General features: G+C 75.2%; 37 protein-coding genes (1 of these 37 only partly in view). 26 read left to right on the forward strand and 11 right to left on the reverse strand.

Features of this window, described 5'->3' with window-relative positions; genetic code table 11:
• The 8 genes from C892_RS0117490 to C892_RS0117525 all read left to right on the forward strand — a co-directional run.
• Nucleotides 1-2,332, forward strand: partial view of a type I polyketide synthase gene (locus C892_RS0117490; protein ID WP_017558238.1) — the 3' portion only. 626 nt of this gene lie to the left of the window's left edge; the window shows 2,332 of its 2,958 coding nt (coding positions 627-2,958); its start codon lies beyond the left edge, outside the window; the stop codon is at nucleotides 2,330-2,332.
• A 132-nt stretch (nucleotides 2,333-2,464) separates the two neighbouring features.
• Nucleotides 2,465-3,712, forward strand: a complete 1,248-nt coding sequence (locus C892_RS0117495; protein WP_017558239.1) for an MFS transporter — start codon at nucleotides 2,465-2,467, stop codon at nucleotides 3,710-3,712.
• Between the two features lie 92 nt (nucleotides 3,713-3,804).
• A complete protein-coding gene (locus C892_RS0117500) occupies nucleotides 3,805-5,826 on the forward strand; it encodes a non-ribosomal peptide synthetase (RefSeq protein ID WP_152513412.1) in 2,022 nt (673 codons plus the stop codon).
• Complete coding sequence (locus C892_RS0117505) at nucleotides 5,823-6,644, forward strand: thioesterase II family protein (RefSeq protein ID WP_040685485.1); 822 nt, start codon at nucleotides 5,823-5,825, stop codon at nucleotides 6,642-6,644. The genes C892_RS0117500 and C892_RS0117505 overlap by 4 nt, the downstream gene beginning before the upstream one ends.
• Nucleotides 6,628-7,407, forward strand: a complete 780-nt coding sequence (locus tag C892_RS0117510; RefSeq protein ID WP_051060561.1) for a class I SAM-dependent DNA methyltransferase — start codon at nucleotides 6,628-6,630, stop codon at nucleotides 7,405-7,407. The genes C892_RS0117505 and C892_RS0117510 overlap by 17 nt, the downstream gene beginning before the upstream one ends.
• Nucleotides 7,404-9,290 carry an ABC transporter ATP-binding protein gene (locus C892_RS0117515; RefSeq protein ID WP_017558243.1) on the forward strand — a complete coding sequence of 629 codons (1,887 nt, stop codon included), beginning with the start codon at nucleotides 7,404-7,406 and terminating at the stop codon, nucleotides 9,288-9,290. The genes C892_RS0117510 and C892_RS0117515 overlap by 4 nt, the downstream gene beginning before the upstream one ends.
• On the forward strand, nucleotides 9,287-11,086 hold the full coding sequence (locus C892_RS0117520; protein WP_017558244.1) for an ABC transporter ATP-binding protein: 1,800 nt from the start codon (nucleotides 9,287-9,289) through the stop codon (nucleotides 11,084-11,086). Before C892_RS0117515 ends, C892_RS0117520 begins: the two co-directional genes overlap by 4 nt.
• Nucleotides 11,087-11,127: 41 nt before the next feature.
• On the forward strand, nucleotides 11,128-12,048 hold the full coding sequence (locus tag C892_RS0117525) for an aminoglycoside phosphotransferase family protein (protein WP_017558245.1): 921 nt from the start codon (nucleotides 11,128-11,130) through the stop codon (nucleotides 12,046-12,048).
• A gap of 70 nt (nucleotides 12,049-12,118) precedes the next feature.
• Here C892_RS0117525 and C892_RS0117530 read toward each other — a convergent pair whose 3' ends face one another.
• The 3 genes from C892_RS0117530 to C892_RS0117540 form a co-directional block, all read right to left on the reverse strand.
• On the reverse strand, nucleotides 12,119-13,219 hold the full coding sequence (locus C892_RS0117530) for a hypothetical protein (RefSeq protein ID WP_017558246.1): 1,101 nt from the start codon (nucleotides 13,217-13,219) through the stop codon (nucleotides 12,119-12,121).
• A gap of 77 nt (nucleotides 13,220-13,296) precedes the next feature.
• Nucleotides 13,297-14,463: a glycosyltransferase family 2 protein gene (locus C892_RS0117535; protein ID WP_017558247.1), complete on the reverse strand. Its 1,167-nt coding sequence runs from the start codon at nucleotides 14,461-14,463 to the stop codon at nucleotides 13,297-13,299.
• A gap of 120 nt (nucleotides 14,464-14,583) precedes the next feature.
• Nucleotides 14,584-15,375: an SDR family NAD(P)-dependent oxidoreductase gene (locus tag C892_RS0117540; protein ID WP_017558248.1), complete on the reverse strand. Its 792-nt coding sequence runs from the start codon at nucleotides 15,373-15,375 to the stop codon at nucleotides 14,584-14,586.
• Between the two features lie 149 nt (nucleotides 15,376-15,524).
• Between C892_RS0117540 and C892_RS0117545 the strand changes: the two genes are divergently transcribed.
• Nucleotides 15,525-16,514: an aldo/keto reductase gene (locus tag C892_RS0117545; protein WP_017558249.1), complete on the forward strand. Its 990-nt coding sequence runs from the start codon at nucleotides 15,525-15,527 to the stop codon at nucleotides 16,512-16,514.
• 193 nt (nucleotides 16,515-16,707) lie between these two features.
• Here C892_RS0117545 and C892_RS0117550 read toward each other — a convergent pair whose 3' ends face one another.
• Nucleotides 16,708-17,748, reverse strand: coding sequence for an NAD(P)-dependent alcohol dehydrogenase (locus C892_RS0117550; protein ID WP_017558250.1), 1,041 nt, complete (start codon nucleotides 17,746-17,748; stop codon nucleotides 16,708-16,710).
• A 171-nt stretch (nucleotides 17,749-17,919) separates the two neighbouring features.
• Between C892_RS0117550 and C892_RS0117555 the strand changes: the two genes are divergently transcribed.
• The 4 genes from C892_RS0117555 (at nucleotide 17,920) to C892_RS0117570 (ending at nucleotide 22,085) form a co-directional block, all read left to right on the forward strand.
• Entirely contained in the window at nucleotides 17,920-18,858 is a 939-nt protein-coding gene (locus tag C892_RS0117555; protein ID WP_017558251.1) for a helix-turn-helix domain-containing protein, read from the forward strand.
• A gap of 34 nt (nucleotides 18,859-18,892) precedes the next feature.
• Nucleotides 18,893-19,333 (forward strand): RrF2 family transcriptional regulator, encoded by a 441-nt coding sequence (locus tag C892_RS0117560; RefSeq protein WP_017558252.1) that lies wholly within the window; start codon nucleotides 18,893-18,895, stop codon nucleotides 19,331-19,333.
• A gap of 123 nt (nucleotides 19,334-19,456) precedes the next feature.
• Entirely contained in the window at nucleotides 19,457-20,662 is a 1,206-nt protein-coding gene (locus C892_RS0117565; protein WP_017558253.1) for a globin domain-containing protein, read from the forward strand.
• Nucleotides 20,663-20,867: 205 nt separating this feature from the next.
• Nucleotides 20,868-22,085, forward strand: a complete 1,218-nt coding sequence (locus C892_RS0117570; RefSeq protein WP_017540766.1) for a cytochrome P450 — start codon at nucleotides 20,868-20,870, stop codon at nucleotides 22,083-22,085.
• 88 nt (nucleotides 22,086-22,173) lie between these two features.
• On the opposite strand, the gene C892_RS0117575 is transcribed toward C892_RS0117570, so the two are convergent.
• The 5 genes from C892_RS0117575 to C892_RS0117595 all read right to left on the reverse strand — a co-directional run bounded on the left by C892_RS0117575 (nucleotide 22,174) and on the right by C892_RS0117595 (nucleotide 26,654).
• Entirely contained in the window at nucleotides 22,174-23,418 is a 1,245-nt protein-coding gene (locus C892_RS0117575) for a cytochrome P450 (protein WP_017558254.1), read from the reverse strand.
• On the reverse strand, nucleotides 23,415-24,038 hold the full coding sequence (locus C892_RS0117580) for a GTP-binding protein (RefSeq protein ID WP_017540764.1): 624 nt from the start codon (nucleotides 24,036-24,038) through the stop codon (nucleotides 23,415-23,417). The genes C892_RS0117575 and C892_RS0117580 overlap by 4 nt, the downstream gene beginning before the upstream one ends.
• Nucleotides 24,019-24,378: a DUF742 domain-containing protein gene (locus C892_RS0117585; protein WP_017540763.1), complete on the reverse strand. Its 360-nt coding sequence runs from the start codon at nucleotides 24,376-24,378 to the stop codon at nucleotides 24,019-24,021. The genes C892_RS0117580 and C892_RS0117585 overlap by 20 nt, the downstream gene beginning before the upstream one ends.
• Nucleotides 24,375-24,794, reverse strand: coding sequence for a roadblock/LC7 domain-containing protein (locus C892_RS0117590; protein WP_017558255.1), 420 nt, complete (start codon nucleotides 24,792-24,794; stop codon nucleotides 24,375-24,377). Before C892_RS0117590 ends, C892_RS0117585 begins: the two co-directional genes overlap by 4 nt.
• Before the next feature lie 210 nt (nucleotides 24,795-25,004).
• Nucleotides 25,005-26,654, reverse strand: a complete 1,650-nt coding sequence (locus C892_RS0117595; RefSeq protein WP_026124449.1) for an ATP-binding protein — start codon at nucleotides 26,652-26,654, stop codon at nucleotides 25,005-25,007.
• Between the two features lie 466 nt (nucleotides 26,655-27,120).
• Here C892_RS0117595 and C892_RS0117600 point away from each other — a divergent pair, with 466 nt between their 5' ends.
• Entirely contained in the window at nucleotides 27,121-27,972 is an 852-nt protein-coding gene (locus C892_RS0117600; protein ID WP_026124450.1) for an alpha/beta hydrolase, read from the forward strand.
• 165 nt (nucleotides 27,973-28,137) lie between these two features.
• Nucleotides 28,138-29,319, forward strand: coding sequence for a S8 family serine peptidase (locus C892_RS0117605; RefSeq protein ID WP_017558257.1), 1,182 nt, complete (start codon nucleotides 28,138-28,140; stop codon nucleotides 29,317-29,319).
• Between the two features lie 18 nt (nucleotides 29,320-29,337).
• On the opposite strand, the gene C892_RS0117610 is transcribed toward C892_RS0117605, so the two are convergent.
• The gene (locus C892_RS0117610; protein ID WP_017558258.1) at nucleotides 29,338-33,351 is read right to left on the reverse strand and encodes a type VII secretion protein EccC; all 4,014 of its coding nucleotides are present in this window, start codon (nucleotides 33,349-33,351) and stop codon (nucleotides 29,338-29,340) included.
• Nucleotides 33,352-33,624: 273 nt separating this feature from the next.
• Here C892_RS0117610 and eccD point away from each other — a divergent pair, with 273 nt between their 5' ends.
• The 11 genes from eccD to C892_RS0117665 all read left to right on the forward strand — a co-directional run bounded on the left by eccD (nucleotide 33,625) and on the right by C892_RS0117665 (nucleotide 56,648).
• Nucleotides 33,625-35,022, forward strand: a complete 1,398-nt coding sequence (gene eccD / locus C892_RS0117615; protein WP_026124452.1) for a type VII secretion integral membrane protein EccD — start codon at nucleotides 33,625-33,627, stop codon at nucleotides 35,020-35,022.
• A gap of 22 nt (nucleotides 35,023-35,044) precedes the next feature.
• Nucleotides 35,045-36,481, forward strand: a complete 1,437-nt coding sequence (gene eccB / locus C892_RS0117620) for a type VII secretion protein EccB (RefSeq protein WP_017558260.1) — start codon at nucleotides 35,045-35,047, stop codon at nucleotides 36,479-36,481.
• A gap of 46 nt (nucleotides 36,482-36,527) precedes the next feature.
• Nucleotides 36,528-36,866, forward strand: a complete 339-nt coding sequence (locus C892_RS0117625) for a WXG100 family type VII secretion target (protein ID WP_017558261.1) — start codon at nucleotides 36,528-36,530, stop codon at nucleotides 36,864-36,866.
• Between the two features lie 75 nt (nucleotides 36,867-36,941).
• Complete coding sequence (locus C892_RS0117630) at nucleotides 36,942-37,244, forward strand: WXG100 family type VII secretion target (protein WP_017558262.1); 303 nt, start codon at nucleotides 36,942-36,944, stop codon at nucleotides 37,242-37,244.
• 95 nt (nucleotides 37,245-37,339) lie between these two features.
• On the forward strand, nucleotides 37,340-37,855 hold the full coding sequence (locus tag C892_RS0117635; protein ID WP_017558263.1) for a hypothetical protein: 516 nt from the start codon (nucleotides 37,340-37,342) through the stop codon (nucleotides 37,853-37,855).
• Between the two features lie 78 nt (nucleotides 37,856-37,933).
• Complete coding sequence (locus C892_RS32630; RefSeq protein WP_026124453.1) at nucleotides 37,934-40,813, forward strand: hypothetical protein; 2,880 nt, start codon at nucleotides 37,934-37,936, stop codon at nucleotides 40,811-40,813.
• Nucleotides 40,743-41,054: a YbaB/EbfC family nucleoid-associated protein gene (locus C892_RS0117645; protein WP_275041831.1), complete on the forward strand. Its 312-nt coding sequence runs from the start codon at nucleotides 40,743-40,745 to the stop codon at nucleotides 41,052-41,054. Before C892_RS32630 ends, C892_RS0117645 begins: the two co-directional genes overlap by 71 nt.
• Before the next feature lie 86 nt (nucleotides 41,055-41,140).
• Nucleotides 41,141-41,503, forward strand: a complete 363-nt coding sequence (locus tag C892_RS0117650; RefSeq protein ID WP_017558264.1) for a hypothetical protein — start codon at nucleotides 41,141-41,143, stop codon at nucleotides 41,501-41,503.
• 6 nt (nucleotides 41,504-41,509) lie between these two features.
• A complete protein-coding gene (locus C892_RS0117655; RefSeq protein ID WP_026124454.1) occupies nucleotides 41,510-51,601 on the forward strand; it encodes a WXG100-like domain-containing protein in 10,092 nt (3,363 codons plus the stop codon).
• 57 nt (nucleotides 51,602-51,658) lie between these two features.
• Nucleotides 51,659-53,272, forward strand: a complete 1,614-nt coding sequence (locus C892_RS0117660) for a hypothetical protein (RefSeq protein ID WP_017558265.1) — start codon at nucleotides 51,659-51,661, stop codon at nucleotides 53,270-53,272.
• Nucleotides 53,273-53,327: 55 nt separating this feature from the next.
• A complete protein-coding gene (locus tag C892_RS0117665; protein ID WP_017558266.1) occupies nucleotides 53,328-56,648 on the forward strand; it encodes a right-handed parallel beta-helix repeat-containing protein in 3,321 nt (1,106 codons plus the stop codon).
• A 55-nt stretch (nucleotides 56,649-56,703) separates the two neighbouring features.
• Here the strand turns inward: C892_RS0117665 and C892_RS0117670 are convergent, their stop codons facing one another.
• Complete coding sequence (locus tag C892_RS0117670; protein WP_017540746.1) at nucleotides 56,704-57,534, reverse strand: SAM-dependent methyltransferase; 831 nt, start codon at nucleotides 57,532-57,534, stop codon at nucleotides 56,704-56,706.
• Nucleotides 57,535-57,671 lie beyond the last annotated feature (137 nt).

Raw genomic sequence — 57,671 nt, forward strand, 5'->3', positions numbered from 1 at the left:
GGCCGGATACCTGCACGTTCCCGGGGGGATCCACTCTCCCTCGGGGCGCTGCCGGCCGTTCGACGCCGAGGCGGACGGGGTCGTCGCCGGCTCGGGGGTGGTGTGCGCCGTCCTGAGGCGGCTGGAGGACGTGCCGCGGGACGCCCCCGCCCTCTACGGCACCATCCTGGGCACCGCCGTCAACAACGACGGCGCGGCCAAGGCGGGCTTCTTCGCCCCCTCGCCCGCCGGCCAGGAACGGGTGATCCGCGCGGCTGTCGGCGCGGCCGGGATCTCGGCCGAGACGATCGGCTATCTGGAGGCGCACGGTACCGGTACGCGCCTCGGCGACCCGATCGAGTGGGAGGGCGCCTCGTCGGCCCTGGCGGCCGAGGGCGCTCGCCCGGGCGGTGTGGCCGTGGGGGCCCTGAAGGCCAACATCGGGCACCTGGACAACGCCGCGGGCCTGGCCGGACTGGTCAAGGCGCTGCTGGTACTGAGGGAGGGGGTGGTCCCGCCCGTGGCCGGGTATGCACGGATGAACCCCCTGCTGGAGTCCGAGGGCAGCCCGCTCTACGTCCCGGACCGCTGCGCCCCGTGGGGCGGCCCCGAGCCCCGGCGCGCCGGGGTCAGCTCGTTCGGCATCGGCGGAACCAATGCGCACGTGGTCCTGGAGGCCGCGGTCCCCCGCGGGCGGACCGCCGCCGCGTCCCGGCCGTCCGACGGGCGCGTGCGGCTGTCCCTGCTGTCCGCGGCGGACGCGGGGGCTCTGGACCGGACCGCCGCGGGCCTGGCCCGGTACCTGTCCGAGGCCGTTCCCGATCCCGCCGACGTCGCGCGGACCCTGGCCACGGGCCGCGCCGAGCTGCCTGAGCGGATGGCGGTCGCGGGCCGGACCCGGGAGGAGATCGCCGGCCGACTCGCCGCCGCGCCGGAGGCGGTCCGGGGGCGGCGTCCCCCCGAGGGGGCGCCCCCCGTCATTCTCCTCTTCCCCGGGCAGGGCGCCCAGGCGCCGGGTATGGCCGCACCGCCGGCCGAGGCGCTCCCCGGTTTCCGCCGGTCCCTGGAGGACTGCCTGGACGCCTTCGGGCCGGACCGCCCCGCGGGGCTGGAAGAGGCCCTCTTCGACCCTGCGGCCGGCGCCGAGGCGCTCGCCGAGACCGAATCGGCCCAGCCCGCGCTGTTCGCGGTCGGGTATGCGGCGGCCGAGGCGCTCGCCGGGCTCGGGGTCGCCCCCGTGGCCGTGGCCGGCCACAGCCTGGGCGAGATCACCGCGGCCTGCGCCGCCGGGGCCCTGTCCCTGGAGGACGCCGCCCGGTTCGTCGCCGCCCGGGGGCGCGCCATGCAGGGGTGCCCGGAAGGGGCGATGCTCGCGATGGGGTGCGGCGAGGACCGCGCGCGCGAGCTGATGGCCGGCTCCGGGGCGTCCGTGGAGATCGCGGCGGTCAACTCCGAGGACGGCTGCGTCGTCGCGGGGGCCGTGGAGGAGGTCGACGCCTTCGCCGAGCGCGTGCGCGGCCGGGTCCCGGTGCGCCGGCTCGCCTCGCGCCGGGCCTTCCACTCCGTCCTGATCGCCCCCGCCGCCGGGGCCCTACGCGCGGCGGCCGCGCAGATGCGGGCGGGAAGGCCCGCCGTGCCGGTGGCCGCCGGTGCCTCCGGGACGCTCATCGAGGCCGGGGCGGTGTACGACCCCGGCGGGCTCGTCGAACAGGCCCTGCGCCCGGTGCGGTTCGCCGATGCTCTGCGGGCGATCGCCGAGCGCTATCCAGGGGCGGTCGCGGTGGAGGTCGGCCCGGGGCGGGCCCTCTCGGCGATGGCGGCCCGGGCGGGCCTGGACACGGTCCCCCTCGCGCCGGGGGGTGCCGACCCCGCGGTGGAGGCGGCCGAGGCCCTCGGGGCCCTGTGGACGATGGGACAGCCGCTCGATCTCGCCTCACTGGCGGGGGAGGGGCGGTGTGTCCGCCTGCCGACCTATCCCTTCGGAGGCCGACGGCGGCGGGCGCGCGAGGCCGAGCCGGCCGCGGCACCGGCGCCGCCGTGCGGCCCGCAGCCCCGGCCGGACCCTGCGGGCGACCGGGCGGACGCGGGCGGGGCGCCCGGCGGGGAGGTGGCGCAGGTGCTGGAACAGGTCTGGGCCGAACTCCTCGGCCACGAGAGGCCGTCCCCGGACGACGACTTCTTCCGGATGGGCGGGGACTCTCTGCTGGTGACCCGCATTGCCCGCGAGGCCGGACGACGGCTCGGAATCCGGATCCCCGTCCGCGACCTGCTGCTCGGGCGGACGCTCGGCGGCCAGATCACCCGTGTGCGCGAGCTCGCGGAACACGGGCGGGCAATACGCGGCACGGACTGAGTTGCCTAACTTATTGCCCAAATGTGCCAAGCCTGGCAAAGTAGGGGGCGACGGCCCGCCGCCCCCCGAGGAGGAAGACGTGTGGAGTGCGACCCCCCGCACCAGGGCTCACCTGGCGCCGGAGCTCCGGCCGTGAGCGGGAAGGTGCGCGGAGACGGCGGGGTCCGTGATACCGCCCCGGCGCCCCGGAGACTGACCGCCGCCCTCAGCCTGGACACCCTCTTCGGAAGTCTGGGGCTCTTCAGCGTCCTGCCCATCCTCGGCCTGCTGCTGGCCGACCGGACCGGCGGGGCGGGAACGGGCCTGGTCGGTGCGGGCCTGTTCAGCTACACGGCCTCGGCCGGCCTGTCGGCGACGCTGGCCCACCGCTGGATCGCGCGGCTGGACTACCGCACCGGCATGCTCGGCGCCCTCCTGACCACGGGGCTCGCCTTCGGCCTGTTCCCCTACGCGGGGGAGGGGTGGGCCCTGTGCGCGGTCCTCGCGCTGGCCGGGTTCGGGGTCAGTGTCCACTTCCTGCTCTCCCGGGTCCTGGTGGCCGAGATGGTCGCCGGAGGCGTTCAGCGCAACCGTGTCTTCTCCGTCCTCCTCGTCGCGGTCAACGCGGCTTCGGCGGTCGGCCCCTTCGCCGCCAACCTGCTCTACGAAGCGGCCGACCCGCGCCTGCTCATGCTGGCGGTCGCGCTCTGCTACGCCGCGGCCGCGGCCGCGCTGCTGCCGGGCCTGCCCCGCGGTCGCCGGCCGCGGCCGGCGTCGGGCGCCTGGCCGGTCGGCCGGGCGGTCCTGGCCCGCGTGGTGCGGAGCCCGCGGATGCGGCGCGTGGTCCTGGCCGCAGGGCTGGGAACCTTCGTCTACGCCCAGTTCTTCTCCGCGTTCGCGCTGTACGTGGGCAAGGAGTTCGCGTCGCCGGCGGTGAGCGCGGCGCTGATCGCCGGTCCCTCGCTGGCGGTGGCCCTGGCACAGACCGGGGTGACCGCCGTGGCGAACCGGGCCCTGCGGTCCGGTGCCCCGCCGTTCCTCCTGCTCGCCTGCGCAAATCTGATCTTCGGCGCGTCCATGGTGACGCTCGGGGCAGGCCTTCCCCCGCTCGCCGGAGCCGTCGCGGCCGTAGCGGTGTTCTGCTGTGCCGAGATGGTCTTCGGCCCCATGACGAACACCGCCTTCGCCGAGCTGCCGATCGAGTCCAGCATGGAGGCCTTCAACCTCCGACAGCTGTGCTGGTCCTGCGGAGAGGCGCTCGGCTCCTTCGCCGGCGGAACCCTCTTCCTCGCGCTCTACCTGGCGGGGGACGGCGCCCTCTACTGGCAGGGGCTCGGCGCGGCCACCCTGGTCGCGACGGCGGCCCTTCTCGTGGCGGGTCGGGGCTCGCCCGGGCCGTGACGCCCGGTGCCCCCCGCCCCCGTGCGCCCTCGCGGTTCGGCGTCCCCGACCGCCCGCCCGCAGTGCAACCACTATCGGCACAGGGAGTGACCATGTCCGCATCCCCCCGGCTCGATGCCGGTCCCGGCGCAGGGACCGGACCCGCACCGGAGTCCGCACCCCCCCGAAGAGAACACCCCGACGGCGCCCTCGCGCTCGGCGCCGGTCCGCCGCTCCCGCCGCCGCACCCGCTCGTGCACGAATCGGTCGCCGAGGTCGTCCGGACCGCCCCCGAGCGGACGGCGGTGCGCGGCGCCGACCGCGCGATCACCTACGCAGAGCTCGACGCCTGGGCCGAGCGGATCGCCACCCGCCTGACCGGTCTCGGTGCGGGCCCCGGCCACCGTGTCGGGGTCCTCGCAGAGCCGTCGGCGGCCATGGTCGCCGCCGTCCTCGGCGTGGTGCGCAGCGGGGCCGCCTACGTCCCGGTCGATCCCGCAAGCCCCGACCGGCGCATCGCCGAGGTCCTGCAGGACGCCGGCGCCGTCGCGGCGGTGACCGCGGGCGCGCTGGGGAACCGGGCCCACGGTGCGGTCCCGGCGATCGTCCGTGCCGACGGCGCGGACGCCCCCGGAGCCGGGAGCGCACCGCGGCGCCCAAAGAAGGGCGGGCGCGGCGATCCTCCGCGCACCGCCGCCGCGGCGCAGGACCCGGCCTACCTCGTCTACACCTCCGGCAGCACCGGCGAGCCCAAAGGGGTCGAGGTCGACCACGGCCGACTGGCCGCCTCCACCGCCGCGCGGCGGACCGTCTACCCCGGAGCCCCCGTGTTCCTCCTGGTGTCGCCGCTGGCCTTCGACTCCTCGGCCGCCGGTATCTGGGGAACACTGACGGCCGGCGGCACACTGGTCGCGGCCTCCGCCGACGAGGTGCGCGATCCGGAGAGCCTCGTCGGCCTGATCCGGCGCCACCGGGTCACCCGGACCCTGTGCGTGCCGTCGCTGTACCACCTGCTGCTCGACGCCGCCGAACGGGTCGGCCCACAGGCGCTGCGCACGCTGCGGACGGTCGTCACGGCCGGAGAACCGCTGCCCGCGACCCTCGTGGCGCGCCACTTCGCGCTGCTGGGCCGGTCGGCCGAGCTGGTGAACGAGTACGGGCCCACCGAAGCCACCGTCTGGGCCAGCTACCACCGCTTCGCCGGACCGGGCCCGGTCTCCATCGGGCGCCCGATCCCCGGTGCCCGGCTGTACGTCCTGGACGAGGAGCTGCGCCCCGTTGCGCCCGGCGCCGACGGGGAGCTGTTCATCGGCGGTGCGGGCGTGGCCGACGGCTACCGGGGCCGTCCACGGGAGACGGCCCGGGCCTTCCTGCCGGACCCGTTCGCCCCCGGACCGGACGCGCGCATGTACCGCACGGGAGACCTGGCGAGGTGGAACCCGGACGGGACCCTGGCCTTCCTCGGCCGACGCGACCAGCAGGTCAAGATCCGCGGCCACCGGGTGGAACCGGGCGAGGTCGAGGCCCGCCTGGCAGCCGTCGAGGGGGTGCGCGAAGCGGTCGCGCTCCCCGCCCCCTCCGGAGACGCGCTGATCGCCTATGCGGTGGCCCCCGCGGGGCCGTCCCCGCGGGAGCTGCGTTCCCTGCTGCGGGAGCAGCTGCCGACGGCCATGGTCCCCTCGCGTGTCCGCGTGCTGGAGTCGCTGCCCCGGACCCCGAACGGCAAGGTCGACCGGGCGAGGCTGCGGGAACGCGCCGCGGAGGAGGGGGAACCGGGGGCGCCCCCTGGTACGGGGCGCGGTCCGAGCAGGGGAGCCGGCCCTGCGGAGCTGGTGGCCCAGGCCTGGAGCGAGGTGCTCGGCGCCCCGCCGCCCGCCACCGATGTCAACTTCTTCGACGCCGGCGGGAACTCGTTCACGATCATCCGGCTCCAGGGGGCCCTCGCGCGTCTGACCGGCACGCGGCCGTCGGCCGTCGACCTTTTCCAGCACACCACGGTCGAGGCTCAGGCCGCCCTGGTGGGCGGGTCGGCGTCCGAGGACGGCCAGGAGGAGCGGGAACGCCGGTCGGCCGCTCGCCGGGAGCGTGCCCGCCGGGCACGGGAGTGGCGCCGGGAGCGGGGGGCACGCGCATGAACGGCGACGCCGACCTGTGGCTGCAGTGCACCGCCCCCGACAGCGGGGCCCGCATGCGGCTGATCTGCCTGCCGCACGCGGGCGGTTCCGCCTCCTTCTACCGGGAATGGGGAACCCGGATGCCGGGCATCGAGGTCCACGCCGTCCGCTACCCGGGCCGTGCCGAACGGATCGCCGAACCCGCCCCGTGGGACCTGCGGGCCCTGGCCCGGGGCATCGCCGATGCGGTGGAGACGCTCTCCGACCGCCCCTTCGCCCTGTTCGGCCACAGCATGGGGGCGGCGGTCGGCCTGGAGGCGGCCAGAGCCCTGGAGGCACGCGGCGCCCCGCCTGCCCATCTGTTCGCCTCCGGATCCCGCGATGCGCCGTACCCGTCCCCCGAGGCGGCACCGGACGAGGACGATGCCGAGCTCCTGCGGCGGCTCGTCGCGCTCGGCGGCACCGACCCCGAGATCGCCGAGTCGCCGGAGTTCCAGGAGCTCGTCCTGCCCTATGTCCGCTCCGACGGGCGGATGTTCCACGACTACGTCCCCCGGGACGAGCCGCCCCTGGCATGCCCGGTGACGACGATCGTCGGCGACGCGGACACCGAGGCCGACCGCCGCCCCTGGAGCCGGCTGACGACCGGCCGCTTCTGTGAGCGGCGGGTGTCCGGCGGCCACTTCTACCTCACCGCCGCCCCTCCGTTCGCGGAGGTTCGGCAGGCCCTGGACCTTCCGTCCCGCCCGAGTGCGGCGCCCCCGTGGGGCACCGCACTCGCCCCGACAAGCCCCGGCCCGACGAGCAGTGGAGGTGAACGAGGTGTCGGTCTTCGATGACCCTGCGTTCTTCGGCGAGGTCTGGGCGGACCTCTACGACGAGGGGGTGGACCTGGACCCGGCGCCCGCGGTGGAGTTCCTCGCCGAGACGGCCGGGGGCGGCCGGGTGCTCGAACTGGCCATCGGGACCGGCCGCGTCGGCGTCCCGCTGGCCGCCCGCGGCGTCCACGTCGAAGGCGTGGAGGGCTCGCGGAAGATGGTCGCCAAGATGCGCGCCAAGCCCGGCGGGGAGCATATCCCGGTGACCATTGGCGACATGGCCGACGTCCCGGTGGAGGGGCCCTACCGCCTCGTCTTCCTCGTGTACAACACCCTGTTCAACATTCTCGACCCGGACCGGCAGGCCCTCCTGTTCGCCAACGTCGCCCGGGTCCTCTCCGACGACGGTGCGTTCGTGGTGGAGTGCTACGTCCCCGACCCCTCCCGCTTCGACCAGGGGCGCGGCGCGGGCAAGGGGCGTGTGGAGGCGCTGGAGGTCACCGAGGACTCCGCGACCATCGAGGTCTACTCCTTCGACGCCGCGGCCCAGCGCTTCCTCAGCCAGAAGATCACCTTCGGCGCCGACGGCGTCCGCCTCAGACCCCATGCGGAGCGGTTCTGCCGGCCCGAGGAGATGGACACGATGGCCGAGCAGGCGGGGCTCGTGCTCAGCGAGCGGTACCAGGACTGGGGGCGTGCCCCGTTCGGTCCCCACAGCGCCGGGCACGTGTCGGTGTATCGCCCGGCCCCGGCTCCGCGCGAGCAGAGCGGGGGATCGGCATGAACCGGGTGGCCGAAGAGATCAGGAACAGGAGCGGGCGCTGGCTGGCCGTCCTCGGACTGCTGCGGCACGTACCGCCGGTCCTGCTGGTCGCCGCCGTGCTGCTCAACGTCCTGCTGGGGGTGCTGCCGCTCGGATTCGTCGTGGGCATGAGCGTGCTGCTGCACGGGCTGCCGGAGGCGGCCGGAGGCGCGCCCGGGGCATGGGAGGCACTACTGGCCGTGCTCACCGTCACGGGGGGTGCCTTCGTGGCCCAGCAGGTGTCGGCGCCGTTCCAGAGCGCTCTGGGCGAGCTCGTCACCCGCCGGGTCGACCAGCGCTGCCGGGGCATGCTCATGGAGGCGGCGCTGCGGGAGGTCCCGGCGACGGCCCTGGACGATCCGCGGTCGCTGGACCGTCTCGGCGCGGCGCGCGAGGCCTTCGACCGGGCCTCGGCATCGCCCGGGGACGCGGCCGCCGGGGCGCTTGCCCTGATCGCGCGGTACACCCAGCTCGCCGGGGCGGTCGCGCTGGTCGGCTACGCCATCTCCCCGGTGGCGGCCGCGGTCATCGGCGCGACGGCGCTGGCGATCCGGTTCGGCCAGCGCGGATCGCTGGGGGCGTTCGGCGACTTCTACGACGGTCTGGCCCACGACCGCCGCAAGGCGTCCTACGTCAAGTCCCTGGCCACGGGGGTGCACACGGCCAAGGAGGTCCGCCTGCTCGGGCTGCTCGGCTGGCTGCGCTCACGGTACGCCGCCGAACACGGGGACTACCTGGCCGTGATGTGGCGGGGCCGGCGCCGCCTCCTCGCCGGGCCCTTCCTCCTGCTGTCCGCGGTCGGGGTGCTCGGGGCCTCCGCGGTCCTGGGGATGCTGGTCGCCGAGGTCGCCCAGGGGCGGACCGACCTGCTCCGGCTCGGCATCGCCCTGCAGGCCGTCATGGTCCTGATGCGCTTCGGCGTCTATTTCCCCGAATGCGACGTTCAGACCCAGTACGGATCGATCGCCTACCGCGCGCTCACGGCGTTCCGCGACGAGGCGCACGGGCGGCCCGCCCTGGAGGTGCGCGCGGCGCGGTCGGCGGACGGACTGCCCCAGGCGGCGATCCGCTTCCAGGGCGTCGGTTTCGCCTACCCCCATGAGGATCGGCGGGTCCTGGAGGGGATCGACCTCGAACTGCCTGCGGGGACCTCCACCGCCGTGGTCGGCCTCAACGGGGCGGGCAAGACCACGCTGGTCAAACTGCTCACCCGGCTCTACGACCCGACGAGCGGGAGCATCACGGCCGACGGGATCGATCTGAGGGAGATCGATCCGCACGCGTGGTACCGGCGCCTCTCCGTGGTCTTCCAGGACTTCGTGCGCTACGAGCTGAGCGCCGCCGAGAACATCGCCTTGGGAACCGCCGAGTCCGGGGCGACCGAGGCCGACCTGCGCGAGGCCCTGCGCCGGGCCGGCGCCGAAGCGGTGGTGGACGCGCTGCCCGATGGGCTCCACACGGTGCTCTCGCGGGAGTACCGCGGGGGGCGCGACCTGTCCGGAGGGCAATGGCAGCGCATCGTCCTGGCGCGCGCCCTGCACGCCGCCCGCGCCGGAGCCGGCGTGATGGTCCTGGACGAGCCCACCGCCCAGCTCGACGTGCGTGCCGAGGTGGAGTTCTTCGACCGCTTCCTGGACATCACCGAGGGGATGACCACGCTGATCATTTCGCACCGCTTCTCCACCGTTCGCCACGCGGACCAGATCGTCGTGCTGGAGCACGGCGGGATCGCCGAGCGCGGCACCCACGAGGAACTGGTCGCCGCGGGCGGCCGCTACGCCGAGCTCTTCCGCCTGCAAGCAGAGCGCTTCACCACCGCGGAGCACGACCCCGACCCCCGACCCCTCTCGGACGCGGCCTCATGAAGGACATTCTGACCACGTCGCGCTGGCTGATCGCCCTGGCCTGGCGCACCGACCGGGTCCGCCTGGTCAAGGCCTTCATCCTGCTGGCCTCGGGGCACCTGGCCACGCCCGCCGCCGCGATGGCGCTCGGCGCCTTCACCGACCACGCCGTCGAGGGGGCGGTCGCGGCCGCCGCCGCCCTGGGCGGCTGCATCGCCCTCCTCCTGGTCGCCGAGCTCATGCTGGGCCACTTCGCCCACCTGTACTACTTCGAGGTCGGCGAGAAGGCCGAGGCCGAGCTGGTCGCGGAGCTCGCCGACCGGGTGAACGGCAGCCCCGGCATGGAGCATCTGGACAGTGCCGAATTCGCCGACTCGGCCGTGCTGGTGGGGGAGGAGATCCGCAAGCTGAGGGCCTACGTCGAGGCCCTGCTCCAGATCTGGGCCCTGGCGGTGCAGCTAACGGTCACCTCCGTCCTCCTCGGCTCGCTCGACCTGTGGCTGCTGCTCCTCCCCCTCAGCGCGGTCCCCCCGGTCCTGATGAGCCGGTACGCCCAGCGCCTCATCGAGCGCGGGCGGCACAGGGCCGCCGAACGCGTCCGCCTGGCCCGCCACCTTCTCCACACGGCGACCTCGTCCCGCTCCGCCCAGGAGGCGCGGATCGCCGGTGCGGCGCCGGCCCTGGTGCGCCGGCACGACCGGAGCTGGAGCGAGGCCACCGGCATCATCGGCCGGGGACACACGGTCGGCGCCGCGATCCGCGCCCTCGGGCTGATCGTCTTCGCCCTGTCCTGCTGCGCCGCCGTGTACCTGGTGCTGGGCCGGGCGGTGGCCGGGACCGCGAGCATCGGCGACGTGGTCCTGACCATCACGCTCGCGGTCCAGCTCAACGGCCAGGTCACCAACGCGCTGCAGAACCTGGCCACCCTGCAGTCGGTCGGACACACCGTGCGCCGGCTGGAGTCGCTGCGCGGGGCCGCCGAGGTACCGCCGACCGGGGCTCCGGCCGCGGCGCCCGTCGTGCTCCGCAGTGCGCCGCGGCGGCTGGAGGACGGCATCCGCCTGGAAGGGGTGGGCTTCACCTACCCCGGAACCGACCGCGAGGTGGTGCGCGGCATCGATCTGCACCTGGCGGCGGGGAGGACGACGGCGCTGGTCGGCGAGAACGGCGCGGGCAAGACCACGCTGGTCAAGCTGCTGTGCGGGCTCTACCGGCCCACGTCGGGGCGCATCCTGGTCGACGGCGTCGACATGGAGGAACTGGACCCCCGGGAGTGGCGGGCCCGCGTGGCGACGCTCTTCCAGGATTTCGTCCGTCTGGAGTTCCTCGCCCGTGAGCACGTGGGCGCCGGGGACCTCTCGCGGCTCCGGGACGACGGCGCCCTGTCCGAGGCGGTGGCCAAAGCCGGAGCCGGCCCCGTCCTGGAGCGCGTGCCCGGTGGCCTGGACGGCCCGCTGGGGCGCGGTTACACCGACGGCGCAGAACTCTCCGGCGGCCAGTGGCAGACCCTCAGCCTTGCGCGGGCCTCACTGCGCAGCTCCCCCCTGCTCCAGGTGCTCGACGAGCCGGCGTCCGCCCTGGACGCGGCGGCCGAGCACGCGGTCTTCGACCGGTATGCCGCGTCCGCTGCCGAGGGCCGTGCCGTGGGCGGTGTGACCCTGTTCGTGTCGCACCGCTTCTCCACGGTGCGCATGGCCGACCAGATCGTGGTACTGGAGCAGGGACGCGTCGAGGAGAGCGGGGGCCACGAGGCGCTCATGGCGAACGGGGGCCTGTATGCGGACCTGTTCTCGCTGCAGGCGAACAGCTACCGCTGACCGGCCGGGGGCCGGCGGCCACGAGTGGAGAGGAGACGATGATGTCGGAAACCGGGGCCGAGGAGGTGCCCGTCGACGCCGATCTGGCACGACGCCTGGTCGCCGAGCAGTTTCCGCAGTGGGCGCACCTGCCGGTGGTACCGGTGCCCCGGTCGGGGATGGACAACGCGACCTTCCGGCTGGGGCGGGAGATGACGGTGCGCATGCCGCGCTTCGAGCGGTGGGCCGAGCAGGTCGAGCGGGAGCAGCGGTGGCTGCCCTTCCTGGCCCCGCAGCTGCCCCTGCCCGTCTCGCGCCCCATCGCCAAGGGCGAGCCGGGCTCGGGATACCCGTTCTCCTGGTCGGTGTGCGCGTGGCTGGAAGGGGAGGCCGTCGGCGGGGAGGAGCTGGCCGACCCCGAGCGGGCCGCCCTCGATCTGGCCGAGTTCATCCGCGCACTGCACAAGATCGACGCATCCGGCGGGCCCGGTCCCCGCGCGAGCAACGCCTTTCGCGGGGTCCCGATGGGCGATCCGCGGGATTCCATCGCGGTGGAGGAGCGCGTGCGGCCCAAGATCGAAGCGCTCGAAGGCCTGGTCGACACCGACCGGGTACGGGCGGTGTGGGAGGAGGCCCTGGCGGCGCCGCCGTGGGAGGGGCCGGAGGTGTGGATCCACGGCGACCTCGCGGCCGGGAACCTGCTCGCGGTGGAGGGGAGGCTGAGCGCGGTCATCGATTTCGGCACGGTGGCGGTGGGGGACCCGGCATGTGATCTGCTGCCGGCGTGGAAGTTCCTGCCTCCGCGGGTGCGCGGGGTGTTCCGGGAGGCGGTCGGGGTGGACGAGGCCACGTGGGCCCGGGGCAGGGGGTGGGGGCTGGCGTCCTCGCTCCCGGTGCCCGACGACCCCTATTTCGCCAGTGATCCCCGGCGGGTGGAGAGCGCTCTGCGCGAGCTCGATGAGATCCTCGGGGACCTGCCCTGAGGCATTCCCACCGTTCGGCGTCCGGGCCGGGGCATGCGCGCCCCGGCCCGGAGGCAGGACGAGGGGCGTGTCAGGAACCGCCGACCGCGGCAGACTCGATCCCCGCACGGACGGCGTCCAGCACCACCGGTTCCAGGAGGGCCCCCACGGCGGGAAGCCAGCGGGCGGGTACCACCCGTCGTACCGCACCCGGCCCGAGCGTGGACAGCGCGGTGCGGGCCGTCGGGCCGGTCAGGTCGAGGGAGGCGCCGTCCTTGCCTTCGTGCTCGGCCGCGATGACGCCGAGGAGGAAGGCGACGATCCAGACCTCGGCCAGCGGGATCTCGCCGAGCCGGTCCTCCAGCAGCGCGCTCTCAGGGCGGCGCGCCAGGGACGACTCCAGCCCCGCCATCAGCCGGGCATGGTCGATGCCGCGGGCCAGGAGGGCCCGGCGGGCCGATGTGCGGATCCACCCGTCCACGGTGGAGGCGTCGGGGAGGCAGGCATCGGAGTACTGGCCCCAGAAGTCGTAGTAGGGGATGCCGGTCAGCCCGGTCAGTTCGGAGTAGGGGGCGTCGGAGACCGGGGCGGGCGGGAGGCAGACCGACCAGCGCCTGCCCATGACGCCGTTGCCGACGATGCTGTCCCGGTCGTCGTGGCCGAGGAGGTTGGCGACGGGGATGAGCACCTCGGTCCCGTGATCGGCCAGAAACCGCAGGAGCGCGACGTCGTCCGGCTCGCCGGACCCCTGCCGTGTCGCGGCGTACTCGGCGAACGCGCGTGCCGTCGCGGTGGGCAGGACCAGTCCGACGCAGGGGACGTAGTCGTCGACGACGGGCGCCAGGGTGAATCCGCGCATCGCCGCGATCCGGACCGCGTGTGAGGTGCGTGACCCCCATTCGGTGAACAGGGAGAAGGCCGCCTCGGGCCGGGCCCGAAGGAGCGCGGTGAGGCGGTCGCCGAACCCGTCGACGGGCAGGGCGTCGTCCTGCAGGACCAGGTGGTGGGTGGCCTCCGGAGGCGCCGCGGCCCAGGCCGCCCGCGCGCTGCGCAGGGCGGACGGCGGACCGTCGGGATCGGGGTCCCAGACCACCTCGGCGCCGAATTCGGGGAGGCGGTCGGCCAGCGAGCGCGCCGTCCCGGCGCGCTGCGGATGGGCCATCACGGCCGCCGACAGTCGGACATCGGACATCGGTGACGCTGTCACGTTCGGTCCTCCAAGGACGGGGTCGGGGATCGGGTCGGTCGGCAGGGGCGCGTCGGTGCCGGTCACGTCTGGGGCGGCGGGACGGGTGTGCGCGCGACGCGTTCGGCTTCGCGGAGGATCGCCGTGCGGTAGGGCTCGCTCAGCCGCGCGACCGGGGCCAGGAGCCGGCACTCGTCGAACACGGCGTCGTCGAATGGCAGGGCGAACCCGGCCAGGGGCAGAACCTGCGGGCCGGACGGGTCCTCGAAGGCCTGTACGGCCCCGGGGTCGGCGGGGCGTCCCCGCCCGTCGAGCTCGGCGCCGACGACGAGCAGTGCGGCGCTGCCGGCCGTTCCACTGAGGACCCCCAGTGGGCCTCCGGCGGCCTTCAGCTCGCGCTCGATGTCCGGCAGGCGGCGGTCGGCCTCCAGCCAGCCGCCGAAGGCCAGCGCCGCCTCCAGCTCCAGTCGGGGCCAGTTCGCCAGGTAGTGCCGGTTGGCCGCGGTCGCGGAGCGCTCCTGGGCTTCCATGTCGCGCCGGTGGGGGAGGTGGAGGCCCACCACATCCTGGCCGAGGACGAGCGGGGTCCCCGTCCGCGCGATCCGCAGCCCCCACTCCTGGTCCTCAGGGCCCCAGCCCCGGAAGCCCTCGTCCAGCAGCAGGCCGTGGCGGTTCACGGTCGCCGTCGGCAGGGCCATGAAGCCGGTGCGGGCGAACGCCCAGGGGAAGCGGGCGAAGGCCGATGCGTACTCGGCCGACCAGCGCGGGTCCAGGCGGGCGCGCTCGGCGGCGTCCAGGCGTTCCAGGAGGCGTTCGCAGTGCTCGGGGGAAGGACGCTCGGACCCGGCGTCCGCGCCGTCGGCGGCCTCGTCGTAGCCGAGGATCTGGCCGAGTACGCAGACGTTCTGCCCGTGCCGGAAGTGGTGGTCGTACAGGTTGGCGAGGGCGTCGCGGGCCAGGACCACGTCCGCGTCGAGAACGGTGGTGACCCGTCCGCGCGCCTGACCGATCCCGAGGTTGCGCGCCCGGCTGGTATTCCACTCCTCCTCGGACAGGACCGAGACGATGCGCAGTCTGCCGGTGTACTCGCGGCAGAGGGCGGTGTACTCCGGGTCGTACTCCAGGGCCCCCACGACCACCTCGAATTCGGCGGGGTCCATCGACTGCGCGGCCAGGGAGGCGAACACGGCGCGGAGGTTGTCCAGGCGCTGCCGGTAGGGGATGACGATGCTGATCTTCAGGTCGCTCACGGGGGGTCCTCTCGATCGTCCGGCTCTGCGGAGGGGTGCGCCGGCGAGCCGGACCGTTCGGACGGTCGGCGGTGTCGGGCGGGGCCGACCGCAGGACTCTGCGACCGGTACCGCCGCCCGTCAGCGCAGAGAGCGCTGGGCCTCGGTGATCCGGCGAATCGCCTCGCGGTCCGCGGCGGAGGGGCGGCGGCGGTCGGCCAGGCCGGGGAACTGGCCCTGGAGGGCGCAGCGCAGCCGGAGCGCCGGCGGGGCGACGCTGACCTCGGCGAGGTCGGTGCGGACGGCCCGGACGACGGCCTCGGCCACCCGCTCCGGCGTGACGGTGCGCACGCCTCCGGGCACGGGGGCGCCGGTCGCGGCGAACATGCCGGCCTCTGCGACGAAGCCGGGCTGGATGTGCGAGACGCCGACTCCGCGGCCGCGCAGGTCTTGGCGCAGGGCGTGGGCGAAGCCGCGCAGGCCGAACTTGGTCGCGGTGTACAGGCAGGACTGCGGTGCGGCCGTCTTGCCGGAAAGGGAGCCGACGAACGCCAGGTGGCCGCGGCCGGCCTCGGCCATGTGCGGCACCAGCGCCCGGGCCAGGGCGATCGGTGCGCGCAGGTTCACGGCGAGCGCGCGGTCGATCTCCTCCTCGTCGTACTCGAGGAGGTCGCCGCTGGCGGGCAGGGCGGCATTGGCGATCAGGACGTCGACCGGGCCGCACCTTTGGGCCAGTCCCCGGACCGCCCGGGGGTCGGACAGGTCCGCGGCCACGGCCCGTGCCCCGAGCGCGGCGCCCATCCCTTCGAGCGCGTCGGCGTTGCGCCCCGTCACCACCAGGCGCGCCCCTTCGGCGGCGAGGCGGCGGGCGAGCGCGTGGCCGATCCCTCCGGTGGCGCCGGTCAGGAGCACGTTCGCTCCGGTGATGCGCATCGGGGCCTCCCACGGCAGTCCGCTGGTCGTGGCATTGCCATAAACTGACATAAGCGACGATACTCATTTGGCAAACTTTTGTCTAGAATGAGGCAGCAATGTGTCAATGCGGTCGGCGGCGCCGACCGCCGCCTTCGGGAAGGGGCCTCATGGAGAAGCGGGCGATCCCCCGGATCGGACGGAGCCTGTCCGTCATCGGCCTGGGAACCTGGCAGCTCGGCGCCGGCTGGGGCGAGGTCGGGGAGGAGGACGCGATCGCCGTTCTGGAGGCGGCGGTCGCGGCCGGGGTCACCTTCATCGACACCGCCGACGTGTACGGGGACGGGCGAAGCGAACGCCTGATCGGGCGGTTCCTGCGCGCGTCGGGGGTGTGGCCCCCGGACCTGCTGGTCGCCACCAAGATGGGGCGCCGCGCGCCTCAAGTACCGGAGTCCTACACCCTGGGGGCCTTCCGGAGGTGGACCGACCGGTCCAGGGAGAACCTGGGAACGGACATGCTCGATCTGGTCCAGCTGCATTGCCCGCCCACCGGGGTGCTCGCGTCGGAGGCGGTCTACGACGCGCTCGACACCCTTGTGGAGGACGAGCGCGTCGCCGCCTACGGGGTCAGCGTGGAGACCTGCGAACAGGCACTGACGGCGATCACGCGGCCGAATGTGGCGAGCGTCCAGATCATCCTCAACCCCTTCAGGCGCAAGCCCCTCGAACGCGTGCTGCCGGCGGCCAGGGAGGCCGGGGTGGGCGTGATCGCCCGGGTCCCGCTGGCGTCGGGGCTGCTGTCCGGGCGGTTCCACCGCGGCTCGGTGTTCGCCCCGGACGATCACCGCACTTTCAACCGCGACGGCGGTGCCTTCGATGTGGGGGAGACCTTCTCGGGGGTGGACTACGAGACCGGGGTCGAGGCCGCCGCGGAGTTCGGTGCGCTCGCGCCAGAGGGGGCGACACCGGCCCAGACGGCCTTGCGGTGGATCGCGCAGCAGCCCGGGGTCACGTCGGTGATCCCGGGGGCTCGGACAGCGGAGCAGGCGCGGTCCAACGCGGCCGCGGCGGATATGGGGGCCCTCGGCGAGGCGGAGACGGAGGCCGTCCGGGAGCTCTACGACCGGCGGATCCGAGACCAGGTGCACCACCGCTGGTAGCGGGCGGCAGGAGCCCCGCCGGGACCCCGCGGACCGGTGCGCAGCCGTCGGCAGATGTCCGTGGAGCGGCCGTGGAGGCGCGAGGGCCTCACAGAGGCGGCTGAGGCGGGCGTGCACCCGGCAGCGGAACCGGAAGGCCTTCTTCGCGGTCACGACTCTGGGCCCGCCCTCCGCCGCCCCCGGGGCCGCCTCCTCAGATCGTCGCGGTGTCGATGACGAACCGGTAGCGCACGTCGCTGGAGGTGACGCGCTCGTAGGCGGTGTTGACCTCGTCGGCGCGGATCAGCTCGATCTTCGCGGTGATCCCGTGCTCGCCGCAGAAGTCGAGCATCTCCTGGGTCTCGGCGATGCCGCCGATGAGCGAGCCCGCGATCTTCTTGCGGCCGCCCATGAGGGCGAAGAGGTTCACCGACACCGGCTCCTCCGGGGCGCCCACGTTGGCCAGCACCCCGTCGGTCGTGAGCAGGCCCAGGTAGGCGCTCATGTCGAGCGGGGCCGACACTGTGGACAGCACGATGTCGAAGGCGCCCGCCAGCTCCTCGAAGGTCGCCGGGTCGCTGGTGGCGAAGTACCGGTCCGCCCCCAGACTCAGGCCGTCGTCCTTCTTGCGCAGCGACTGGCTCAGCACCGTGACCTCGGCGCCCATGGCCTTGGCCAGCTGGACGCCCATGTGGCCCAGGCCGCCCATGCCGACGACGGCCACGCTCGTGCCGGGTCCGGCCTTCCAGTACCGCAGCGGCGAGTAGGTGGTGATGCCGGCGCACAGCAGCGGCGCCGCGGCGTCGAGCGGAAGCGCGTCGGGGATGCGCAGCACGTAGGACTCGTCGACGACGATCTGCTGCGAGTAGCCCCCGTAGGTGGGCTCGCCGCTCCGGTCGAGGGCGTTGTAGGTGCCGGTCATCCCCTCGGTGCAGTACTGCTCCAGGCCCTGGCGGCAGTAGGCGCACTCGCGGCAGGAGTCGACGAAGCAGCCCACGCCGACCCGGTCGCCGACGGCGTACCGGGTGACGCCGGGGCCGACCTCGGTGACGACGCCGGCGATCTCGTGCCCCGGCACCATCGGGAAGATCGCCTCGCCCCACCCCTCGTTCACCTGGTGGATGTCGGAGTGGCAGATGCCGGCGTACTTGATGTCGATCCGGACGTCGGACTCGCCCACCGGTCGGCGCTCGATGGTGGTCCGCTCCAGAGGGGCCTTCGCGGCGGGGGCCGCGTAAGCGGCGACGGATGTCATCTGGGTGGTTCTCCTCTTGAGGACGGGACGTCCCGGCCCTTCAGGGGCCGGGACTCGTCCATGGTTCCGCCGCTGCGCGCGGGGACCCAGACATCCGTTTTTCGTACGTTCGCCGTGCCTACCACCGGCAGTGTCAGGCAGGCGGCGCGAAGTGCACCGATACTGGAGGACATGACCGACGACCCCGCTGACGAGCCCGCCGCCGCGCAGCCTCCGGAGCCGAGCCCTTCGGAGGAGCAGCCCTTGGACCGGCGCGCCGAGCTGAGCGAGTTCCTGCGCAGCCGCCGCGCTCGCCTCACCCCGGAGGACGTCGGGCTGCCGCGCTACGGGCACCGGCGCCGCGTCCCCGGGCTGCGGCGCGAGGAGCTGTCCCAGCTGGCCGGGGTGTCCGCGGCCTATTACACCCGCCTGGAGCAGGGCAACGGCCGCAACGTCTCGGCCGAGGTCCTGGAGGCGATCGCGCGGGCGCTGCGGCTCAGCGACGCCGAGTACGCCCACCTGCTGCACCTGGCCAAGCCCAAGCGGCACAAGGTGCGGCGGGCGGCCGCCCAGAAGGTGCGCCCGGGGCTGCGGGGGCTGCTGCACACCCTGGAGGGGGTGCCCGCCTACGTGGTGGGCCGCCGGTCCGACATCCTGGCCTGGACCCGGGCCGCGGCGGCGGTCTTCGGGGACTGGGGGGAGCTTCCGGCGCGCGAGCGCAACTGGGCCCGCCTGGTGTTCCTGCGCGAGGACTACCGCGACCTGTTCGTCGACTGGGAGGGCAAGGCCGCGGACGTGGTCAGCTACCTGCGCATGGACGCCGGGTGCTACCCGGACGACCCGCGCCTGTCGTCCCTGGTGGGCGAGCTGTCGGTGAAGAGCGACGACTTCCGGGGCCTGTGGGCGGCCCACGACGTGAAGGAGAAGGGGTTCGGGGCCAAGGTCCTCAACCACCCGCTGGTGGGGGAGATGACGCTCTCCTACGAGACCCTGCGCCTGCCCGAGGACCAGGACCAGGCGCTCGTCGTCTACCACGCCGAGCCGGACTCCCCCTCGGCCGAGTCCCTGCGCCTGGTCACCGGCTGGGGCGCCGACGCCACCCGCGCCGGCGAGGCCGCCCGCCGGGCCTGACGCCGTCGGGGGCGGGGCCGCATACCGTGGGGGCATGCGCCTGACCTCGTTCTCCGATGTCGCTCTGCGGGTCGTGATGCGCCTGGCCGTGGCGGGGGAGGAGACGCTCACCACCCGCGATGTGGCCGGCATGGTCGCGGTGCCCTATACGCACGCGGCCAAGGCGGTGGCCCGGCTGTCCGAGATGGGGCTGGTCGAGGCCCGGCGGGGGCGGGGCGGGGGGCTGCGCCTGACCGGCGCGGGCCATACCGCCTCGGTCGGCGCGATCGTCCGGGCCCTGGAGGGCGAGGGCGACGTCGTGGGCTGCGAGGACGACCCGCCGTGCCCGCTGCGGTCGGCGTGCCGCCTGCGCTCGGCCCTGGCGCGGGCCCGGGAGGCGTTCATGGCGGCGCTGGACCCGGTCACCGTGGACGCGCTGGTCGCCGACCCGGTCGGCCCGGTCCTGGTCGGTCTTCCCGCGCGGCCCGAAGAGTAGCCCCGGGGAGCCCCGGCGCCCGAGGTGATCCGGGGCACGGCACCCCGGTGCACGGCGGCGGGGAAGCGGTTGTAATTTGCATTTGAGATACCAATTCAACCAACCCCGCCCTCTGGAGGTCGGATGCTCTCCGCAGAGTCCGCCGCGGCCGTGCGCGCCACCCTGCCCGCGGTCGCCGGGTCCCTGGACGCGATCACCGCGCGGTTCTACGACACAATGCTCGGCGACCGGCCCGAGCTGCTGGACGGGCTGTTCAACCGGGGGAACCAGGCCGACGGCGGGCAGCGGCGCGCGCTCGCCGCCTCCGTCGCCGGGTTCGCGACCGCGCTGCTGGAGCGGCCGGACGAGCGCCCGGACGCGATCCTGGAGCGCATCGCGCACAAGCACGCCGCCGTCGGCGTCACCGACGACCAGTACGTCGTCGTCCACAAGTACCTCTTCGCCGCGATCGCCGAGGAGCTCGGCGCCGCCCTGACCGCGGAGGCGGCGGCCGCCTGGGACGAGGTGTACTGGCTGATGGCGGGCGCGCTCATCGCCCGGGAGGCGCGCCTGTACGCCGGGGCCGGGGCCGAGGGCGGGGACACCTGGCGGCGGTGGGAGGTGGTGCGCCGGACCCCCGAGGCGCCCGGCGTCGTCTCCTTCACCCTCCGCCCCCGCGACGGCGGCCCGCTCCCCGGGGCGCGGCCCGGACAGTACGTCAGTGTGCGGGTGCGCATGCCCGACGGGGTGCACCAGCTGCGCCAGTACTCGCTGTCCGGGGCGCCCGGCGGGCGGACGCGCCGGATCACCGTCAAGGCCGAGCCCGGCGGCCCCGAGGGCGCGCCCCCGGCGGGGGAGGTGTCCAACCTGCTGCACGACACGGTGGAGGAGGGTGCGGACCTCACCCTCTCGGCCCCCTTCGGCGATGTGCGGCTGGAGGACGGCGACGGCCCGCTGGTGCTGGTCTCGGCCGGGATCGGGTGCACGCCGATCGCCGCGATGCTGCACCACCTGGCCGCGACCGGGAGCCGGCGCCGGGTGCTGCTCCTGCACGCCGACCGCTCGCCCCGGGCGCACGCGCTGCGGGAGGAGACGGCGGAGCTGGTCGACGGGCTCCCCGGCGCCGAGCGGGTCTTCTGGTACGAGGAGGGCGCCGACACCGGCGCACGCGAGCTGCCCGGGCGCATGGACCTGGACCGGGTCGACCTGCCCGCCGGCGCGGAGGCGTACATGTGCGGCCCGCTCCCGTTCATGCGCTCGGTCCGCACGGCCCTGATCGGGCGCGGCGTCCCCGCGCGGAGCATCCACTACGAGGTCTTCGGCCCCGACGCCTGGCTCCCCGGGGCCTGACCCCGGGCGGGCGCCGGAGGCCCCGGAACCGGGAAGGGAATTCGGCGGAGACACCGGAAGTCGTCCGTCCCGAAAACGGGGCGGACGGCCGTCCGAAACGCCGTTGTAGCGGGTCGTGGCGATTCCGTCAATTCGGAGGGCGTCCTCTTCCGGATAAGAGGTCGAATGGTTAATCTGTGCGGGAATCGACACATAAAGGAGCCGCATGACCTCCGTGCAGGGATTCCCGGACCTGTTGTCCCCGGAATTCGCCGAGGACCCCTACCCGGCCTACGGTGCCATGCTGGAGGAGGCGCCCCTCTTCTGGCACGAGCCCACCCAGAGCTACATCGTCTCCCGCTACGAGGACGTCGCCCGCGCCTTCAAGGACCCCGTCTTCACCACCGAGAACTACGGCTGGCAGCTGGAGCCGGTGCACGGGCGCACCATTCTGCAGATGAGCGGCCGCGAGCACGCCGTCCGCCGCGCGCTGGTGGCCCCCGCCTTCCGCGGCAAGGAGCTGGAGGCGCGCTTCCTTCCGGTCATCCGCCGCAACTCCGCCGAACTGGTCGACCGCTTCCGCGACAAGGGCGAGGCCGACCTGGTGCACGACTTCGCGCGCCGGTTCCCCATCAACGTGATCGTGGACATGCTCGGCCTGGACCGCGGCGACCACGACCGCTTCCAGGAGTGGTACTCCTCGATCATCGCGTTCCTGAGCAACCTCAGCCAGGATCCGGACATCGCCGCCGAGGGGATCCGGACACGCGACGAGCTCGCGGCCTACATGCTCCCCATCATCCGCGAGCGCCGCGCCGCCCCCGGCGACGACCTGCTCTCCCAGCTGTGCACCGCCGAGGTGGACGGCACCACCATGAGCGACGAGGACATCAAGGCCTTCGTCAGCCTGCTCCTGGCGGCCGGCGGCGAGACCACCGACAAGGCCATCGCCGCCATCTTCCGCAACCTGCTGGCCCACCCCGACCAGCTGGCGGCGGTGCGCGCCGACCGCTCGCTGATCACCCGGGCCTTCGCCGAGACGCTGCGCCACACCCCGCCGGTGCACATGATCATGCGCCAGCCGGCCGAGGACGTGGAACTGAGCACCGGCACCGTGCCCGCCGGCTCCACCCTCACCTGCCTGATCGGTGCGGCCAACCGCGACCCGAGGCGGTTCTCGCACCCGGACCGCTTCGACATCCACCGCGAGGACCTGCCCACCGACACCGCGTTCTCCGCCGCCGCCCACCACCTGTCCTTCGCGCTGGGCCGGCACTTCTGCGTGGGCGCGCTGCTGGCCAAGTCCGAGGTGGAGGTCGGGGTGAACGACCTGCTGGACGCCATGCCCGACGTGCGGGTCGCCGACGGCCACGAGCCCCGGGAGGAGGGGCTGTTCACCCGGGGCCCACTCACCCTGCCCGTGGTCTTCACGCCCGTGCGCTGAGCCCCCCCCGTGCGCTGAAACCCCGGCAGGCCGAGCCCCGCCGCGCCGTCCCGGCCCGCTTGCGCGCGGGGCCGGGACGGCGCGGCGCTCAGGCGCCCGAGACGTAGGCCGGGGTGAACCGCACCGGCAGCCGCTCCAGGCCGCGCATCCACACCGAGGGCCGCCACGCCAGGGACTCGGCCGGAACCGTGAGCTCGGTGTCGGGCAGCCGGTCCAGCAGCACCTCCACGGTGCTGCGGGCGATCACCTCGGCCACCTCCGGCGCCGGGTAGGGGCACCCGTGCTCGCCGTGCCCGAACGACAGGTGCGCCCGGTTGCCCTGCAGGTCCACGTCGGGCCCCAGGCTCCCGTTGGGGTCGGCGTTGGCCGCCGCCAGCCCCAGCACCAGCAGGTCGCCCGCGGCGATCCGGCGCCCGCCCAGCACCGTGTCCCGGGCGGCGAAGCGCCCGATGAAGTTCTGCGTGGGCGTGTCGTGCCAGAGCACCTCGTTGAGCGCCTGCCCCACGCTGGCCCGCCCGCCGGTCAGCGTCATCTCGAACCGCGGGTCGGTCAGCATCAGCCGCAGCGTGTTGCCGATCCAGTTGGCGGTGGGCTGCTGCGCGGCGGCGGTGACCACCAGCAGGTCCAGCACGATCTCGTCGTCGGACAGCCCGGCCGGGTGCGCCAGCAGCGCCGAGGGCACGTCCATGCCCGGCGCGCGCCGCTTCTCCTCCACCAGGCGGGCCATGGCCTCCTGCACCCGGGCGTAGGCCGGCATCGCCTCGGGGCCCACGTCCAGCGACAGCGCCACGTCCCGCACCAGGTCCGGGGTCTGCGACTCGGGCATGCCGAACATCCCGGCCACCGCCGCGATCGGGATGCGCATGGCGAACTGGGAGATCAGCTCGGCCTGCCCGCTCCCGGCGAACTCGTCGACCAGCCGGTCGGCGATCCGCTCGCACGCGCGCTGCAGGTCGAACTGGTCGACCTCGGACAGCGCGTCGCCGATGGCCCCGGCCCGGCGGCGGTGCTCGGCGCCCTCGGTGAACATCACCGAGGGGTTGTGCACCACGTAGGGCATCAGCGGCCAGTCCTCGGGCACACGGTCCCACTGGTTCCACCGGCGGGTGTCCCGGGCGAACAGCTCGGAGTCCTCGGTCACCTGGTGCACCTCCCGGTACCCCAGCACGAGCCAGGCGGGCAGGTCGCCGTCGAGCAGCACGGGCACCACCGGTCCGTGCCGCGCGCGCATCTGGGCGTACAGGGCGGCGGAGTCCTGCTGGAAGCGCTCCCCGTAGAAGGGCACGCGTTCCTCGGCGGCGGGGGCGTCGTTCGGTGAGGTGCGTTCGGTCACGATGCGGTCTCCCGGGCGGAGGGGGCGGAGGACAGCGCGTACAGGTGGTCGACCAGCGCGAGCAGCACCTGCTTGGAGGACTCGCGGTCGCGCGCGTCGCACTCGACGACCGGCACGCCCGCGGGCAGGTCCAGCGCCTCGCGCAGCTCGTCGAGGGTGTGCGCGACCGGCTCGAAGCGGTTCCGGGCGACGATGAACGGGATGCCGTGGTGCTCCAGGCGGTCGACGGCGTACCAGGAGTCCTCGATCCGGTGCGCGTCCACCAGCACCACCACCCCCAGCGTGCCGGCGAAGAGCTGGTCCCACAGGAACCAGAAGCGCTTCTGCCCGGGGGCGCCGAACAGGTAGAGCACCAGCTCCTCGTCCAGGCTGATCCGGCCGAAGTCGAAGGCGATGGTGGTCGTGGTCTTGTCGCGGGCGCCCGCGGTGTCGTCCACGCCGACCCCCGCCTGCGTCATCACCTCCTCGGTGCTGAGCGGGCGGATCTCGCTGACGGCGCGGACCATCGTGGTCTTTCCGACCCCGAAGCCGCCCACCACGACGATCTTCACCCCGTCGGAGGCGGTGGCCCGCAGCGGCGGCCGGGCGAGGCCCTCGGGGTCACAGGTTGCTGAGTCCAACGAGCACCTTCCTCAGGAAAGCGGGGTCGGGCAGCCGCGTACCGGTCGCGGCCGAAGAGGGGTGGCGGGCCGAGACCATGCCCCGGTCCAGCAGGTCGGCCAGCAGGATCTTGACCACGCTGACCGGGAGCGCCAGGTCCGCGGAGAGCTCCACCACCGAGGTCGGGCGGCGGGCGATCCGCAGGATGCGCGCGTGCTCGGACTGCATGCCGGGGGCGGCGTCGGACTCGCTCACCACGAGGGTGACCAGGTCCAGCCCGGTCTCCTCGGCGCGGCTGCGCCCGCCGGTGACGGTGTAGAGCCGGTCCGGGTCCTCCCCGTCGATCGCGCGCGGGCTCATACCGCGGGGCCGCCGGAGGCGGCGTGCCGGGGCGGGGAGGTGAAGAAGGCGCCGATCTGCTCGACGATCTCCTCCAGGTTGTGCCCGATCAGGCCGCTGTCGGCGTCCTCGGCGGCGATGAGCGCCACGTGCGCGCCGGGCCCGGCCTCCACGATGAACAGGATGCCGCCGTGGAACTCGGTCATCGAGCTGCGCACGCCTCCGGTCCCGTCGCCGAACTCGGCGGAGGCCCCGCCGGCCAGCGCCTGCACCCCGGCGGCGATGGCGGCCAGCTGGTCGGCCTGGTCGGCGCCGAGCCCCGGGGTGTGGCAGAGCTTGAGTCCGTCGCGGGAGAGCACCAGGGCGTGCCGGGCGCCGGGTGTCTCACCGACGAGCCTCTCCAGCGTCCATTCGAGGGAGGAATCGGTGGCGTCCATGCGCTCACTCCTATCTGTCGTCCGGTCGGGCGGGGCGGCGGGTCGGGCGCGTCCCCGGAGCGCGGCGGCCCGCCGCCGTCGGAGCCGGTACCGCCGGGCCGGGGTGCGGGCGGCGGTGCCCGCACCCCTGTGGGGATCGGTCGCGGGGGCCGGCGGCCGCGGCGTGTCCGTGCGGGCGGGGCGGGCGGAAGGCGTCCGGGGCGCCCGTCCCTAACCGCTGCTGTCGGCGTCCTCCGGCGGAGGGGAGGAGCCCAGGGGGAGCGGGCCGGTGTCGCCGCGCCGGGGTGCCCGGGTGCGGCTCTGCTGGAAGGCGCCGAAACGGTTGCCCAGCCCGGGCCGGGCGCCCTGGTCGGCTCCGGTCGCCGGTTCGGTCGGAGGCTCGGCCGGGCCGCCCGGCGGCGCGGTCCGCGCCTGGGCCGCGATGTCGGGGTCCGAGCGCAGGCTGTCGCCCCGGGGCCGCTTGGGCAGCGGGCGCTTGGGGCCGGTGCGGTCCGGCTCCGCGGGGGCGGGCTCGGGGCGCGGCGCGGGCTCCGCGGGTGCGGCCGGCACGGACGGCACGGAGGGCGCCTCGGGCACCGAGGGCGCTGACGCCGCGGGGGCGCCCGCCGCCGGCTCGGCCGGGGCCGAGCGCTGGGAGAGGGCCTCGGAAGCGGGTCGTCCGGGGGCCTCGGCCGGGGCGCCGTTGCGCACCGGGGCGGGCAGCGGGTCCTCCCGGGCGGAGGTGAGCAGGTGGTGGGGCAGCCGCAGCACCACGCCGACGCCGCCGCGCGAGGAGGGGCGGAAGAACACGTTCATCCGGTGCTTGCGGGCCAGCTGGCCGACGACCGCCAGGCCCAGCCGGGACCCCGACAGCCGGGTCAGGTCGAGCGGCTCGGTGCGCGAGACCGCCAGCTCGGCACGGGTCAGCGCCTGCGGGCGCATGCCCAGCCCAGCGTCCTCGACGGTGAACACCGCGCCGTTGTTCAGGTCCTCGACGTAGACGTGCACCTCCTCGGTCGGCGCCGAGAAGCGGGTGCCGTTGTCCATCAGCTCGGCCAGGGCGTGCATGACGTCCTCGGCGGCGTACCCGGCGACGGCCGAGCGGCTGCTGGAGTGCAGCCGCACCCGGCGGTAGGCGCTGATCCGGCCCATGGCGCCGCGCAGGATGCTCTCCATCCGGATCGGCTTGGTCCACCGCCGGCCGGTGCGGGCGCCGGTCAGCACCGCGATGCTGTCGGCGACCCGGCCGATCTGCGAGGTGTTGTGGTCCACGCCCATCAGGTCGCCGAGCATGTCGGGCGAGCAGCGGTCCTGCATGTCGCGCAGCTCGGCCAGGGTGCGGGTGCTCAGCGCCTGCACCCGACCGGCCGCGTTGGCACAGGCGGCCAGGGCGGCGGCGCGCCGCCGCTCGCCCACCGCGATCTCGCGGACCAGCAGGTCGAGCAGGCGGCGGTGGTCCGCGTCCTCGGGGACGGGCGTCTCGGAGAGCACGGTGGGGGCGGTCGCGCCCTCGCGGAGCCGGGCGACCGCGCCGGGCAGCACCCGCGTCGTCAGGTCGTCCAGGGCGCGGCGGCCGGCCTCCTCGTGCTCGCGGACGGCGTCCCGCTCCTCGCGGGCCGACCGCAGCTCCTCGTGCAGGCGGTCGCGTTCGGCGGCGCCGCGCTCGGCGCCGTCGGCGAAGCGCACCGCCAGGTAGCAGGCGGTGGCCGCGAAGGCGACGGTGGCCAGGGCGGCGACCGCGGTCAGGGCGTGGCCCCCGGGGAGCGCGTAGAGGACGGCGCCCCAGAGGATCACGCCGCCGGCGCCGGCGGCCAGGGCGGCGGCGGGGGCGCGCCAGGGGCCGGGTCCGCCCGCACGGGCATCGGGCGTCCGTTCCGACATTGATCACCTTCCACATGTCGCCGCGTGCGCGGCAGGGCGGGGCGTCCGCGGACCCGCGGGGAGGGGCGCGGACGGTGGAGAGATCGGCCCTGCGCTGCGTTTTTCTTCGCGGCCGCAAACCACCGGTCCGATAGGTGTACGGCACACGGGCATGCTGATTCGGCATTTACCGGGCTTGTAGGCCGGTGACGCGGTGAGCATCCTATTACCCGATCCCCCGTCCCGGTGACAGTGCGGAGAAGATCGGAGCCGACCGTCCTCGCCCTGCGAAACAGTGACGAAACGGACGAATTTTCGCCCCGTTCCTGCTGACACCGTCCCTGTCTTCCGGACGCGCCCGTGAGGACGTTGGGTCCGGTGGAACCACCGGTTCTCCCCGTGCTCCTGTAGACGCCCCGCTCCGCTCGGCCGATGGTCGATCCGCGGCGGAACGCCTCCGCCGCTTCCACGGAAAGGGGAACGACCGATGGCACGGCGGAACGCGCTTCGACGAGCCGGGGCCCTGGCCACGGGCATGGCCGCGGCCGCCGCCCTGGTCGGAGCGGTCTCACCGGCGCCCGCGGCGGCGGAGGCGGCGGCCGCGGAGGGGCCCTACGAGGCCGGGTACACCACGGAGTTCCGGCTCCGCGACCACACCGTCTACCGGCCGCTGGAGCTCCCCGAGGACGAGGACCTGCCGGTCGTCGTCTGGGGGAACGGGGGGTGCCTGGCGGACGGGACGATGTTCGAGGGGTTCCTCACCGAACTCGCCTCGCACGGCTTCCTCGTCATCGCCAACGGCAGGCCCGGGGGCGTCGGGCGCACCGACGCGGAGATGCTCACCGACGCGATCGACTGGGCCGTCGATGAGGACCGGCGTCTGTTCAGCGAGTACCGGGGGCACCTGGACACCGACAACGTGGCGGCCATGGGCCAGTCGTGCGGAGGATTGGAGGTCTACGAGGTCGCCGACGACCCGCGCATCACCACCACGGTGCTCTGGAACAGCGGGCTGCTCGACGACGGCGACGCCCATCCGGTCGACGCCCTGCACGCGCCCACCGCCTACTTCACCGGAGGCCCCGGCGACATCGCCCACGAGAACGCCCTGGACGACTGGGAGCGCCTGCCCGACGGGCTGCCCGCCTTCCTCGGCAGCCTGGACGTGGGCCACCGGGGGACCTTCGGCGAGCCCGGCGGCGGCGAGTACGGCCGGGTGGGCGCCGCCTGGCTGAAGTGGCGGCTCAAGGGCGACGGCCAGGCCGGCGGGGAGTTCACCGGCCCGGACTGCGGCCTGTGCTCCACCGAATGGGAGGTGACCCGCAAGAACCTCGGCTGATGGGCGGTCCGGCCCCGCCGACGAGGCCCCCGTCGCCGGATCGCGGCCGACGCCCTAGGGTTGCCCCGATCGGCCCGGGGGCGGTCCCGGACGGGTGACCGGAGAAGGGGAGTGGCGTCGGTGCTGGGCGGGATACCGGGTCTGCGGAGCGGTGCGGCGGTCCTCATGGCCGCGGCGGTCGCCGCGTCGGTGAGCGGCCCTGCGGGAGCGTCGGCCGACACCTCCGGCGCCGCTTCCGGCGAGGGCACCGAACCCCCGACGGCGCTGCCCGAGGCGGCGATGGTGACCGGCGGCGGAGAATGCCTGCCCCCTTCGGAGACGGTGATCGGTCGCGAGGTGTGGACCGAGGGAGCGCTCGGCCTCCCCGAGGCGCGCGGGTTCGCGGACGGCGGCGGGGTGACCGTCGCCGTCGTCGGCAGCGGAGTCGACGACACCGCCGCCGCCCTCGACGGCGCGGTGGAGGACGCCGGGCAGGACTGCGTCGGGTTCGGCACCTTCCTCGCCGGGATCGTCGCCGCACGCCCGCAGGACGACAGCGGTACGACCGGGGTCGCGCCGGCCGCCCGCGTGCTCGCCGTCGGGGTGACCGACGACCGGGGCGTGGCCGACGCGCAGGACCTGGCCGACGGCATCGGGCGCGCGGTCGACGGCGGCGCGGACGTGGTGCTGGTCGGCGCCCCGGTCCCGGAGGCCGGCGGCGGCTCCGGCAGAGGCTCCGGCGTCGGGGCGGCGCTGCGCGCGGCCGCCGACGCGGACGCCCTGGTGGTCGCGCCCGCCACGGTGCCCACCGACGAGGCCCCCGTCGCCGCGCTCCCCGGCTCGGCCCCCGGGGTGCTGGCGGTCGCGGCGACCGGACCGGACGGCGCGCCCGTCGCGACCGGGCCCGCCGTGGACGCCGACGGGGAGCCCGTCGAGGTGGACCTGGCCGCCCCGGGCGGGGCCGCGATGAGCGTCGGCCCCGGCGGCGACGGCCACTTCACCTCCGGCGGGGACGCGGTCGCCGCCGCCTTCGTCGCGGGCGCGGCCGCGCTGCTGCGCTCACACGAGCCCGGGTTGAGCGCCGCCGGGGCCGCCGAGCGGCTGACGTCGACCGCCTACCCCGCGCCCGGGGCGGCGTCCGCGACACTGCTGGGCGCGGGGACGGTCGACCCGGTCGGCGCGCTCACCGCGGTCCCGGCGCCGCAGGAGGCGGGGGCGGCCACCGAACCTGCGGCCTTCTCACCCGACCCCCCGACCCCTCCGACCGTCGGCCGCACCCTCGCCGTGGCGGGAGGATCTGCGCTGCTGATCCTGGTCTCGGCCCTCGGGGCCGCCGCCGTCCGGTACGGACGCGCCCGCGGTGCCTGAAGGCGGACACCGCTCCGGCTACCGGCGGGCGGCCTCCTCGGTTTCGGGGTCCAGGGCCAGGTGCACCTGGACCGGGTCGCGGCGGTCCAGGCGCAGTGCCCGGCCCGGCGGGAGCGTCCGCGGGCGCAGTGAGCCGAACAGGACCCCCTCCGACGGCGGGCAGGACAGCACGATGCTCGGCGTGTTCGCGTCGATCAGCATCCGCAGTGCCGGTTCGCCCATCGCCCGGCTGAACCCGCCCGCCCCGCGGGCCAGGATCAGGTGCAGCCCGATGTCGGCGCCGAGCGGCAGCATGTCCAGCAGCGGGGCGAGCGGCCCCGGCCCACCGGTGCCCAGCAGGTCGTAGTCGTCGATCACCACGAACAGCTCCGGCCCGGTCCACCAGGAGCGGGCGCGCAGCTCCTCCGGGGTGACCTCGGGCCCCGGCAGCCGCGGCTTCAGTGCCTGGGCCGCGGCGTTCATCATCTCCTGGGCGCTCGCCCCGGTGACCGCGTACCCCAGCCGCTGCTCCTCGGGGATGGCGTCGAACAGCCCGCGCCTGGGGTCGACCACCACCACGCGGGCCTCCTCGGCGGTGTACCGCTCCCGGATCGCCCGTGTGACCAGCCGCAGCAGGTTGGTCTTCCCGCTCTCGGTGTCGCCCACCGCCAGCATGTGCGGGGAGGTGGCGAAGTCGTGCCAGAACGGCTCCAGGCGCCGCTCCTCCAGCCCGAGCGGCACGCGCGGCCCCTCCTCGACCGCGGGCATCCCGGCGGCGGGCAGGTGCAGGGGCAGGGTGCGCACCGGCGGGGCGGGCGGACCGTCCCACGCGTCGGCGACCGCCCGAACCAGCCCCTCCAGGCCGGAGGCGACGGGGGCCTCCGCCGTGCCGGTCCCGCCGTCGCCGGCCGCGGCCCCGCCCGGCCGGTCGTCGGCCCCGTCCGCCAGCCGGGGGACCGCGGTGAGGAAGTGCTTGAGCTCGTCGGTCAGGCCCCGCCCCGGGACCCGCGGCACCGTCTCCGCCTTGCGCATGTTGATCGCCGAGTCCACCGCGTCGCCCAGCCGCAGCTCGAACCGGGTGCCCAGCAGGTCGCGCAGGCTGGACTGGACGTCGGCCCAGCGCGGGGACGCCACCACCAGGTGCACCCCGTAGCTGAGCCCCCGCTGGGCGATCTGCACGATGTCGGGGATCAGGTCCATCATGTCCTGGCGGACCGTCGCCCACCCGTCGATCACCAGGAACACGTCGCCGTACCGCTCGTCGGCGAACTCGCCCCGGGCGCGGCGGCGCCGGTAGTCGGCCATCGAGTCCACGCCGTGCTCGGCGAACACCCGCTCCCGCCGCCCCAGGAGCGCCGTCATCTCCGCCACGGTGCGGTTGATCCGCTCGCTGTCCAGCCGTCCGCACACCCCGCCCACGTGCGGCAGGTCCGCTGCCGCGCGCAGCGTGCCGCCGCCGAAGTCGAGGATGTAGAACTGCGCCTGGGCCGGGGTGTTGGTGAGCGCCAGGGCGGAGATCAGGGTGAGCAGCAGGGTGCTCTTGCCCGACTGCGGGCCGCCCACCACCGCGGTGTGCCCGCCCGCCCCTCGCAGGTCCGCCGTCAGCGGGGTGCGCAGCTGCTCGAAGGGCCGGTCCACCTCGCCCAGCGGCACGCTCAGCACCGGCTCCCGCGACCACGACGGGCCGCGCCCGCCGAGCCCCGCGGCGGCCAGCAGGTGCCCCAGGGCCGGGGGCGCGTCCAGCGGCGGCAGCCACACCCGGCGGGCGGGCGGCCCGGCGCCGCGCACCGCCTCCAGGGCGGTCTCCAGCAGGCTCTCCGCGGGCTCCTCCTCCGGCTCCTCGGGCTCCGGGGCGGCCGCGGGCGCCGACGCGGCCACGTAGGCGGCCAGCAGCGGGGCGACCTCTCCGCCCGCCGCCGCGGTCCGCACCGGCCGCCGCCGCGCCCGGTAGGGGCCGGAGACGTAGGCCGCCTTGAAGCGCGCCAGCTCGTCGGTGTCGATCTTGAGGTAGCCGTTGCCCGGGGCCGGGGGGAGCTGGTGGGCGTCGGGCACGCCCAGCACCCCGCGGCTCTCCATCGCCGAGAAGGTGCGCAGCGCGATCCGGTAGGACAGGTGGCTCTCCAGCTGGTGCATGCGCCCCTCGTCCAACCGCTGGGAGGCCAGCAGGAGGTGCACGCCGAGGCTGCGCCCCAGCCGCCCGATCATCACGAACAGGTCCATGAAGTCGCGGTGCGCCGCCAGCAGCTCGCTGAACTCGTCCACCACCACGAGCAGGGTCGGCATCGGCTCCATGCCCGGGTCGGAGCGGCGCGCCTTCTCGTACTCGTGCACGGAGCTGAAGTTCCCGGCGGCGCGCAGCCGCTCCTGGCGGCGGATCAGCTCGCCGTGCAGCGCGTCCTGCATCCGCTCCACCAGCGAGGTCTCGTCGGCGAGGTTGGTGATCAGCGCCGAGGTGTGGCTCAGCCGGTCCAGGCCGATGAACGTCGCCCCGCCCTTGAAGTCGACCAGGACGAAGTTGAGGGTCTCCGAGGAGTGCGTGAGCGCCAGCGCCAGCACCAGGGTGCGCAGCAGCTCGCTCTTGCCCGACCCGGTGGCGCCGATCAGCATCCCGTGCGGCCCCATCCCGCCCAGGGCCGACTCCTTCAGGTCCAGCTCCAGGGGCGCCCCGGACTCGGTCATCCCGACCGGCACCCGCAGCCGGTGCTCGGGGCGCTCCCCGCGCTCCCACTGCCGGTGCGGGTCCCAGGTGTGCAGGTTGGCGATGCCCAGAAGCGTGGTCAGGTCGAAGTCGGTGGTCAGCGGCTCCACCACGTCCGCGGACACGCTCATCCGGTACGGCGCCAGCAGTCGCGCCAGGGCGCGGGCGCGCGGCTCGCCGAGCCGGTCCGGGCGGCCCAGCGGGGCGAACACCTCCCGGCCGGACCGGTCCAGGTCGGCGACCTCCACCTCGTCCCGCCCCACCCGCAGCGACAGGGTGTGCGGGGCGCCGTCCCAGGGCCGTTCCGCCCCGACCTCGACGACCACGGCGTTGCGGTAGCCGCCGCCGGCCATCCGCGCGCCCTGCGGCACCCGGCCGCCGTCCACCAGCACCACGGTGAACGGCTCCTCCCGCCCGGGGGCGGCCTGCGGGTCGAAGCGGGGCCGGTCGGACAGGTCCGGGCCGATCAGCCGCTCCAGCTCCACCGCGTCCGGCGCGATCAGCCGGACCGGCCCGGCGCCGTCCCGCTCGGCGGGGTGCAGGCAGTGCGGCAGCCACTTGAGCCACTCCCAGCGGGCCGTCCGGTCGTCGCCGACGCACGCGGCGATGCGCAGCTCGTCGGGGGCGTGGAACACGGCGAGCTGGCCCACCACGGCGCGGGCCATGGCGCGCGCCGCCTCGGCGTCGCCGCGCAGCGCGATGTGCGCGTACCCCCGCAGGTGGATGGAGACCGGCAGGTCGGCGACGGTGGAGTAGGCGGCGATGAACCGGCGCAGCGCGTGCGCCGAGAGCGGCTCCAGGTCCTCCACCGGCTTGGTGGACAGCGGCGCGATGGAGGCGTTCAGCGGCTGCCGCCCCACGGCGAACCGCACCTCGCCGAAGTCGCCGTGGGCGGCGCGCCGCTCCCACAGCCGGGTGGTGCGCACCAGGGACCACAGCGCCTCGGGGTCGGGGCCGTTCCAGGCGCGCGCGTCGCGCTGGGCGGCGACCAGCTCGCGCACCCGCCCCCGCATCCGGCCCAGGTAGCGCAGGTAGTCGCGGCGCTCCCCGGCCAGCGCCCGGCGCCGTTCCAACCGGGTGCGCAGGTACTGCCCGCCGAGCATGGCGACCGCGCCGACCAGCATCATGCCGCCGGCGACGTAGGGCATGGCGCCGCCCAGGCCGCCGCCGCTTCCGGGGCGCAGGAACAGCATGACCATGGCGAGCGAGCTGAGCGCCATCGGCAGGTACATGAAGACCGCGCCCATGCCGCCCTGCTGCTCGGGCAGCACGGGGGGCTCCTGGAGGGCGAGCTCCCCGGAGGGGAGCTCGGGGCCGGGCCGACGGGCCGGCCGGCGGACGATGAGGGTGCTCACGGCTGCACGGACCCCCGGTTCTGTTCGATCGGACAAAAGTGCTGGCAATTGATGGCCGAACGGCCGATCAAGGGCCGCCCGCATTGCTCTACGATGACCGTCCCCACTGGTGACCGGATATTAATCGAAGCGTCATACCGGCAATTCTGCGAGTGGTGCTAACGTAGCGGAGCATTTGCCGCCCCGCGGCCGGGAGTCCGCTCATATGAGCGCTCGGAGGCCTTACGGGGTGGGGGTTATCGGTGCCCAGGAACGAAAACACCCGGGGGTAGTATGGCCGAGTCCGCCGCCGCGGAATTGTGTCGTCTCACCATTCGGGCGCCCGAGTCCTCCTTTGAAATCGCCGTGCCGTGTGACGTTCCTCTCGCTGAACTCGTCCCCACTTTCCTGCTCTATGCCGAGCGCGACGGCGAAGACCTGGACGAGAACGGGCTGGACCACTCCGGGTGGGTTCTGCAGCGGCTCGGCTCGCCGCCGCTGGACGAGGACGGCACCTGCGAGTCCCTCGAGCTCTTCGACGGCGAGGTGCTCTACCTGCGCGAGCGCCGCGACCAGATGCCCCCGGTGCACTTCGACGACCTGGTCGACGGCGTGGCCACCGGCATGGCCGAGCGCCCGGACCGGTGGGGCCCGGCCGCGGCCCGCCGCTGGCTGACCGGCGCCGGTGCCGCCACCCTGGCCGCCGCCCTGGTCCCGGCCGCCCTGCTGGGCTTGACCGGCACGGGCGCCGCCGTCGCCGGCGGGACCGCGGTGCTGATGCTGCTGGCCACCGCGGCGGCCGGGCGGGCGCTGGCCTCCGCCGAGGCGGCGGCCGCCACCGGCACCGCCGCGGTCCTGTTCATGGCCTTCGCCGGGGCCTGCGCGCCCGACGGCGACCCCGGCGCCGCGCTCACCGGGGCGCGGATGCTGGCCGGGGGCGCGGCCGGAACCGGTGCCGCGGTGCTGGCGGTGGCCGCGGCCGCCGGGTGCGTTCCCTTCTTCACCGGCGTCGGGGCGCTCGCCGCGTTCGGCGCCGCCGCCGGGGCGCTGCTGATGTTCTGGGGCGGGGTCCCGGCGCCGGGGGTGGCCGGGCTCTCGGCCGGGGCGGCGGTGCTGCTGGGCACCTTCGCGCCCGCCACGGCCTTCCGCATGGCCGGGATGCGCCTGCCGCCGCTGCCCTCCGGCGCCGACGAGCTGCAGGAGCACATCGACCCGCACCCGGCCCGCGAGGTGCTGGACCGCACCCGCCGCGCCGACTCCTTCCAGACCGCCCTGCTGGCCGCGGTCGGGGCGGTGTGCGCGGCGGCCCTGGCCGTGCTGGCCCTGCACCCCGGATGGCTGCCCACCGGCCTGGGCGCGGCCCTGTGCCTGGTGCTGGTGCTGCAGGCGCGCGGGCTCGGCGGCGCCTGGCAGCGGGCGTGCCTGCTCGTGCCCGGACACCTCGGCGCGCTCGCCCTGGCGCTGGGCGCCGCCGCGCTCGGCGGCACCGTCGCCCGCCTGGCGGTGTTCGGGATCCTGCTGGCCGGCGCGCTGGCGCTGGCGGTGGCCGGGTGGTCGGTGCCCGGCAACCGGGTGCTGCCGCACTGGGGGCGCGCCGGCGAGCTGCTGCACAGCGCCGCCGCGATCGCGCTGGTGGTCCTGGTCCCGGCCAACCTGGGCCTGTTCGGTCTGCTGCGCGGGATCGGCGGATGAGCGCGGACGGCGGGAGGCGGCGATGAGAACGCGGCGCGACCAGGTCCAGGCGCACGGCTTCCTGGTGGGGCGGCTGTCCACCGCGATGCTGGAGGCCGACCCGGACGCCCTCGAGGCCCCGATGGGCCGCACCCGCACCGGGGCGGCCATCGGCCTGGTGCTGGCCCTGCTGATCGGGGCCGGGTTCCTCGTCTTCGGGCTCATCTTCCCCGGCAACGCCACGTCGTGGCGCAGCGAGGGCACGGTGGTCGCGGCCGAGGACGGCGGCGGCCGGTACGTCTACTCCGACGGCGCCCTGTGGCCGGTGGCCAACCAGGCCTCGGCGCTGCTGCTGGGCGAGCCGGTGCAGGTGTCGGCCGCCTCCCTGGAGGGCACCCCGGTCGCCTCGCCCATCGGCATCGCCGGCGCGCCCGACGCGGTGCCGCCCGCGGACGCCGAGGACGAGGAGCCGTCGGTGTGGCAGGTGTGCGCGGTCCCGGTGGCCACCGGGCAGGACGAGGACCCGCAGGCGCTGACCGCGCTCACCCTGGGCGGCGACGAGGGGCGCCCGGTCGCCGCTGACCGGGCGGTGCTCGCCGCCGGCCCGGACGGAACCCGCCACCTGCTGTGGCGCGGCGAGCGCCTGCGCCTGGACGCCGAGCACGGCGCCCTGGAGGCCCTCGGGTACGGGACCTCCCCCGCCCACCCGGTGTCCGCGCGGTTCCTGACCGCGCTGCCCGAGGGCCCCGAGCTGGCCGCGCCCGGCGTGGAGGGAGCGGGCGGCGAGGGGCCGCGGATCGGGGGCGAAGCGCGCCGGATCGGCCAGGTGTTCACCGTCGACGGGCAGGGCGCCGACCAGTACTACGTCCTGGAGCGCGGGGGCCTGGCGCCCACCGGGGCGGTCCGCGCCCGGCTGCTGCTGGCCGACCCGCGCACCGAGGAGGCCTACCCCGGCGGCGACCCCGAGGCGGTCCCCCTGGACGCCGCCGACGTCCGCCCCCACCTGTCGGACGACGGCCCCGACGACGGGGGCCTGCCCGCCGAACCGCCCGAACTCGCCGAGAGCGGAGGGGCGGCGCTGTGCGCGGTGGACCGGGGTGAAGGGCCCGCCCTGGCCTTGCGGGCCCCCTCCACGATCACCGCCCGCGCCGCCGAGCCGCCGCCCGGCGCCGCACCCGCCTGCGCGCCGCCCGACCTGGTCGGGGTGCCGGCCGGGGAGGGCGGCCTGGTGCGCGCGGCCCGGGCCGGGGGGCGCGCCGACCGCGGCGCCTACTACCTGGTCACCGATGCCGGGGCCAAGTACCCCGTCCCGGACGCCGAGTCCGCCGAACGGCTCGGCCACCCGCCCGGCGGCGCGCGGGACGTGCCCGCCGCGGTGCTGGACATGCTGCCCACCGGCCCCGAACTGAGCACCTCGGCGGCGGCGCGCCCCGCCGCCGACCCGGCGCCCCCGAAGGACCCGGACTGCCCGTCCGGCTGAGGGCGGACCCGCAGGAGAACGCGACACGGTTGAGGAGGAACACCCGATGAGCGAACGGTTCGGCAGTACCGACCAGGCGATGCGCGAGGGCAAGGACGCGATGGAGACCGCGCACTCCACCTGCAACGGGGTCTACACCCAGGTGGACTCCACCCGGGACATGCTCGGCGGCAACTGGCAGGGCGGCGCGGCCGCCCGCTACGACACCGCCCTGGTGAAGTGGCTGGAGGAGCTCCGGCTGATCACCAACGACATGAACGACATGATCGGCATCCTCGGCGGCACCGAGCGCAACTTCCACGAGATGGAGGACGCCAACATGGTCACCGCCGACTGGGCCAGCCAGCTCAACCCGAACCAGCGCGACGCCGGCGCCGGACGCTGACGCCCCTCCCGCCGACGGGACCCCCACCCCCACGACCCCAGGGCAGCACGGCCCACGAGGAGAGGAGAGCCGCCCATGAGCTTCGACGGCTTCGAGATCAAGAAGTCGGGCGCCCACACCGCCGGACTCGACCTGCGCCAGCAGACCGAGGTCATCGCCAACGCCATCGAGGAGCTGGACCGGCGGGTGAGACTGGTCAAGGACGGCTGGGTCGGTGAGGCCTCCGACCAATACGACATCCGCATCGCCAACTGGCGCAAGAACGTCGACGACATGCGCAACCTGCTGAACCAGGCGCAGGTGTCCCTGGACGACATCGTCGACCGGTACAACCGGGGCGACCTCCAGGAGGCCGGGAACTGGAGCCAGCGGCGCTGACCCCCGCGGGTGCGGCGCCGCGGGCATCGGCGGCCCCGCACCCGCCGCCACCCCGGAACGGACCGGACGACCAGGGAGCAGGAGGCTGAGCGCGCGTGCCGGAAGACAACGACGACGGCGACACCATCAAGGTCACCCTCGACTACCTGCGGGGGCTGCGCACCGACGACATCGACACGATGCGGGAGCGGTTCTCCGAAAAGAAGACCGAGTTCGACCAGTACTACGCCGGCGAGGACGCCAAGACGCCCCGCTTCGGCAACCCGGACCTGCTGCGGTCGGCCGGGGTCCTGTCCGGGGAGGTCAAGCAGGCGCTGACCAAGGTCGGGGAGATGCTCGACAAGTACGAGCAGGACCTGCTGGCCATCTCCAAGGGGATCGCCGACAGCGAGCTGGTCTTCGACGACCTCGAGGACGACGCCGAGCTCACCGCCGAGCAGCTGAACCGGATCTTCGGCTCGTCCGGGTCCTCCGGCTCCGGCTCTGTCGGGGACGGCGCGGACGGCTCCGACGGAGGAGGGTCCGACGGCGGCTCCGGTGGAGACGAGCCTTCCTCCTCCACCGACGAGGACGACGAGAACGAGGACGAGGACGACGGGGAGAAGGACTGACCCGGGCCCGCCCCGCCCGTATCCGGCCGCGGCGCAGCCCGGCCGCCGCCCTGAACCGCCCGTACCGCAGGAGACAGAGTGGACAACGAGAAGGATCTCAACCCCACCGGGGGGCAGGGGGCCTCTCTGCCCAACGAGGGCGCCGCGTCCAGCGATGAGCTGGACCACATCCTCAACGTCTTCGCCGACCCGGAGGGCAAAGGGTCCGTCCCGCCGATGGACAGCCCCCGGGTGATCTACGAGGCGGGGTGGATCGACCGCTACTTCTGGAACGAGGGCAACCCCCACTCCGCCGACGAGTGGTACGGGTTCTTCGGGGACGACCAGCTGTGGGGGGACTACAGCCAGGGGATCAACGACACCTACTCCGGGATCTTCCTGAACCCGGAGATCCTCGACGGCGCCGACACCCTGTGGGGCACCTTCGAGAACAAGCTCAGGACCGTGGTCACCAAAGCCCTCGGGGACCCCAATTTCGGCAGCGAGTCCTACTACCACGCGGGACTGAGCCGGATGGCGACCCGCCTGGAGGAGTACCAGACCTTCTTCCAGGACGAGTACGACAAGCTCTGGACGCTGTACGAGAAGGTGAAGCCGGGCAACGAGTCCTTCGAGGGGGCGACCGCCGCGGCCCTGGCCCGGCACCTCAAGTCCAAGGCGCTGGAGCTCAAGGGGGTCGCCGACTACCTGGCCCCGGTGAAGGAGGCGGTGAACAGCGCCGCCGCGGCCGCCGACCCCACCTTCGCCGACCCCGTGGTCAAGGCCTACAACGAATGGGCGTCCGACCCCGGGCGCAGTCCGCGCCAGGTCGTCCGCACCTGGTGGGAGGAGAACCGGGACACGGTCACCAAGCAGGACGGGTTCGTCTACATCGGCGGCAAGCCCACCGACAGCCTGGAGACCTGGCGCGGCATCGAGCAGGAGATGAAGGACCTGTGGTGGTCCAAGATCGAGAACCTGCGGAACGCGGCGTCCGAGAACATCCCGGGGCTGTCGAAGAGCTATGCGAACGCCGCGGGCGACATCCTGCCGTACACGCCCATCACGACGGAGCGGCCCGGGGGCGGCGGGAGCGGCTCCGGCGACGGGAACGGCGGGTCCGGCGACGGGCCCGGGGGCGATTTCGACTTCGACGAGCTCTGGGACGAGTACTTCGGAGACGGTGACTCCGACGGCGGTTCGGGCGACGGGGACGGCGGTTCCGGGGAGGGCTCGGGGGAAGGGTCGGGCGACGACTCCAAAGGGGGCTCCGGCGACGGGCCCGGGGGCGATTTCGACGTCGAGGAGTACCTGGACGAGCACTTCGGAAGCTCCGGCGACGGCTCCGGCTCGGGTGCGGGCCCCGGCGGTTCGGGCGACGGGCCCGGCGGCTCCGGTGAGGGCTCCGGGTCCGGCTCCGGAGAAGGGGTCGGCTCCGGATCAGGCCAGGTCGGCGGCGGGCCGGGCGGTGAGTCCGAATACCCTCCCCCGGACTCCTCAGGCGGTTCCGGCTCCTTCCCTGAGCGGGAGGACCGGGTCTCGCTCACCGGTTCGTCCTCCGGCGACGGGGCGGACGGCTCCTCGGGGGACGGTGCGCCCGGCGGCTCGGGAGTCGTGCCTCCCCTGGGCACCGGGACGGGCGGGCTCGGCGGGCTCGGCGGGTCCGGAGGGGGCGGACGCGACCGCGGACGCGGGTCCGGTGAGCAGCCCGGAGGGGGAGTGGATCACCTGTCGTCGGAGAACCCGTGGGGTGACCGGAGCGGCGACTCCGGTACCGGGTCGCTGGGCGGCGGGTCTCTGACGTCTTCCACGGACGGCGCCGACGCCGGCGGCGGCACGGTCGACCTGCCGCCGCCCCCCGAGCGGACGGGGGTCCAGACCGGCGGCGAAGGACCGGCGGACCCGGACTCGGCCGGTGCGCAGAACGGAGGGGGGTCCACCGGGGGATCCGTCGAACTGGGGTCGTCGGCCGATGGTGGTGGTCTGCCGGGTGGTTCGGAGGAGATGCCCGGTTCTGGCGGGTCGGGTGGCTCTGGTGGCTCGTGGGACCTCGGGTCGTCGGCCGATGGTGGCGGTTTGCCGGGTGGTTCGGAGGAGATGCCCGGTTCTGGCGGGTCGGGTGGCTCTGGTGGCGCGTGGGACCTTGGGTCGTCGGCCGATGGTGGTGGTCTGCCGGGTGGTTCGGAGGAGATATCCGGCTCCGGTGACTCCGGGGCCTCGGGCGGTTCGTGGGACCTGGGCTCCTCCTCCGACGGTGGACCGCTCTCCGGTGGGTCCGTGGACCCGCCCGGGTGGGGCTCCTCCGACGGCGCCTCCGGCCCCGGGAGCTCATCAGGTGAGCGTCCTCTGTCCGGTTCGGCCGACCTGACGGGAGGCGGCGGGGGAGAGCGCTCCGCCGGCGGCTCGGTCGACATGCCGGGGTCCGGCCTGCAGGGCTCCGGTCCGGCGGGCGTCGGGGCCGACGGCCTGGGCGGCACCGCCTCGTCCGGGCCGGGGGCGTCCGCCCTCGGCGGTGCGGGCGCACCCCAGGATCCCGCTTCGGGATACGGCGGCGGCGCGGCGGGAACGGGCGGCTCCGGGACGGTCGGCGCAGGTGGTTCCGGCGCAGGAGCAGCCGCCGGGGGCGGCGGATCCGGGAGCCCCATGATGCCGCCCATGATGCCCCCGATGGGCGGAGGAGCCGGCGCCGGCGGGCCCCAGCAGGAGCGCACCCGCAGCACCTGGCTCACCGAGGACGAGAACGTGTGGGGCACCGCCGACCGCGGCGGCCCCGCGGTGCTGGGCCGACCGGGCGTCGGTCCGGGGAAGGGAGCGACCGGCCTTGGACATGTCCCTGCCGGAGCGGATGGCGCGCGACCTCGAACGGCTTCGGCAGACCCAGCGGAGTCTGTCGGAGGCAAGCGCAAGCCTGGAATCGGCCAGCGCGGAGGCCGTGTCCAGGGACCGGATGGTCAGCGCGAGGGTGAACGCGAGAGGTGAGATCGCCGAGCTGCGGTTCCACACCTCCAAGTACCGCACCATGGCGCCCGCCGAGCTGTCCTCGGCCGTGCTGGAGGTGATCGGCCGGGCCCGGGAGGAGATGGAGCGCCAGGTGGCCGAGGCCTACGCGGACCTGGCGCCCGGCAGCTCCGAGGCGCGTGCGGAGGTGGTGAACGGCGGCGACCCCGCTCGGCTCCTGGCGGAGCTCGGCCTGCGCTCCCGTTCGCCTGAGGAGTCGTGAACGCGGTGCGGCGAGTGGGCCGGAGACCGGGACGGATGCGCGGGCCGGGGGCACGGCCCGGAGGAGACGGGTAAGGAGGAACGGCGATGGCCGACCGGATCGCGGTCGACCCGGACGCGGTGGCCAAGCACGGCGGGGACCTGTACGCCCTCGGGGACGAGGTGCGCGAGATCCACCGCTGGTTGGCCGCCCGGACCGAGACGCTGGGCAGGCCGTGGGGCGAGGGCGACAAGATCGCCACCTCCTTCGAGGCCAAGTACCTGCCGGCCCGGCGCGGCCTGGACGCGTTCTTCCGCGCCCTGGCGCAGGCCTTCGACAAGACCGCCGAGGGCACCATCGAGACCGCGCGCCAGTTCGCGCTCAGTGAGCAGCACGGCATCGACCGGGCGAACGGGCTGCTCGGCGCCGACGGCACCGGCCCGGGGGCGTCCGGCTCCGGGAGGCGGTAGCGGCCCATGGGCATGCAGCCCCCCGACGAGCTGCGCACCCTGTTCATGGTGCTCACCGGCTCGGAGTGGCCCGACGCCGACGAGGACCTGCTATGGGAGCTGGCCTCGGTCTACGGCACCACGGCGGACCGGCTCGACGTCGACCTGCCGCAGTTCGTGCTGCGCCTGAAGAACAAGGTCCGGGAGGAGTTCGACGCCACCGCGGCCGACTTCTTCGACGAGTCGGTGAACCAGTTCGTCGGCGGGGAGCGCAACTACCTGGGCGAGGGCGCGGCCGCCGCCCGGGGCCTGCGGGACTACGTGGACAACGCGGCCACGCAGGTGCAGTACGCCAAGTGGATGATCATCGGCCAGCTGATCCAGCTGGCCGCGGAGATCGCCTGGGCGATCGCGATGGCCCCGTTCTCCTTCGGTGCCTCACTGGCCAAGATCCCGCTCTTCCAGGCGATCACCCGCACGATCATCGGCAGGGTGCTGTTCCGGCTGATCACCGAGCTGGCGCAGCAGATGGCGATCAGCCAGATGTTCGCGCTGGCGCTGGACGCGATCATCCAGCGCATCCAGATCGACCAGGGCAACCGCGACACCTGGGACGACGAGCTGACCGAGGACGCCGCCAAGGGGGCGATGCTCGACGGGCTCTTCGGCACCGCGGCGGCGTTCGGGGGCAGCGCGCTGGCCAAGAAGTTCGACGAGCTCCTCGGCAACGCGGCGGGGCCGGCGATCATCAAGCACCTGGACGAGCTGTTCGACGGGCCCGGTGGTCCGGGCGGCCGGGGCGGCCCGAGTGGCCCCGGTGGTTCGGGTGGCCCGGGTGGTTCGGAGTCGGGCGGCAAGGGCGTCGGTGACGCAGACGGCGACGGCGCCGCCGATGGTTCTGGAGCTGCAGGCGGTGCCGGCGGCGCGGGGCGGGGCACCGGGGAGAGCGGTTCGCCGGGCAAGGGCATGGCCGACGACATCGGTGACCTGTTCGGCGACGAGGCCGCCCACCTTTTGGCGCCCTACGGCAAGAACCCCGGGCCCGGCTGGTCGCAACCGGGCGACTTGGACCGCTTCAAAGACCGGATGGGGCAGGCCTTCGCCGACGGTATGGGCGACACGCTCGGCCGGGAACAGGCCGAGCGGCTCGGACGGGACTACGGCGACGCGTTCGCGCGCAACTGGGGGTCGGAGAACCTGGGCAAGGCGCTGGACGACGTCCTGGCGGACGCCGGGCCGGGCCTGACGCCCCACGCGCGGGAGATCCTGGCCCGGGGACTACCCGATGCCGTCGAGGACGGTCTGGCCGACGTGGGGTCCGCGTGGAGGACCGCGCTGTCGCAGTACGCGTCGCAGGCCATCGCCAACGCGGGGCAGGGCATGCTCGCCGAAGGCTTCTACAACCTGCTGTTCGGCGAGGACAACACGTTCTCGGTGACGTGGCTGTCGGCGGTCTCCGGTGCGGTCTCGGGCGCAGTCGAGCAGGGGCTGACCGAGGCAGGCATCGCGATGCTCGACAAGATCGGGGGACCCGGCCCGGACTTGCCCGGCCCTCCTACGGAAGTCGAGACCTCGGGAGGAGAGGACAAGCCCCCGGCTCCGTCGGACTCGGACGGAGCGTCCACCGGCTCCTCCGGGGATGGAGAGGCCAGGAAAGGCGACCCGGAGAAGGGCGCCTCGGAGACGGACGGCCTGGGCCAGGAGGGGCCGGGCGAGGACGGTCCAGAGCAGGAGGCGACCGGAGGCGGCGCTTCCGGGGACGAAGGCCGGGATGGACCGACGGGCGACCGCGACAGGAGCGGTGCGCCCGGCGGTGGCCCGTCGGCGGACGATACGGACACGTCCGCCTCCGACGGCGGTGACCGGCCGGTTCCGGAACAGCGCGGGACCGGCGGCTCGCACGAGTCGGGGGGACCTGAACAGACCCGGACCCCGCCCGGCGGCGCAGAGCAGGGCGGGGCGGATTCCGGAAGCGCCGTTCCGCCGCCCCGGGAGGTGTCGACGTCCTCGGAGACCCCCGAGCCCTCGGACGGATCCGGGACGCCCCCGCGGCCCGGCGGTGGCCGGCCCGATGACGTCGCGCCGGCATCGGGGGAGCCGCCCCTCTCGGGGCGGCCGTCGGGGCAGTCGGAGGACTCGTCTGCGCCCGACACGACGGAGGTGCCCGACGAAAGAGGTACCGGTGCTTCCGCGTCGGCGGGGACCGGCGGATTCGGGGGATCCGGCACATCCGCCGGTCCGGGCGAGGAGAACGGAGCCGCCGGGGGCGGTGGGCTGCCGGGAGGTGATTCGCGCTCCGGCGAGGGGGACGGCCGTGGCGGCGACGGCACGGTCGCCGACGCCGGAAGCACGGGGGAGGAGTCTCCCGGAACAGAGACAGAGGACGAGGTCTCCGACGACTCTCGGCGCGGGGAGAGCGGAGGTCCCACCGACGCCCCGCAGGCGCCTGAGCACGACGGTTCCGCGGACACGGCGCGGGCGTCGGACGGTGACGCCGTGTCCGGCCCCTCCGCGACCGGTGACTCCTCGGTCGACGGGCGGAACGACGCCCAGGCGCCCCCGGACACGGGCGAGAAGCCGCCGTCTTCCTCCCCGGACGCGGACGGTGTGCCCTCTGGTCCCTCTGGTCCCTCCGGTACCGAGAGCGCCGACCGCTCCGCGGTCGGCGGCGGTCGGGAGAGCGGTGAAGACTCCGGGCAGCGGGAGCCCGTCCAGGAACATGGGGGAGGGGTGTTCCCGCCTGCCGGCGCGGAGCCTCAGGCCATCGGCTCCCAGGATCCGCTGACCGCTCAGGGGCGGGAACAGGGGGCGGCAACCGAGGGCGGCACCGATGGTCCCCCGCAGCCGGTTCCGGCCCCGGTCCCCATGGGGGCCGGCGGAGGATCGGCCGTCCAGGGGCCGCAGCGGAACACGCCGGACGGCCAGGGCGCTGCGCCCTCGGCGCGGAGGCCGAGCCCCGAGGCGACGCCTCCGGCCGGGCAGCCCGCAGCGGCGGACCGGCGGACCGGAACGGACCGACGGAGCGACGACGGCTCGGAGGCCCGGCGTCCCGCTCCTGAGCCCCCGGCTCCTCCCCGGACCGAGAGCGGGCCCGGGGAGCCCGAGGGGCCGGACCTGCCGCCGAGTGATCCTTCGGGAGACCCGCGCGACCGCACGGATGAACCTCTCACCGAGGTCCCGCCGCCGGGACCGCCGGTTCCGACCCAGTCCCTCGATGACGGGGCGGACGGCGAGTGGATCGAGATGGACACCTTCGACGGGCGGTCCGGCGATGGCTCGGGGGAACGGTCCGCGGACCCCTCCGGCACGGACCCCTCCGGCACGGACCCCTCCGGCGGCCCGCCGTCGCACGAGGACCGGGACTTCGACACCGACCAGAATCGGGATCGAGAGGAAGAGCGCAGGGAAGACGAGCGTCGGGACGAGAACGACCGGGACCGGGAGGCCCCAGAGGACCGGCGGCCCGTCGGCGACGACATGGCCCGGATGCTCGACGCCCTGGTGGGCGGGGGAACCGGCGGCGGTCGGTACGACGGCTCCCGCACCACGGTCGGCGACCCCGTCCCGGCCGTGGTGGACCGCGTCCGGCAATGGCTGGGCGACGACTGGCGGTTCACCGCCGTCGGTCTCGACCTGCTGCGCAACCGTCTCACCGACCATGACCTGACCGGCGGAGGCCGGAGGCCGGTGACCGTCGAGGTCCCCGTGGTGTCCGCCGACGGTGTCACCCGCGCCACGGCGGTCGTGGACGTGTCCCGCGCCTGGCGCTCCCTCGACGACCCGCCCCTGCGTCCCACGACCACCTACGAGAGCCGTGCCAAGACGAGCGGGAACGCCGTGCAGCAGTCCCGCAAGCAGTTCGGCATCACCGGCCCGTTCACGGTGATCGGCGAGGTCGCGAGCAGACTCGCCCTGCTCAACCTGCGGCTGAAGGCGGCCGTGGCGCAGCGGCAGCGCGGGACGCAGTACCAGACGGCCGCGGAGAGCAAGGTCAAGCGCGGCGTCGACGCCAAGGACGACGGCGAGGGGTACGCGGCCGACCTCCGCATCGACCTCGGCCTGCGCGACGGCCGGGAGGCGGACGGCGACCTCCTGCGCGAGGACACCGCGACCGTCCCCGGCGTCCACGAGGTCACCCTGCCCGGGCGCAGGTCGCAGGCGCCCGAGCCCTGGATGCCGGACACCATCGGTGCGCCCCGCGGGCCGGTGCTGGCGCGGGCGCCGAGGTTCGGCCGCACGCTCGCCGTGCTCGACACCGGCGGAGTCGCCGACCGGATGACCGGCGGCGGGCGGGACCGGCCGTCCCTGGAGGAAGGGGAGCGTGCGCGCCTCAAGGCGCAGCTCGGCGGCAAGGAGCTCAAGGAGGCGATGGGACGGCTCGACCAGGGCGAGTCGCTCGCGCTGCCCTTCCGCCGCAAGGACACGGACAGCCTCACCGGGCCGGAGTGGATGGAGAGCACCGAGCTGCGGGGCGGTCCGGTCCACTATGAGCGGGTGGGGCCGGTCCTGGGCGACACCTCCTTCAGCGACACCGACAAGACCTCGGCGTCGGCGACGACCACCGCGAACCGCACCGGCAGGCTCGACCTCGAGGTCGAGGGCGGGCTGATGGCGACCGCGGACCCCACGCCGGGAGCCACCGTCCGCGCCGGCGCCGGAGGGAAGGTCGGCCACCAGCGGACCGATAAGCAGGGCCGGGGGACCGACCACGGTGCGGAGCGGGCCCGGGGCGCCTCGGCCGAGGACCATTCGGCGCTGTACCGGGTGACACGGCAGTACACCGTGACCACCACCGAGGGCGGGCGGGAGACGGTCACCATGGTCTCCCTGGACCTGCTCTCCGCCGAGGACGCGGCGGCACTGACCGGCCCTGAATGGACGCCCCCCGCAGGGACGGACGGCGGCACGACCGGGACCGGTGGTCCTGACCGGGACGGCGGTGGCTCCGGGGGCCGGGACGGCCGAGGGGAACGCGAGGACACCGGTCCGTCCCCCGGCGGGCTCGGCGTGGGCAGGGCCCGGATCGACGGGTTCGGCGAGGCCCACCCCGTTGGGTTGCGCTGGGGCAACGGCGACCTGCGCCGCGGGGCCGACGGAGCGACCCCCGCCCAGGAGGTCGCGCGGGGCATCCACGCGATGGTGCACCGGGTGCGGCCGGACCTGGTGCTGCCGCCGGACGGCGACGGGAACCGGCCCAACGCCTGGAACCGGCTGTGGCACAAGCGCGACACCCGGATGCAGAACACGCTGCGGCTCTACCGGCAGGTCGAGCGCGCGGCGCTGGACGCGGACGCGCTGGCGGGCGAGGGCGTCGGGATCGACCTGCGGCCGTCGGGGGGCAGGAACCTCTTCCGCGTCGGCCCGGGGCCGACGCGGCAGGCGCTGCACGCCTTCGGACTGATGGCCGAGCGGAGCTCGCAGGACGGGGCCGACCACTTCAGCCTGCGTGTGCGCGCCGACTTCACCGACGGCGTGCACCGCGGCACGCGCGCTGAGGGGACGCTCTCCTCGACACTGGCCGGGCACGCCTCGCTCTCCGACGGCACCGAACACGGGCGCAAGATCACCGGTGAGGCGAGCGCCAAAGCCCAGTACCGGCACGGGGAGACCCCGGCAGGCCTGCCCTGGTTCATCGCCGAGGGCGGGGCGGGCAACGCGGCCGAGGCGGGGTGGACCGGATCGGTCCTGGACACCGGCAAGGGCGCGATCCACGGGGGCGCCTCCTACTCGGGCCCCGTCGACAGCTGGTCGTACACCGCGGGGTTCCAGGTCGAGATGGCCGGCGGCGATCCGCAGCCCGTGCGGATGGGCGGCGACGGCCCCGTGCTCCTGGTGGAGACCCCGGTCGGCCGCCCGCTCCCGGGCGAGGCGACGGACAGCGGCGCGGGCGACCGCACGGCCCCCGACCCCTCGCACGCGGACCGGCGTGCGCGGACGATGGAGGAGGGCCTGCGCGGGCTGATGGACCTCCCGGGACAGGAGAGGGAGGCGCGGGACGAGCGCGCCGAGGCCGACCGGATCGCGGACGAGGTCGACGGCCTTGAGACGCGGGCCGACCGGGTCAGAACGGACCGCGAGGAGGCGCGTCGGGAGTTCGACGCGGCGCAGGAGGCGGTGGACGCCGCCCAGCACCGGGTCGCCGAGGCCCAGGAACGGGCCGAGCGCGCCGAAGAGGCCGTCGGGAGGGCGAAGCATGACGTCGAGGCGGCGGCGGAAGACGTGCGGCGGGCGCGGCGGACGGCGAATGCACCCGGCCGCGGGGCCGACGCGGATGGCGGCGGTCCGGTGGCGCGTCCGGAGAGAGAAGCCGAGCAGGCTGGACAGGAGAGCGAGCAGCCCGGGGGAGATCTCCGGGGCCGGGGCGGGCAGGACGTCGGGGCGGCGGAAGAGGGCCGTCAGCCGCAGCGGACGCCGGATGCGTCGGAGCGGGTGTCCGATGCGGACGGCGGCGGACCTGTCGCGCGCGCGGAGGAGAGGCTGCGCGGTGCCGAGAAGCGGCTCGGTCGGGCGGAGGCCGAGGCCGAGCAGGCGGGGAAGGACGGTGAGGAGGCCGGGAGGGACCTCCGCGAGGCGACGGAAGGGCGCGACGAGGCCGAGCGCGACCGGGACCGGGCCGAGCAGGACGTCCGCGACGCCGAGCAGCGGGTACGGGACCGCGCGGAGGAGCGCGACCGGGCCCGCGGCCGTGCCGACCGGGCCGAGGAGCGGCTCGGGCGGACCCGCAGGGCCGTCCGCGACGCCGGGTTCGAGGGCGTGAGCGAGGCGGATGCGCGGCAGCGCACTGCGCGGGCCCGGTCCGAGGCGGACGACGCCGCGTTCCGTGGCCGCCGCGACGAGGACGTCCGGCAGGGCGCCGCGAAGGGGGACGTCCTCACCGACCTGCCGCACGCCTCGCGTTCGGCCCGGAGCGACGGCGACGGGCTCCTCGACACCGCCCGCAGGACGCTGTCGCGCGCGACCGGCTACGCCAGGGCGCTGTGGTCCGGGTCCGCGGTCGACGGACAGATCACCGTGCTCACCTCGCCCAGGTCGCTCGCGGCCGAGTCCGACGCGTTGCGCAACGGCGGCGTGCCGATCCGCCAGCAGTACGAGGACGCCGTCACCCGGCGCTCCGACGTGGACGCGCGGCTCACGGCGGAGGATCGGGGGATGGCGGCCTCGGAGGCGTTCCGCGACGGCGGCCTCGACCTGACGGTCAAGGCGGAGAACGAGCGCACGGTCGGGTCAGGGCGGTCCTTCTCCAACAGGCTGGGCCTCACCCTCGGCTTCCGGGGCTCGCCCGACCGGGACGCCGCCCACTACAACCGCCTCGGCGGGGTGCTCGGGGCGATGTGGAGCTGGACCCGGTCCGACTCCCGGGCCCAGACCGAGACCTTCACCGAGGAAGACCAGTTCTCGCTGCCCGGCAGCACCGTCGGGGTCGTCAGGGACGTCGCCTACACCTTCGCGGCCCGGGCACGGGTGCGTCCCAACCTCATCGCGAGCCTGCCGCTGCCGTGGTCGAGGGACTTGGCCCAGGAGGACCGGAACCGGCAGGACGGGCGGAACGACCGCGGTGACCGCGACGGCGGCGGTGACCGCGGTGACCGCGGTGACCGCGGCGGTGGGCGCGGCCCTGGAAGCCGGGACGGCCGTGGTTCTCAGGACGGCCAGGATGCCCGGGATGGCGGGGACGACCGGGAGAGCCGGGACGGGCACGACGACCGGCGCGGGCAGGAGGACGACGGGACCGTCGCCGGCAAGGAGGAGACCCGCTACCGAGTGGTCGACCTGGCCGCGAAGGGCCTTCTGCGCGGGACCGAAGGGCTGGGCGCCCGGCTCCGCGCCGCACGGGCCCTGCCCGAGGCGCTCACCTCCCGGACACCGGGGCCGGGCGCCTCGCGCGGCCTCACCCTGGGCGGTCTGGACGTCGACCGCGCCGTCGCCGGAATCAAGGACAGGGTGGAGGACGCGGGATACGTCCTCACCGACCAGAGCGAGCACGACGTCCGCATCGCGCTCTCGCCCAACTCTTCCCGCGGACAGCGGCGGGCCCTGTTCAGCGAGGGGGTGCCGGTGCGGGTCCGCCTGCGCCACAAGGGGGCGATGGGGAACCAGCGGTTCTCCGACGGCGGCTGGCTGCGCATCCGGCTGGAACGGGGGCCGGGCTCCTCGCAGGGAGAGGTCGAAGCGCAGATGTCCTCCTCGCGGACCGACACCGACAGCGACGAGACGAGCCGTGCGCAGGCCGGGGGGAACAGGGCCGGGGTGACGGCCAAGCTCGACGGAGCCGTGCTGCCGGTCGGGGCGAAGGAGGGGGAGGACCCCTCGCTGCCGCCGACCCGGATGCACCTGCTCAACGCCCAGGGCCCGGTGCAGGTGGGGGAGGCGGGCGTCGACCGGACCCACGGGAGCGCCGACTCCGCCACCGACAACCGGGCCCGCACGGTGAAGGAGCCGGGGGTCTCCGCGGACGCCCCGGTCCGCCTGCGGTTCACCCTCACCCACGAGGGGACGGTGAACAACGCCAAGGCACCGATCACCGACGGCGGCGGGATCGCCGCCGGGCGGGTGAAGGAGATCGTCCCGGTCAGCGCGATGGCCCCGGGCGGCGGGCCGGCCTCCGGGCCGGGCACCGTGCGCGAGTACGGCCGCAGGGACGCCCACCAGGCGCGGGTGGAGCAGGTCGGCGCCGCCTGGCGGGGCGGCGACGACCGCGCCGCCGACCGGCAGCCGCAGGTGCCGATGCCGGAGTCCATCGGCCCGGGCATCGCCGACGCCCTCGTGGTCTCCACCGCCCTGGCGAAGGGGTGGACCCCCGGGCCCGGCCGGCCGGACCCGGGCGCCGCGGAGGCCTACCTCGCCGGGGAGGGCGGGCTCGGCGTGCGCGCGGGGGTGCTGCGCGCCGCCGCGGGGGAGCAGGTGCTCCGGTCGGTCTTCGCCCGGTCGCAGGGCGGACCGCCCCCGGCCGGGGGCGGCGGGCGCGAGGGGAGCGACGGGCGAGGCGGTGACGGCGCCCCGCTCCTCGGCGGCGGGGACGGCCCCTTCGCCGTCCCCGGGACGGACGCGCGCCTGTACACGTCGCTGCGGCCCGGGGAGGGCCGCATCATCGACGTCGACGAGGACGCCTCCACCGACCACTACACGCAGAAGACGCACCGCGAGGAGCGGTCCGGGACGCACGACGGGGGACAGAGCCAGCCGGTCTCCGGCGACCTCTACTTCGTGGGCGGCCTCGACGGCGGCGACCGGGGCGGGTTCGCCCCGAGCGCGGTCTACGGGTCCCAGAGCGCGGCGGGCAACGCCGCGCCGCCCGTCGGCGCCGGCACGAGCAAGGACGACGCCACCGTCCTGCACACCGACCACGGCGCGCCGGAGGACAAGGGCCGCCGGTTCCTGGTGCGGATGCCGATGGACGCGCTGGTGGTCGCCCACGATTCCGCAGGCCGGGGCGGCCCCTTCGGCCGGACCCGCACCCACCCCCGCGGCGTCACCGCCTCGACCGAGGTCGAGGTGTGGCTCACCCGCGAGCAGGCGGAGCGGTACGGGCTGCTCGGCGACGGGTCGGCGGGGCGCTGGGACACCGTCGCCGAGGCCAAGAGCGAGGCGGCGGAGAAGGAGAAGGCGCTCTTCGACGCGCTCGACCGCCACCTCGGCCTGGACCGCGACCCCCGGAGCGGGCAGGACCGCGCCCAGGGCGCTCACACGCGCGAGGCCATGGACCTGCTCGGGCTCGACCCGGCCCTGGACCCCGCCGGCTGGGACGGCCGGGTGCGCGACGCCGTCGCCGCGATCCGGCGGCACCTGGGCACCGGTCCCGCCCCCGACCGGGGGTGGGACCGCGGGGACGACACCGTGCAGGCCGACCACGAGCAGGCCGAGGGCGCCCTGAACCTGCTGCGGGAGCGGGAGGCGGCCGGCGCCCCCGTCTTCTCCCCCGAGGTCCTGGCTGCCCTACGCGACCTGGTCGAGCGCCGCGGCGAACTGCACACGGCCCTGACCGCCCAGCGCGAGGCGCTGGACGGTCTGGCCCGGGCCCTGGCCGCGGCCTGGGGCGGCCCTCCGGCGCACGCGCCGTCCCTGCAGGCGGCCTTCGAGCAGGCTCTGAACCCGGCAGGAGGGGGGCAGCGCGTGCACTGACCGGCGACACCTCCCCGTCCACCTCACTCCCGACCCCACCGAGAGAGGAACCCCCACATGGCAGCAGAATCCGCGAAGGCCCCGAGGCCCGGAGCCCTGGCGAGCTCCGCCGACCCGGCGCCGAGCGCCGCGCCGGGGGCGGCGGACCCGGCGTCCGCCCCGCCCCCGCCGTCCCCCACGGGCCGGGCCGCCGAGGCCGCGGCCGAACCCCCCGCGGGCGGCGCCCTGTCCGGGCTGACCGCCGCCATCGGCCGGTTCGGCGCCCCCACCGCGACCGAGGGCAAGAGCGCGGCGGTCGCGCACCGGCCGGGCAAGCCCACGCTGGCGCTGGCCGCCATCGCCGGGCTGCTGCTGGTCGCCGCGCCGTTCGGGGCCTCCGAGGCGGGGCTGCGGCTGGCCGGCGGCGGAGAGGCCGGGGCCGGCGGCGCCGACCCGGCCGTCGGCACGGCGGACGCACAGGCGCAGGCGCCCGCCGCGGGCGGCGCCCCGGTCGTCCCCGGCGAGGGCGGCGGCGGAGGCGGTGCCGGGGGCGGGGGCGGCGGGCAGGACCCGGGCGGGTTCGTGCCCGACGTGCTGCCGCAGGCGCCCGGCGCGGTCGACGGCGAGGACCGCGACGGCGAGGGCGGGGGCTCCGGCGGCGGGAGCGACGGCTCCGATGGCGGCGGCGGGACGGCCGACGGCGGTTCCGGCGACGGCGGCGACGGAGGCGCGGGCGGCGCCGGGCCGGACGCCGAGACGCAGATGGGCTCCCTGCTCGACGGGGTTCCCCTGCTCGGTTCGGACGACTCGGAAAAGGCCGGGGAGTCCGGGGAGGCCGAGGAGTCGGAGGGCCGTGAGGACGCTGAGAGCGCCGAAGGAGCCAAGGGCACCGAGGACGGCGAGGGCTCCGGGGAGAGCGGGAGGTCCGGGGGGTCCGAAGAGGACCGGGGCTCGGACTCCGGCGAGGACGCGGCCGGGGACGCGGGCGGCGACCGCGGGAACGGCGGTGGCTCCGGGGCGTCCGGTGCCCCCGAACGCGAGGACGGTTCCGGCGGCGGTCCGGAGGCCGCAGGCGACGGCGGCGGAGAGGACTCCGGCTCCGGTTCCGGCGGCGGCGATGGCGCGGGCGACGGCGGCGGCCAGGACCAGGACGCCGCCCCGCTGACGACGCGCGCGGACGAGGGCGCGGGCGGCGGCCAGAAGCGCGCGTACTCCGCCGTGGCCGGTCCGGACTGTACCGACCCCGGTGCCTCCTACGCCGTGCACGGCCAGGGCGTCACGCGCGCCGGCTCCGGCCACTACACCGGTTCGGGGTGCGCGGGCGGCTACGACGCCCTCCCCGTGAGCGGCGACTCCAACGCCTACACCGACACCGCCGCGACCTGGACCTTCACCCCCGGCTTCGAGGACGCCACCTGCTCGCTGAAGATGCTGGTCATCGCCGGCGACTCGCCGCTGTGGGGCAGCGGCGAGCCCGCCAACGTCGAGCTGTTCGACGGCGAGCGGGCCGAGGGCCCGAACCGCGGCGTCTACAAGATCGAGCGGCCCGACCCCGGCAACTACTGGGCGGTCACCGAGTTCTCGGACGTGCACGGGTCCTTCACCGTCCGGTTGACCAATGCCGGCGCCGCGCCCCAGGGCGCTCCGCACCCGACGCTGCCCGCCTCGGTGATCGAGGCAGAGTGCCGCTGACCCGCCGCCCCGGCGCGGCAGGGAGAGCGGCTGAGAGAAAGGAACGGACAGTTCGATGACCCCTCACGTGCGCACCGTCGACCCGTCGGGCGGCGCGGAGTTCCGGACCATCGGCGAGGCGGTGGCCGCGGCCGGCGACGGCGCGGTGCTCTCCCTGGCCCCGGGCCGCTACGCCGAGCGGCTGGTCCTGACCCGCGTGGTCACCCTGATGGCGGCCGAGGAGCCCGGGTCGGTGGAGATCCTCTGCGCGGAGGGGAGCGCGGTCACCTCCGTCGCCGAGGCGGTCAAGCTCACCGGGCTGGTCCTGCGCGGGCGCGACCCCGAGGCGCCGGTGGTGGACGCCGCCGCCGGGCAGGTGGAGCTGGCCGAGTGCCGGGTGGACGGCGCCGCCTGGGCGGCGGTGCTGGCCCGCGACGACGGCGCGCTCGCGCTCCGCGACTGCCGGGTGACCTGCTCCGAAGGGGCGGGGATCGTGGTGACCTCGGCGCAGACCAGCGTCATCGAGGACTGCGTCGTGGAGGACGTGGGCACCAGCGGGCTGGTCATCAACGAGCGCGGGGCGCCCCGGGTGCGGCGCTGCACCATCCGCGACGCCGGCGGCAACGGCGTGTACGCGGCCGGCGGCGGCGCGGGCCGCGTGGAGGACTGCGAGGTCACCGGCACCGCCAAGCCCGCGGTGGCGGTGGACGGGGACGCCGCCCCGGAGCTGGTCCGGCTGCGGGTGCGCGACGTCCGCGACGACGGGGTGGTGCTCTCCTCCCGTTCGGCGGTGCGGCTGGAGGAGGTGGAGGTGCACGGCGCGGCCGGCCGCGGCCTGGTGCTGCGGGGCGGCACCGACCCGCGCGCCGACCGGGTCACCGTCGTGCGCAGCGGCCGCGAGGGCGTGCTCGCCGAGGAGAAGGCGCGCGGCCTGCTCACCGGGGTCGAGGTGCGCGACGCCGGGGGTGCGGCGGTGCGCGTCACCGGCCGCTCCGCCACCGCGTTCACCGGGCTGGGCGTGCACGGCGGCGCGGCCGAGGGGGTGGTGGTCGCCGACGACTCCACCGCCGAGTTCGACCGCCTCACCGTGGACGGCACCGACGGCGCCGGCGTGACGGTGCTGTCCGGGTCCTCCCCCTTCCTGCGGAGGGTCCGGGTGCGGCGGGTCCGCGGGCACGGCGTCCGCTTCGACGGCGGCGGGGGCCGCCTGGAGGACCTGGAGGCGACGGGGGTGCGGCGCTCCGGGGTGCACGCCTCGGGCGACGCGCGCCCCTCCCTCACCGGCCTGCGGGTGGTCGACGCCAAGGAGAACGGGGTGAGCGCCGCGGCCGGTGCCGTGCTGGACCTGCGCGACGGCGAGGTGGCCGGGTGCGGCGGGGACGGGCTGGCGGTGCACGCCGGCGGTGAGGTGAACGCGACGCGCATGCGCTCGCACGGCAACGGCCGCAACGGGGCGCTGGTGGCGGCGGGCGGCCGCGCGGTGCTGCGCTCCTGCGAGCTGTTCGGCAACCGCGCCGACGGGGTGCTCGTCGGTACCGGTGAGGACGTGCTGGTGGACGGGTGCTCGGTGCGCGACAACGGCCGCGCCGGGCTGAGGCAGACCGTCGCCGGGGCGAACGTCACCGCGGAGTCGCTGGTCAGCGAGGGCAACGCCGACGAGGACCGGTACGGGCCGGACGCGGTCCCCGAGGGCGCCGGGGGGCCGGGCGTGCCCGGTGCGGCCGTCGGCGCCGGCGGCGACGCCGACGGGGCGGACGGCGACGCCGAGGACCGGGACGCGGGGCCGCTGGCCGAGCTGGAGGCGCTGATCGGCCTGGAGAGCGTCAAGCGCGAGGTGACGACCCTGGTCAACCGGAACCGGATGGCCCGCCACCGGGCCGAGATGGGGCTGCCGTCCCCGCCGGTCGCCCGGCACCTGGTGTTCTCCGGCCCTCCGGGCACCGGCAAGACCACGGTCGCGCGGCTGTACGGGCGGCTGCTGGCCGATCTGGACGTGCTGCGCTACGGCCACGTCGTGGAGGCGGCCCGCGCCGACCTGGTCGGCCAGTACGTGGGCGCCACCGCGATCAAGACCACCGAGGTGTTCGAGAAGGCGCGCGGCGGGGTGCTGTTCGTCGACGAGGCCTACACGCTCTCGGCCGAGGACGGGGGCGGGTTCGGCCAGGAGGCGATCGACACCCTGGTGAAGCTGATGGAGGACCACCGCGACGACGTGGTGGTGATCGTCGCCGGGTACGGCCCGGAGATGGAGGGGTTCCTGGCCTCCAACCCCGGGCTGGCCTCCCGGTTCGCCCGCACCGTCGCGTTCCCCAACTACCGCTCCGAGGAGCTGGTGGCGATCGTGGAGGCCCAGAGCGCCGCGCACAGCTACACGCTGGACGAGGGGCTGCGCGCGGCCCTGCTGCGGCACTTCGAGCGCATGCACAAGGGGCCCGCCTTCGGCAACGGGCGCGAGGCCCGCAAGGTGTTCGAGCAGATGGTGGACCGGCAGGCGCACCGGCTGGGGGAGAACCCCCCGGCCGACCCGGCGGAGCTCACCCTGCTGCTGCCCGAGGACCTGGACGGCGGCGCGGCGGCGGGGCCGGAGGGCGGGGCCGATGCGGTCGCCGCGCTGCGCGCCGAGCTGGACGCGCTGACCGGGCTGGCCGAGGTCAAGGAGGTCGTCAACGACCTGGTGAACGTGCTCGTCACCGCGGCGCGGCGCCGGGACCTGGGGATGCCGGTGCCCACGCTCAGCCACCACCTGGTGTTCTCCGGCCCGCCCGGCACCGGTAAGACGACGGTGGCCCGCATCTACGGGAGGCTGCTCAGCGCGCTGGGGGTGCTGCCCGGCGGGCAGACCGTGGAGGCGGCCCGCGCCGACCTGGTCGGACGGTACGTGGGGCACACCGCCCAGCTCACCGCGGAGGTGTTCGAGAAGGCGCGCGGTGGGGTGCTGTTCATCGACGAGGCCTACACGCTCACCCCGGCCGGCGGGGGCAACGACTTCGGCCAGGAGGCGGTGGACACCCTGGTGAAGCTGATGGAGGACCACCGCGACGAGGTGGCGGTGATCGTCGCCGGCTACGACACGGAGATGGAGCGGTTCCTGGCCTCCAACCCCGGGCTGGCCTCCCGCTTCGCCCAGCGGGTGCCGTTCACCGACTACAGCGGCGGCGAGCTGGTGTCCATCGTGCGGGGCATGGCCGAGACGGGCGGGTACAGGATCCCGGACGCGACGGCCGAGCGGTTGCTGGCGCACTTCGACGCGGTCCCCAGGGGCGAGGCGTTCGGCAACGCCCGCTACGCGCGCCAGGTGATGGAGAAGATGATCACCCGGCAGGCGGGGCGGCTCGTCGCGGTGGCCGAGCCGAGCCGGGAGGACCTGGTGGTGCTGGCCCCCGACGACGTCCCCTGAGCGGACCGGGCGCCCGGAGCGGGGCGGGGAGGTGCGGCCGGCCCGCCCCGCTCGGTCAGGGCTTGCGCGCGACCCCGCCGTACTGGTCCATGCCGCGGCGGTTGCCGACCTCGATGGGGTCCGGCCGCCACAGCGGGCACGGGACGACGCCCGGCTCCAGCAGCTCCAGCCCCTCGAAGCGGGCGGCGATGTCCTCCGGGCTGCGCAGGAAGTAGGGGAGGCCGCCCTGGGAGTTTCCCTCCTCGATGGCCGCGTTGTAGGCGTCGCTGGTGTTCGTGCCGTCGTACATCGCCAGGTAGCTGCCGGAGGGCAGGGCGTCCAGCAGGTGGCGGAGGATCGGCATGATGTCGTCGGCGGGGACGTGCCCGAGGATGCCCAGGAGCATGAGGGCGACGGGCCGGTCGAAGTCCAGGGTCCTCGCCGCCTGGCGCAGGATCGTGTCGGGGTCGCGCAGGTCGGCGTCGATGTAGTCGGTCGCGCCCTCGGGGGAGCCGACGAGCAGGGCGCGCGCGTGGGTCAGCACGAGCGGGTCGTTGTCGACGTAGACCACCCGGGACTCGGGGGCGATCGACTGGGCGACCTCGTGGGTGTTGTCGACCGTGGGCATCCCGGTGCCGATGTCGAGGAACTGGCGGATGCCCGCCTCGCCCGCCAGGTGGCTCACCACGCGGATGAGGAACTGCCGGCTGGTCCGGGCGAGGTCCACGATCTGCGGGAAGGACGCGATGACCTGGTCGCCGACCTCGCGGTCGATGGGGTAGTTGTCCTTGCCGCCCATCCAGTAGTTCCAGATGCGGGCCGAGTGGGGCACCGTCGTGTCGATCTGCGGCTGCGGGGCCTGCGGGGCGCCGTCGTTCGCCGGGGAGGAGGACGAACCGTCTGTCATGGGGGGTACCTGTCTAGCTCGGTGAGGTGGGGAGGGGACCGGCCCGCCGCCGTGGACCCGGGGCCGTGCTCCGGCCCCTGCGCACCGGCGGACCCACCCGTGGCCGGGATCCGCTCTCCGAGGTTAGGCGAGACCGC

Origin of the sequence: Nocardiopsis baichengensis YIM 90130 (genome assembly GCF_000341205.1) — a bacterium.
GTDB lineage: Bacteria > Actinomycetota > Actinomycetes > Streptosporangiales > Streptosporangiaceae > Nocardiopsis_A > Nocardiopsis_A halophila.

What these genes read in the sequence shown, in the direction of transcription:
- C892_RS0117500 (WP_152513412.1), top strand. Translation starts at nt 3,805, where the DNA reads ATGTCCGCATCCCCCCGGCTCGATGCCGGTCCCGGCGCAGGGACCGGA.
- C892_RS0117505 (WP_040685485.1), top strand. Translation starts at nt 5,823, where the DNA reads ATGAACGGCGACGCCGACCTGTGGCTGCAGTGCACCGCCCCCGACAGC.
- C892_RS0117515 (WP_017558243.1), top strand. Translation starts at nt 7,404, where the DNA reads ATGAACCGGGTGGCCGAAGAGATCAGGAACAGGAGCGGGCGCTGGCTG.
- C892_RS0117520 (WP_017558244.1), top strand. Translation starts at nt 9,287, where the DNA reads ATGAAGGACATTCTGACCACGTCGCGCTGGCTGATCGCCCTGGCCTGG.
- C892_RS0117525 (WP_017558245.1), top strand. Translation starts at nt 11,128, where the DNA reads ATGTCGGAAACCGGGGCCGAGGAGGTGCCCGTCGACGCCGATCTGGCA.
- C892_RS0117530 (WP_017558246.1), bottom strand. Translation starts at nt 13,219, where the DNA reads ATGTCCGATGTCCGACTGTCGGCGGCCGTGATGGCCCATCCGCAGCGC.
- C892_RS0117540 (WP_017558248.1), bottom strand. Translation starts at nt 15,375, where the DNA reads ATGCGCATCACCGGAGCGAACGTGCTCCTGACCGGCGCCACCGGAGGG.
- C892_RS0117545 (WP_017558249.1), top strand. Translation starts at nt 15,525, where the DNA reads ATGGAGAAGCGGGCGATCCCCCGGATCGGACGGAGCCTGTCCGTCATC.
- C892_RS0117550 (WP_017558250.1), bottom strand. Translation starts at nt 17,748, where the DNA reads ATGACATCCGTCGCCGCTTACGCGGCCCCCGCCGCGAAGGCCCCTCTG.
- C892_RS0117555 (WP_017558251.1), top strand. Translation starts at nt 17,920, where the DNA reads ATGACCGACGACCCCGCTGACGAGCCCGCCGCCGCGCAGCCTCCGGAG.
- C892_RS0117560 (WP_017558252.1), top strand. Translation starts at nt 18,893, where the DNA reads ATGCGCCTGACCTCGTTCTCCGATGTCGCTCTGCGGGTCGTGATGCGC.
- C892_RS0117565 (WP_017558253.1), top strand. Translation starts at nt 19,457, where the DNA reads ATGCTCTCCGCAGAGTCCGCCGCGGCCGTGCGCGCCACCCTGCCCGCG.
- C892_RS0117570 (WP_017540766.1), top strand. Translation starts at nt 20,868, where the DNA reads ATGACCTCCGTGCAGGGATTCCCGGACCTGTTGTCCCCGGAATTCGCC.
- C892_RS0117585 (WP_017540763.1), bottom strand. Translation starts at nt 24,378, where the DNA reads ATGAGCCCGCGCGCGATCGACGGGGAGGACCCGGACCGGCTCTACACC.
- C892_RS0117590 (WP_017558255.1), bottom strand. Translation starts at nt 24,794, where the DNA reads ATGGACGCCACCGATTCCTCCCTCGAATGGACGCTGGAGAGGCTCGTC.
- C892_RS0117595 (WP_026124449.1), bottom strand. Translation starts at nt 26,654, where the DNA reads ATGTCGGAACGGACGCCCGATGCCCGTGCGGGCGGACCCGGCCCCTGG.
- C892_RS0117600 (WP_026124450.1), top strand. Translation starts at nt 27,121, where the DNA reads ATGGCACGGCGGAACGCGCTTCGACGAGCCGGGGCCCTGGCCACGGGC.
- C892_RS0117605 (WP_017558257.1), top strand. Translation starts at nt 28,138, where the DNA reads ATGGCCGCGGCGGTCGCCGCGTCGGTGAGCGGCCCTGCGGGAGCGTCG.
- eccD (WP_026124452.1), top strand. Translation starts at nt 33,625, where the DNA reads ATGGCCGAGTCCGCCGCCGCGGAATTGTGTCGTCTCACCATTCGGGCG.
- eccB (WP_017558260.1), top strand. Translation starts at nt 35,045, where the DNA reads ATGAGAACGCGGCGCGACCAGGTCCAGGCGCACGGCTTCCTGGTGGGG.
- C892_RS0117625 (WP_017558261.1), top strand. Translation starts at nt 36,528, where the DNA reads ATGAGCGAACGGTTCGGCAGTACCGACCAGGCGATGCGCGAGGGCAAG.
- C892_RS0117630 (WP_017558262.1), top strand. Translation starts at nt 36,942, where the DNA reads ATGAGCTTCGACGGCTTCGAGATCAAGAAGTCGGGCGCCCACACCGCC.
- C892_RS0117650 (WP_017558264.1), top strand. Translation starts at nt 41,141, where the DNA reads ATGGCCGACCGGATCGCGGTCGACCCGGACGCGGTGGCCAAGCACGGC.
- C892_RS0117655 (WP_026124454.1), top strand. Translation starts at nt 41,510, where the DNA reads ATGGGCATGCAGCCCCCCGACGAGCTGCGCACCCTGTTCATGGTGCTC.
- C892_RS0117660 (WP_017558265.1), top strand. Translation starts at nt 51,659, where the DNA reads ATGGCAGCAGAATCCGCGAAGGCCCCGAGGCCCGGAGCCCTGGCGAGC.
- C892_RS0117665 (WP_017558266.1), top strand. Translation starts at nt 53,328, where the DNA reads ATGACCCCTCACGTGCGCACCGTCGACCCGTCGGGCGGCGCGGAGTTC.
- C892_RS0117670 (WP_017540746.1), bottom strand. Translation starts at nt 57,534, where the DNA reads ATGACAGACGGTTCGTCCTCCTCCCCGGCGAACGACGGCGCCCCGCAG.